Annotated in this window: 39 protein-coding genes and 4 pseudogenes; 14 read left to right on the top strand and 29 right to left on the bottom strand. The window is 60.8% G+C overall.

Annotated features, from left to right (window positions below; all coding sequences use genetic code 11):
• Positions 1-83 precede the first annotated feature (83 nt).
• The 8 genes and pseudogenes from UP10_RS44175 to UP10_RS14145 form a co-directional block, all read right to left on the bottom strand.
• Positions 84-440, bottom strand: coding sequence for a hypothetical protein (locus tag UP10_RS44175; protein WP_210167964.1), 357 nt, complete (start codon positions 438-440; stop codon positions 84-86).
• 75 nt (positions 441-515) lie between these two features.
• Positions 516-908 (bottom strand): annotated as a pseudogene (locus tag UP10_RS43015) (AMP-binding enzyme); the annotation flags it as partial.
• A gap of 120 nt (positions 909-1028) precedes the next feature.
• A complete protein-coding gene (locus UP10_RS14170; protein ID WP_044587953.1) occupies positions 1029-1820 on the bottom strand; it encodes an acetoacetate decarboxylase in 792 nt (263 codons plus the stop codon).
• A gap of 34 nt (positions 1821-1854) precedes the next feature.
• A complete protein-coding gene (locus tag UP10_RS14165) occupies positions 1855-3006 on the bottom strand; it encodes a DUF3734 domain-containing protein (protein ID WP_044587952.1) in 1152 nt (383 codons plus the stop codon).
• Between the two features lie 878 nt (positions 3007-3884).
• Positions 3885-7037, bottom strand: a complete 3153-nt coding sequence (locus tag UP10_RS14160; protein WP_044587951.1) for an efflux RND transporter permease subunit — start codon at positions 7035-7037, stop codon at positions 3885-3887.
• A complete protein-coding gene (locus UP10_RS14155) occupies positions 7034-8110 on the bottom strand; it encodes an efflux RND transporter periplasmic adaptor subunit (protein WP_044587950.1) in 1077 nt (358 codons plus the stop codon). Before UP10_RS14155 ends, UP10_RS14160 begins: the two co-directional genes overlap by 4 nt.
• Positions 8107-9237, bottom strand: a complete 1131-nt coding sequence (locus UP10_RS14150; RefSeq protein WP_050043676.1) for an efflux RND transporter periplasmic adaptor subunit — start codon at positions 9235-9237, stop codon at positions 8107-8109. Before UP10_RS14150 ends, UP10_RS14155 begins: the two co-directional genes overlap by 4 nt.
• On the bottom strand, positions 9234-10103 hold the full coding sequence (locus tag UP10_RS14145) for a sensor histidine kinase family protein (RefSeq protein ID WP_044587949.1): 870 nt from the start codon (positions 10101-10103) through the stop codon (positions 9234-9236). The genes UP10_RS14150 and UP10_RS14145 overlap by 4 nt, the downstream gene beginning before the upstream one ends.
• Positions 10104-10309: 206 nt before the next feature.
• Between UP10_RS14145 and UP10_RS14140 the strand changes: the two genes are divergently transcribed.
• Entirely contained in the window at positions 10310-10972 is a 663-nt protein-coding gene (locus UP10_RS14140; RefSeq protein ID WP_044587948.1) for a TetR/AcrR family transcriptional regulator, read from the top strand.
• A gap of 19 nt (positions 10973-10991) precedes the next feature.
• Here the strand turns inward: UP10_RS14140 and UP10_RS14135 are convergent, their stop codons facing one another.
• Genes UP10_RS14135 through UP10_RS14125 form a run of 3 tightly spaced genes read right to left on the bottom strand, consistent with a single transcriptional unit; the run spans position 10992 to position 12431 of the window.
• Positions 10992-11633, bottom strand: a complete 642-nt coding sequence (locus UP10_RS14135; protein WP_044587947.1) for a TetR/AcrR family transcriptional regulator — start codon at positions 11631-11633, stop codon at positions 10992-10994.
• Between the two features lie 11 nt (positions 11634-11644).
• Entirely contained in the window at positions 11645-12082 is a 438-nt protein-coding gene (locus UP10_RS14130; protein WP_044587946.1) for a hypothetical protein, read from the bottom strand.
• Between the two features lie 4 nt (positions 12083-12086).
• Entirely contained in the window at positions 12087-12431 is a 345-nt protein-coding gene (locus tag UP10_RS14125) for a hypothetical protein (RefSeq protein WP_349643965.1), read from the bottom strand.
• A 119-nt stretch (positions 12432-12550) separates the two neighbouring features.
• Here UP10_RS14125 and UP10_RS14120 point away from each other — a divergent pair, with 119 nt between their 5' ends.
• The 3 genes from UP10_RS14120 (at position 12551) to UP10_RS44170 (ending at position 13768) form a co-directional block, all read left to right on the top strand.
• Positions 12551-12760, top strand: coding sequence for a hypothetical protein (locus UP10_RS14120; protein ID WP_044587945.1), 210 nt, complete (start codon positions 12551-12553; stop codon positions 12758-12760).
• Between the two features lie 295 nt (positions 12761-13055).
• Positions 13056-13298, top strand: coding sequence for a hypothetical protein (locus tag UP10_RS14115; protein WP_044587944.1), 243 nt, complete (start codon positions 13056-13058; stop codon positions 13296-13298).
• Positions 13299-13609: 311 nt separating this feature from the next.
• Positions 13610-13768 carry a hypothetical protein gene (locus tag UP10_RS44170; RefSeq protein ID WP_156179909.1) on the top strand — a complete coding sequence of 53 codons (159 nt, stop codon included), beginning with the start codon at positions 13610-13612 and terminating at the stop codon, positions 13766-13768.
• 61 nt (positions 13769-13829) lie between these two features.
• Here the strand turns inward: UP10_RS44170 and UP10_RS14110 are convergent.
• Positions 13830-14076, bottom strand: a pseudogene (locus UP10_RS14110) (PilZ domain-containing protein).
• A 223-nt stretch (positions 14077-14299) separates the two neighbouring features.
• Here UP10_RS14110 and UP10_RS14105 point away from each other — a divergent pair.
• On the top strand, positions 14300-16210 hold the full coding sequence (locus tag UP10_RS14105) for a sensor domain-containing diguanylate cyclase (protein ID WP_044587960.1): 1911 nt from the start codon (positions 14300-14302) through the stop codon (positions 16208-16210).
• Between the two features lie 326 nt (positions 16211-16536).
• Here the strand turns inward: UP10_RS14105 and UP10_RS43005 are convergent.
• Positions 16537-16949 (bottom strand): annotated as a pseudogene (locus tag UP10_RS43005) (IS30 family transposase); the annotation flags it as partial.
• Entirely contained in the window at positions 16913-17131 is a 219-nt protein-coding gene (locus UP10_RS44165) for an ATP-binding cassette domain-containing protein (protein ID WP_156179905.1), read from the bottom strand. The gene UP10_RS44165 and the pseudogene UP10_RS43005, both read right to left, overlap by 37 nt.
• Before the next feature lie 201 nt (positions 17132-17332).
• Between UP10_RS44165 and UP10_RS14095 the strand changes: the two genes are divergently transcribed.
• From UP10_RS14095 to UP10_RS14085, 3 genes are all read left to right on the top strand, one after another.
• Entirely contained in the window at positions 17333-18121 is a 789-nt protein-coding gene (locus UP10_RS14095) for an alpha/beta fold hydrolase (RefSeq protein WP_044587942.1), read from the top strand.
• Positions 18114-19238, top strand: coding sequence for a PAS domain-containing sensor histidine kinase (locus tag UP10_RS14090; RefSeq protein WP_044587941.1), 1125 nt, complete (start codon positions 18114-18116; stop codon positions 19236-19238). Before UP10_RS14095 ends, UP10_RS14090 begins: the two co-directional genes overlap by 8 nt.
• 85 nt (positions 19239-19323) lie before the next feature.
• Positions 19324-19698 carry a response regulator gene (locus UP10_RS14085; protein WP_044587940.1) on the top strand — a complete coding sequence of 125 codons (375 nt, stop codon included), beginning with the start codon at positions 19324-19326 and terminating at the stop codon, positions 19696-19698.
• A 114-nt stretch (positions 19699-19812) separates the two neighbouring features.
• Here UP10_RS14085 and UP10_RS44160 read toward each other — a convergent pair whose 3' ends face one another.
• On the bottom strand, positions 19813-20127 hold the full coding sequence (locus UP10_RS44160) for an ATP-binding protein (RefSeq protein WP_044587939.1): 315 nt from the start codon (positions 20125-20127) through the stop codon (positions 19813-19815).
• A gap of 889 nt (positions 20128-21016) precedes the next feature.
• On the opposite strand from UP10_RS44160, the gene UP10_RS14075 reads away from it, so the two are divergent.
• Both UP10_RS14075 and UP10_RS14065 read left to right on the top strand, forming a co-directional pair.
• Positions 21017-21253: a DUF6894 family protein gene (locus UP10_RS14075; RefSeq protein ID WP_044587938.1), complete on the top strand. Its 237-nt coding sequence runs from the start codon at positions 21017-21019 to the stop codon at positions 21251-21253.
• Between the two features lie 640 nt (positions 21254-21893).
• Positions 21894-22736, top strand: a complete 843-nt coding sequence (locus tag UP10_RS14065; protein WP_044587936.1) for a transglutaminase-like domain-containing protein — start codon at positions 21894-21896, stop codon at positions 22734-22736.
• Between the two features lie 492 nt (positions 22737-23228).
• Here the strand turns inward: UP10_RS14065 and UP10_RS14060 are convergent, their stop codons facing one another.
• Together UP10_RS14060 and UP10_RS14055 are read right to left on the bottom strand one after the other, a co-directional pair.
• Positions 23229-23717: a YciE/YciF ferroxidase family protein gene (locus UP10_RS14060; protein ID WP_044587935.1), complete on the bottom strand. Its 489-nt coding sequence runs from the start codon at positions 23715-23717 to the stop codon at positions 23229-23231.
• A 121-nt stretch (positions 23718-23838) separates the two neighbouring features.
• Positions 23839-24261, bottom strand: a pseudogene (locus tag UP10_RS14055) (divalent metal cation transporter); the annotation flags it as partial.
• Positions 24262-24516: 255 nt separating this feature from the next.
• Between UP10_RS14055 and UP10_RS14050 the strand changes: the two are divergent.
• The gene (locus UP10_RS14050; RefSeq protein WP_044587934.1) at positions 24517-24930 is read left to right on the top strand and encodes an IS5 family transposase; all 414 of its coding nucleotides are present in this window, start codon (positions 24517-24519) and stop codon (positions 24928-24930) included.
• A gap of 32 nt (positions 24931-24962) precedes the next feature.
• Here UP10_RS14050 and UP10_RS14045 read toward each other — a convergent pair whose 3' ends face one another.
• Positions 24963-26036 (bottom strand): class I SAM-dependent methyltransferase, encoded by a 1074-nt coding sequence (locus tag UP10_RS14045; protein ID WP_044587933.1) that lies wholly within the window; start codon positions 26034-26036, stop codon positions 24963-24965.
• Between the two features lie 182 nt (positions 26037-26218).
• On the opposite strand from UP10_RS14045, the gene UP10_RS14040 reads away from it, so the two are divergent.
• A complete protein-coding gene (locus tag UP10_RS14040) occupies positions 26219-28219 on the top strand; it encodes a BTAD domain-containing putative transcriptional regulator (protein WP_197086807.1) in 2001 nt (666 codons plus the stop codon).
• 234 nt (positions 28220-28453) lie between these two features.
• Here the strand turns inward: UP10_RS14040 and UP10_RS14035 are convergent, their stop codons facing one another.
• The 8 genes from UP10_RS14035 to UP10_RS14000 all read right to left on the bottom strand — a co-directional run bounded on the left by UP10_RS14035 (position 28454) and on the right by UP10_RS14000 (position 40581).
• Positions 28454-28984 carry a GNAT family N-acetyltransferase gene (locus UP10_RS14035; RefSeq protein ID WP_050043673.1) on the bottom strand — a complete coding sequence of 177 codons (531 nt, stop codon included), beginning with the start codon at positions 28982-28984 and terminating at the stop codon, positions 28454-28456.
• 29 nt (positions 28985-29013) lie between these two features.
• Positions 29014-29481, bottom strand: coding sequence for a hydroxyphenylacetyl-CoA thioesterase PaaI (gene paaI / locus UP10_RS14030; RefSeq protein ID WP_044587957.1), 468 nt, complete (start codon positions 29479-29481; stop codon positions 29014-29016).
• Positions 29482-29564: 83 nt separating this feature from the next.
• Positions 29565-30089, bottom strand: a complete 525-nt coding sequence (locus tag UP10_RS14025) for a DUF3455 domain-containing protein (RefSeq protein ID WP_050043672.1) — start codon at positions 30087-30089, stop codon at positions 29565-29567.
• Positions 30090-30159: 70 nt separating this feature from the next.
• Positions 30160-31614 carry an HlyD family type I secretion periplasmic adaptor subunit gene (locus tag UP10_RS14020; protein ID WP_044587932.1) on the bottom strand — a complete coding sequence of 485 codons (1455 nt, stop codon included), beginning with the start codon at positions 31612-31614 and terminating at the stop codon, positions 30160-30162.
• Positions 31601-33739 carry a type I secretion system permease/ATPase gene (locus UP10_RS14015; protein WP_044587931.1) on the bottom strand — a complete coding sequence of 713 codons (2139 nt, stop codon included), beginning with the start codon at positions 33737-33739 and terminating at the stop codon, positions 31601-31603. The genes UP10_RS14020 and UP10_RS14015 overlap by 14 nt, the downstream gene beginning before the upstream one ends.
• A 25-nt stretch (positions 33740-33764) precedes the next feature.
• On the bottom strand, positions 33765-36665 hold the full coding sequence (locus tag UP10_RS14010; protein ID WP_044587930.1) for a beta strand repeat-containing protein: 2901 nt from the start codon (positions 36663-36665) through the stop codon (positions 33765-33767).
• 422 nt (positions 36666-37087) lie between these two features.
• Positions 37088-39559 carry a two-component system VirA-like sensor kinase gene (locus UP10_RS14005; protein ID WP_044587929.1) on the bottom strand — a complete coding sequence of 824 codons (2472 nt, stop codon included), beginning with the start codon at positions 39557-39559 and terminating at the stop codon, positions 37088-37090.
• Complete coding sequence (locus tag UP10_RS14000) at positions 39556-40581, bottom strand: cytochrome-c peroxidase (RefSeq protein ID WP_082077108.1); 1026 nt, start codon at positions 40579-40581, stop codon at positions 39556-39558. The genes UP10_RS14005 and UP10_RS14000 overlap by 4 nt, the downstream gene beginning before the upstream one ends.
• Here UP10_RS14000 and UP10_RS13995 point away from each other — a divergent pair.
• Positions 40569-41333 (top strand): response regulator, encoded by a 765-nt coding sequence (locus UP10_RS13995; protein ID WP_044587928.1) that lies wholly within the window; start codon positions 40569-40571, stop codon positions 41331-41333. The two genes, UP10_RS14000 and UP10_RS13995, sit on opposite strands and share 13 nt — an antisense overlap.
• A gap of 152 nt (positions 41334-41485) precedes the next feature.
• Here the strand turns inward: UP10_RS13995 and UP10_RS13990 are convergent, their stop codons facing one another.
• Positions 41486-42142 (bottom strand): iron-containing redox enzyme family protein, encoded by a 657-nt coding sequence (locus UP10_RS13990; protein WP_044587927.1) that lies wholly within the window; start codon positions 42140-42142, stop codon positions 41486-41488.
• Between the two features lie 151 nt (positions 42143-42293).
• On the bottom strand, positions 42294-43004 hold the full coding sequence (locus tag UP10_RS13985; RefSeq protein WP_050043671.1) for a 3-keto-alpha-glucoside-1,2-lyase-like domain-containing protein: 711 nt from the start codon (positions 43002-43004) through the stop codon (positions 42294-42296).
• Positions 43005-43704: 700 nt separating this feature from the next.
• Between UP10_RS13985 and UP10_RS46480 the strand changes: the two genes are divergently transcribed.
• A complete protein-coding gene (locus UP10_RS46480) occupies positions 43705-44085 on the top strand; it encodes a site-specific integrase (RefSeq protein ID WP_044587926.1) in 381 nt (126 codons plus the stop codon).
• Positions 44086-44494: 409 nt separating this feature from the next.
• Here UP10_RS46480 and UP10_RS45205 read toward each other — a convergent pair.
• Positions 44495-44736: hypothetical protein (locus tag UP10_RS45205; protein ID WP_044587925.1), on the bottom strand; the 242-nt coding region annotated here is incomplete at its 5' end.

The following is a 44736-nucleotide window of genomic DNA, read 5'->3' as shown; positions in this document are numbered from 1 at the left end:
TTCTTGGGCTCTCTTTGGGCTGTAGTCACGTGAACCGCATTCGTTCGTACGCAGCAGCACATTAGATCAGCCATCATTTAGCACTAAGCCATGCCCGACCGCAGTTCTTCATGATGGCTGATCTGGCGGTAGAACGCGCGCCGCAAGTGCAAGGCAAAAAAGCCCGCGGTGATCTCACCCTTGGCGCTGGGATCGACGCCATGCTCGATATTGGGCGAGGAATCAACGGCCAGAGCCCCGTAGCCCGAGGAAGATCGCGGACTTTCACGAGCGGATGAGAAAAAGCATAGGACGCCGGCAACGAAAAACTGATTGGAAGATGAACGTGGATGCGGCGGAGCCAGTGCTTTCCTCCAAAAATCCACAAGACCATCTTTGGCAGGATTAACGTCGGCGAAACAAAATATTTGCGAACGGCGACCGACGCATGAGCCTTGCATCGGCGGCGGGCACGTCCAAGGGCTCGTTTGGAGAGACCGTCATCCAGATCTCGACCCGGGCGGGCGTCGTCGAGATCACTGCATCGCCTTGGGGTCGGCTCTTACGGCCGACAGAGCGAAAGTGATTTCGTCGAGCACCTTGGGATCCCCGATCGTCGCCGACATCGACCAGGTATCGCCATCGGCGATCTTCTTGATGATGCAGCGCAGGATTTCGCCCGAACGGGTTTTTGGCGGCGACCGACCGTGATCGCGAGCTTGAACGCCGCGACCGGCCCGAGCTTTTCACGCACCAGCGCCACAATTTCCTTTTCGATCAGATCTGGACTGCGGCTGACGCCGGCCCTTCAGCACCACGAAGCCGCAGGGCACCTCGCCCTCGATATTGTCCTTGATGCCGAGCACCGCGCATTCCGCGACATCCGGATGGGAGGCGAGAATTTCCTCCATGCCGCCGGTCGAGAGCCGGTCACGACTGCGACTTTACCTTTCAGAATATCCATTTCGCCTTTCCTTGTTGATCTGTGACGGTCTTGCGGCTGGACGCCGAGGTGCTTCCGGGCTCGCGCAGCCGATCGTGGTTGTCCGTCATGTGACCCGACTTCTCTCGTAGCTCCGGACCGAGCGTCGAACCGGCTGTTGCAGATAGTCGTGAATGACCTCGCCCAGCCCCAGGGTAAGGTCTGCGCGGATGTGAATCGCGGACACGATCTCGAGAACCGGCAACTCGGCCACGGGAGCCAGGGCGTGAGGCGTCAAAGCGAGAGCCGCGGGTCCGGTCCACGCCCCTTTCAAGACAAGCTGCTCAAGGTGATATTCGACAAGCTCGCAGATCCGCGGAGTGCCGTCGACATGCGGAATGATTTTGAGAAGGAAGTTCGGCTCCTCGAGAGCGGCCTTGACTTGCGCCAGGTCGGCTTCGCGGTGCTTGTATCCCATCGTGCCGGTTGCTACCCGCAACGGACCGTAATCCAGAGTGCCGATGAGCGTATCGATCTCGGTCCGCAACGTAGGCTGGCCGAGCTTTTTCGGAAAGCCCCAGAGCTCCCGGCCCCCCGCGATCGGTCCTTCATCGTTCAGGAACATGGAGTGGGTGTAGCCGCCCCTGCGCCCCCGGAACGACACCGGGATGACCTGGCCGCTCTCGGTGTAGTCGCCAAAACCATTGGAATCCGGCATGCGGATGAATTCGTATTTGACCAGCGCTTCGCGTTCATCGAGTTCGAGCGGAGCCGGAATGATCGATCGCAGCTTCGCCGGATCGGTGCGGTAAGTGATGATCAGGTATTCGCGGTTGACGAAACGATACGGTCCCGGCGGATAGGCCGGATTGGTGAGCGGCATCGCAAACGCCCGGCTCACCACTTCATTCTCGTGCATTGAATTCTCCTGTGACTGGAATGACCGGCCTGGCCTACTCGCGCCCATCCTGCTCAAGATCGAATGTGGAGACGCCGTCCGCGCTGGTCGGGCGGGCCAGCACCTCGGGATGACGAAGGGTGCGCAACGCATCGTGATAACCGGCGCGCCAATGATCCTGCATGGAGAGGCGGGAAAACTCGTAGTCCTTGGAGTGGCCTTCGTAGTCCCGCGCGCGATAGATCAGGTGGACGAGGCTGTGCACGTTGTGAGAGGCAGCTGTCCTGAGCAGCTTGACGTCCTCTTGCTCGCGCAGATCTTCAGGCAGCCTGCTCAAGAGAGCCGCCAGCTCTCGCTGCAATCGGTGCAGGCTCTTGAACTGGTCTGTGCTCGCTCGCGTGCGGCTTGAGTATTGAATCTCCTTTTGCCGCGTCACGACGTCGGCCATATTGCGCGGAATCTGGCCGCGCGCACTCCAGAGATCGACCTGAAACACGAGCGTGTCCTGACGGGCGCCACACTCAATCACATATTGCAACGGTGTGTTGGATACGAGGCCGCCATCCCAATAATGTTCGCCATCGATTTCGACCGACGGAAAGCCCGGCGGCAGCGCCCCACTTGCCAGGATGTGTTCGGGCCGAATCGTATGCGTCGCAGTGTCGAAATAGACCAGATTGCCGGTCCTCACATTGACGGCACCTGCGCTGAACCGCGTCATACCGGCGTTGATACGATCGAAATCGACGAGGCGCTCCAGTGTCGTCTTCAACGCGCTCGTGTCGTAGATGCTCGTGGCGGCAAGCGTTCCACCCGCTTGTAGCCATGGCGCCAGTGGCCGCGCAGAAAAAAATCCGTTTGCGCCAAACACCGCCGCAAAGCTTGCATTCACCTGATTGAGAAAATTGCGGGTCTGATCGCTATTCATCAAATCGGTGAACGGCGCGTCCAACGTCACCTGCGTCCAAAACTCGCGAAGCCGGTCAACTCGGGAGTTGGGCGGATTGCCCGCGATGATTGCAGCGTTAATCGCTCCAATCGAAATGCCGGCAATCCAATCGGGATGGATGTTGGCTTCGGCCAAGGCCTCGTAGACGCCTCCCTGGTAGCCCCCCAAAGCGCCGCCGCCCTGTAAGAGTAACGCTATGCAATCGAACGGCGGACGCCGGTCGATGGTCGCGAGGTGTGGGCGAGGCTGAAAGTTCATGATTCCGTGCTCTTGATTTGCGATTGCCCAAGTCCGCGCTCTGTCCGGAACGCAGCCGTGGCGGGGTTCGTGATCCTAGTTAATAAAATATACCGTATAGTTTATTATTTGCCTTGTCAAGCGAGCGCGTTCACAACCTCGTGCTGCAACTGATTGAGTCACGTTCGCCCGACGCTGTTGTCGACTGCCCGACCGGCTCGACACGCTGACGCACGCCAAAATCTGCTTCGACGTCACGCCACCGCGGTGAACGAACCGGTCTCTATTACGAGCACCAGCAAAGCCGACGCGCTTACGATATCCACCGCAATGGTCGCCGGTGAGGTCCGCCCTGCCCGAATCGTGTTGGCTAGTTGCAAACTAAAACGCGGCGGTGGCGACTGTAGGCGTAGTAGCAGTCGCTATCGGAATAAGAGTCATCGTTCGAGCTGCCGTAGGCATAGCCGGCATAGGCTCCAGCGGCGTAGGCTGCACCATAGCCGTATCGCCGCCCGCCATAACCATGGCTGAAGCTTCCGGAACGGCCGTCGCTGACCGATCCAGAACGAGTCTGGACCGCGCGCGCAGCCGCGGGTCCATCACGACCGCCAGCGCGGACGCCGCCAAGCGCCCTCAGATCGCCGCGAGGACCGGCACCCGCGCCCAGCCGAGGAGCCGGACCGCCGAAGCCGGCGCGGGGCGCACCCCCGGGCCCCATGGGAGGAGGACCTGCGAATGCGGGAGGACCTCCGGCCGCGATCTGAGGAGGACCGCCCGGCCCCATTGGAGGAGGCGGAGGAAATTGCGCAAAAACCGCAGTCGGTGCCAACGAAATCGTTGCGAGCGTTACGCTGACGGACAGCGTCAAGAGTGTCTTCCTGGACATTATAGTCTCCGTTTTAGATTTGCGTTTCAAGGACTGGCATCGGCGCGGCCGGCGCGAGAGTCGGGTTAGACGAATGGGTGTCGTGCGCCGGTTCAACGGCCTCTTGCACTGGCCCGCCATCGTCGTGATCAGGGTGGATCCCGAACCACGCCACATAGAGCGCCGGCAGGAACAGGAGCGTCAGCAGCGTGCCGACGATGATGCCGCCCATCATCGCGTAGGCCATCGGGCCCCAGAAAATCTCGCGCGCGATCGGAATCAGCGCGAGACTTGCAGCGGCTGCTGTCAGCAGGATCGGCCGCATGCGATGCTCGGTCGCTTCCACGACGGCATCCCAGGCCGGGCGCCCCTCCTTCCTCAGATCCTCAATCTGCACGATCAGGATCACCGAGTTTCGGACCAGGATGCCGATCAGTGCCAGCACGCCGAGGATGGCAACGAACCCAAGCGGTGCGCCGCTCGGCAGCAAGGCCATGACGACGCCGATCACGGCGAGCGGCGCGACCGCGAACACCAGAAACAGGCGATGGAAGCTCTGCAACTGAATCATCAGGACCGTGGCCATGACGAACAGCATCAGCGGAACGACGGCCACGATCGGCGACTGGCTCTTGGCGCTCTCCTCCACGGAGCCGCCGATCGCCACAGAATAACCTGCCGGCAATTCTTTGGCGAACTCTGCCACCTTCGGCGCCAACTGGTCCATGATTGTCTTCGGCTGGACGCTAGTGACGATGCCAGCCTTCAGCGTAATCGTTGGAATGCGCGCACGGCGCCAGATCGTCGGCTGCTCGATCTCGTAGCGCAGATTGGCCACGGCCCCAAGCGGCACCGACTGCCCGCCCTGCCCGGTTAACTGCAGATCCCGGAGCGTATCGATCGAGCCGCGCTCGACCGCGGTCGCCCGTCCCGTGACACTGACGAGATAGATGCTGTCGCGAACCTGTGTGATCGGGGTGCCCTCGAGCACCGAGTTCACGGCCGTGGCGATGTCTTCCGACGTCACGCCGAGTTGGCGCGCCTTGTCCTGGAGAACGTCGACCATGACGACGCGCGCAGGCTCCATCCAGTCGAACACGACGTTGCCGAGATCGGGGTTGCTCCGGACGATGCCAGCGAGTGCCTGCGAGAGATCCCTGACCTTCGCGATGTCTGGCCCGCTCACGCGGTATTGCACGGGACGTCCCACGGGTGGGCCGACCTCAAGCAACTTGACGTAGGTATCGGTACCGGGAAACGTCTTCCTGAGATATTCCTCAAATTGCGCCTTGACGCGGTCGCGCGCCTTTATGCCGCCCTTGGTCACGACCACCTGCTGGCCCAACCATGCATTGGCCGTCTGCACGTCGAACGACAGTACGAACCGCGGCGCGCCGGTGCCGACATAAGTCGACCAATGCTCCACGGAGCCATTGCCCTGCAGCTGTTCGCGCTCAAAGCGCGCCATCTGCGCGTTGGTGTCTGCTATCGAGGCATTTTGCGGCAGATTCCAGTCGATCACCAGCTCGTCACGGTCTGACGAGGGAAAGAACTGTTGCTGCACGAATGTCATGCCGAACAACGCGACGAAGAAGGCTGCAACCGTCACGCCGACGGTGATCCAGCGGTGATGCATGCAGATGAGCAGCAGGCGGGCGAACATCTGCGCCACCCGGCCCTTCTCCCCGTGGTGCCTCTTCATCTTTGCCGGCAGAATGGTGACGCCGAGCAGCGGGGTGAACAGCACCGCGACGATCCATGACACGATCAGGGAGACCGCAATCACCACGAACAGGGTGAAGGTAAATTCACCGGCATTGCTGCTGTTCAGCCCAATCGGAATGAAGCCCGCGACGGTGACCAGCGTGCCCGTCAGCATGGGAAAAGCGGTCGACGTATAGACGTGGGTCGCCGCCTTTTCGAGGGGATCTCCGACCTCCAGCCGGGCCACCATCATTTCGACGGCAATCATGGCGTCATCGACCAGAAGGCCCAGCGCGATGATCAACGCGCCCAGCGAAATTCTCTGCAATGAAATGCCCGCATAGTTCATCACCACGAAGGTAATGGCGAGAACCAGTGGGATCGCAATTGCAACGACAAGCCCGGCGCGCATGCCCAAGCTGAGAAAGCTGATGGCGAGAACAATAACCACGGCCTCAAACAGCGCTTCGGTGAAGCCCGACACCGCATGCTCGACAACGACCGGCTGATCGGCGACCAGGTGAACGCCGACGCCGATCGGCAGGTCGGCAATGACCTTCGTCATTTGCTCTTTCAGCGCCTCGCCGAAGTGAAGCAGGTTTGCGCCGGACTTCATGCCGATGGCAAGCCCGATTGCCGGCTGGCCGTTGTACCTGAACAAGGTCTTGGCCGGGTCGGCATAACCGCGCGTGATGGTCGCGACGTCAGTGAGCGGAAAGAAGCGGTCGTTGATCCGAAGATTGACCGGGTTCAGGCTTGCCTCCGACGTGAACCGGCCGCTGACCCGCACGCTGATCCGCTCGGGCCCGTCCTGGAAGACGCCGGACGGCGCGACCGCGTTTTGTCCCTGCAAAGAAGCCATGATCGAGTGGACGTCGAGGCCAAGGGCCGCGACCTTCCGGGTAGAGAATTCGAGGTAAATCACCTCGTCCTGTGTTCCCAGAATGTCGACCTTGCCCACATCCGGCACGGTCAGGACCTTGGCGCGGATGCCCTCGACCTCGTCGCGCAGCTGACGCTGGGTCAAGCCGTCGCTGGTGAAGGCATAGATGTTACCGAACACGTCGCCGAAGCGATCGTTGAAGCCCGGTCCGATCACGCCTTGCGGAAATTCACCCTTGATATCCGCGATCATGTTGCGGACGCGGACCCAGGTCGGCTTGACGTCGGCTGCCTTTGTCGTGTCGCGCAGATAGACGAATACGGTGGTCTGGCCCGCGACCGTCACGCTCTTGGTGTAGTCGAGCGATTCCAGCTCCTCGAGCTTCTTTTCGATCCTGTCGGTGACCTGGCGCGTCATCTCTTCGGGCGATGCGCCCGGCCACTGCGCCTGGATCACCATGGTCTTGATGGTGAAATCGGGATCTTCCTGACGACCAAGCTGAAGGTAGGCAAAGAGACCCGCTGCCATGAAGGCGATCATAAAATACCAGACGAGCGAACGATGGTGGAGCGCCCAGTCGGAGAGGTTGAACGACTTCATGGCTTCTGATCCTGTTCGATACGGACTTGTTGTCCTGGCTTGAGGCTATGGATTCCGGCGGTCACGATGCGCGCGCCGGGGGCGAGCCCGCCGGCGACGCGGGCACCTGCGCGGTCCCCGGCGAGATCGACCTTGCGCAGCGAGACGGTGTTCGCAGGCTGTTCGACGACCCAGACGAAATTCGCGCCATCCTTGTCGAGCACCGCTGAGGCTGGGACGCGCAATGTCGGACTTTGGACTTCGCCGAGCTTCGCCGTAACGGTCGTGCCCAAGCGGAAGCTTTCAGGCGGATTGTTCAGGGCGATGCGGACTCGCCGCAGTCGTGTCGCCGGGTCCGCCTGCGGGGCGATCTCGCGAACCTTGCCCTCTACCTGCACGGCGGGGAGCAGCTGCAAGCCGACTGTGAATGGCAAGTCGATTTCAAGCGGCACCGGGAAATCCTCCCCGATATCGACCACCGCCTCCCTGATGTCGGGCCTTGCAACCGTCACGACATTTTGGCCGGGAGAGACCACCTGTCCGACTTCTGCGCCCACCGCGGTGACCACGCCGGCGAAATCGGCCTTGATCTGTGCATAGCCCCGTTGCTCGATCGCCTTGACCAGGTTGGCCTGTGCGTGCGCCACCGACGCGGCGGCGCCGGCCCGCGCCTGCTCGGCATTGTCCAGCGTCTGCTTCGTGGTGGCGTCGGTTGTGATGAGGGTCCGCTGCCGCTCTTCCGTCGCCGTTGCGGTCGAAAGCTGCGCCTCGGCCTTCGTCAGCTCAGCCTTGGCCGAGCGTACCGCAAACTCCAGTGCCGTGGGATCGATGACACCTACAGTTTGTCCTTCGCTGACGAGGTCGCCAACCGAGACGGGACGCCCGGTCAGACGTCCCAGGACGCGGAAGGCGAGATTGGTCTTGTACTGCGGCTCAACAACGCCCACGGCGACCATGCCGTCCGTGCGGCTCGGCTCAAGGACCATCGACAGCACGGGTCGTACAGGGTCGGGCGCTTTCGCGTCCTGCTGACATCCAGCCAGCGCCAGCGCGGATGCAAACGTGCCGGCTGCAATCATGGCGTTTCTCTTCATGACCGGTCTCCCTCATATGTCACGGCCTGGCCAACGCTCAGCAGCTTGCCCCCATCGATCACGACACGCTCGCCCGGCTCGAGGCCCGCCTTGATCAGCACTTCACGGGCTTCATAACCGCCGATCGTCACTGGCTTCAGCGCGGCCGTTTTGGTCGCCGGATCAACGGTCCAGACCGCGGGCTTCGATCCCGCCGCCGCCAATGCACTCCAGGGCAATGCGATCTGCTGCTGGGCCCTCGCTTTGACGGTTCCTGCAACGGCGCTTCCAAGCGTCATCGCGGCCGATGGATCATGGATGGCAACCTTGACGCGGATGGTCGCGCTCTTCGCGTCAATCGCGGGCGAGACTTCCCTGACATGCCCGCTCGCCGTCACGCCTTTGTCGGAGACGAGCGCCAGCGATACGCGGCTGTCATCGAGATCGCCAAACAAGAGGGATTCGTAGATGTCGAACACGGCATCCCGTTCCCCGTCCTGCGCCAGGCCGAAGACCGGCTGCGCGGCCTGTACGACCTGGCCGACTTCTAAATTGCGCGCGGTGACCACGCCTGCCGCTTCGGCGCGCAGCGCGGTATGGCCGAGGGCGTCTTTCGACGTTCCGAGCTCCGCTTTTGCTGCTTCAAGGGCACCTTCTGCGGTTCGCAATCCTTCCTGCGCCTGATCGTAGACCGTCCGCGTGGTGAAACCGCTTGCGATCAGCGCCTTTTGCCGTTCGAAGGTCGCCCTGGCCACGCGTAGCTGAGATTCTCCGGCCAGCACCGCCGCAGTTGCGGCATCGACGTCGGCCTGTTGCTCGGCGGGATCGAGCAAAGCCAGGACTTCGCCAGCCTGGACGCGGGCGCCAACATCGACATAGCGCGCGACCACACGTCCGCTGACGCGGAACGAGAGGTCGGCGCGAAACCGGGCCTGGATTTCGCCGGTCAGGGTGACGGAGCCTTGTCGGTCGCGCGGCTGCACGATCTCTGTGCGCACGATTGCCGCGCGCATGACCGGAGCTGCGGCGTGATCGTTGCAGCCGCTCAGCGCGATTGCGACAAGCGCGACCGCAAGGCCGCCAGGCCCCCTCAACTTGCCCTTGCGGGCAGTTCCAACGACTTCAGTTTGGTTCGTATTCTGTTTCATGACACGTCCATGCGGTGACCAGGTGACAACAACTCGCCCAGCACATCCGCCGCTTGACGGGCAGAGACCAGTTGAACTCCGCGAGACGGACTCGGATCCGGTCGGGTTGCAACGGGCCGGCTGTCCCGATCCGGGAAGCTTGCTCCAGTGCAAAACGCCGAGCCATTGGATGGGCTGACTTTTGACCGGCGAGGCGACTGTCTGATGCGACGCTTCACCATCGTCCAGTTCGCCTGCCACTCACGCTTTGTCAGTGGAAACGACACAACGACAGACGTGAACTCGTCGCCAAAGCCGTGCTCGACCCGGCCGCCGAGACCCTTGGCAAGATCGTTACTGATCCGGAGTCCGCGCCCCACGGCGCCCCGTGCCGACCGCGACCCATTGTCCAGGATGACGCAATTCACCAGCGTGCCGATTCGTGACAGCTTGATCCTGATTTCTCCGGTCCGCGCCTCGAAGCACGCATGCTTCGCGGCGTCGGCTACGAGCCCGTGGACGATCAATCCGAGCCGCCTGCATCGCTCTGGTTGGAGCGGAAGAGATTCGGTGGCGAGGACCAACCCGATATTCATTCGATCTAGCAACGAACGGCGCATGGCGCTGCCCATCATGCGGACGTATGTCGCGGCGTCGATCAGCGCCTTGCCCTTGGGCATTGCGAGCGCCTGCTGCACATCGGCATGACCATGCAACAGTTCGACCACGTCGCCTAAGGCGCGCTTGGCCTCCGCCCCCTCAACCCGGACCGCCGCGGCCGAGACCAGGCTGATCGCCGAGGCGAGCCCATTATTGATCCGGTTATTCAATTCATGCAGCAGAATGCCCTGCTCCTCGATTGGCGAGTCCGGGCGGCACACACTCACTGTGATCTCCTCTGGTTGTCCGGATGGGCGGCGGCCGAACGCGCATGTGGCGGCCAGCCGGTCATCTGGATGGGCTGTCGCAGTCCCGGCAAGCAGAGCCGTCTGCGGTGGCCTTTTAATACACTAAACCGTATATTTTCTTTTTCTTGCATTTTCTTTCCCTGCATGTCAAGCGGGATCTGCAAACTCGTAACTAGGAGATCGTGATGGCGAAGAACAAAAGCCCGAAACGTGGCAGACCGCCCAAGGACCTGGCCGGCGACGTCCAGGCGCGGATTCTCGATGCAGCCCAGCAGCTCTTTCTCGAGAAAGGGTTTCGGAGCGCCAGCATTGACGACATCTCCGAGTTGGCCCCTGCGAGCAAACCGACCATCTATGCCCATTTCCCCGGCAAGGAGGCGCTGTTCGTGGCTGTGGTGGCCCGGACCATCAACGGATTGACGAATTTCGAGGGGTTCACGCCGGCAGGCCGCACCATCCAGGAAAAGCTCGCCAATCTCGGCATCGAGATCGTCGAGAGATTCGTCGAGGACACGTTGGACCTCACGCGCGCGACGATCGCCGAGGCGCGGCGATTTCCCGAGTTGAGCCGAAATGTTCACGACGCGGCGCGCGACCGCGCGGCTGGGGCAGTTTCGCAGCTCTTGAACGAGGCAACGCAGAGGGTCGCGCGCTCACCCAAAGGACCTTTCAGCGCAAAGCGGAGCGTAGCGACCGCGCAGATGTTTATGGATCTCATCCTGCTTCCGATGCTTATGAGATCTCTGATGGGTGAGGAACTGAAGGATCTCAAAAAAGAGCTGCCGACCTTCCTGCACGAACGGGTCAATTTCTTTCTTGCGGCTTGCGAGGCAGACTGGAGGCCGTGAATCAACCACACCCCACCCGCTATCCTTGCGCCACGGCTTTGGGACGCAAGTCGGCGGCCAGGTCGATCGACTGGTGATGCAAGGCGCCTGCGCAGAAATCCATCATCTCGTCAAACGTGGGCCGAACGGCAGCCGCGTTGATCCGCGACGGATTGAGATATCCGTCCATTGCTTCAAGCAGGCAACAGGTCATCGCCATCGGACTTCCCGGTCGCAGTTCGCCGCTCGCCTGTCCGCCAGCAATGATCGTGCGCACCAGCCCCCGGATTCGGTCTGCGTAAGACAGCGCGACTGCCCAGCTTCCGCTTACCGCTGCGGCGACCAATTCGTTTAGCTCGCGATCGTTCTGCAGCCGATGTTCGTGCAGCTGCGAGATTGTGCTCAAAGCCGCCGTTAGACGGTCCAGAGCCGAGCCGCTCAAGAGAACCGCAAGCGTCGCGGCCGCGGAGACCTGTTCGAACAAATCCGCCACGACCGCCTCTTCGATCGCCTGCTTCGAAGCGAAGAAGCGGTAGACGTTGGTGGGCGACATCGACGCTCCGCGAGCGATATCGGCGACGGTGGTCTTTTTGAATCCGATTTGGCGGTACAATCGGATCGCTGCTTGTGCGATCCTCTGACGAATGCCCGGCGATCCGGCCTGAGATATAGGTTCCTGCATTGCTTGGGACCTCAGTGAGATGGGATCGAATGCAGTTCGCGTCGGCAGGCTTCTCCGAAGCCACGCAAAGGATCCATTTCCTCTAGAAACTCAGGCAGATCGCCAAATTCGCGGTTTGGCGACAGATAGGTTTCGATGATCAGGCGACCTGCCCGCTCCGCGGCTTGAACCACTTGATCGCTGGAGAGAATCCTCATCCGCCCTATGAGCGCATACAGATTGACCAGTTGCGGAATCTCGGATTTGTCGCTGACGAGCGCGTCGGCGTAGAGTCGGGAAGCCTCCTCGATGAAGCTTCGATAGAGCCGCTCGCGCTTGGAAATCGACCGGGAATAGTGACGCTCGCGAAGCCTGCGACGCCGGGTCACCCATCCAGTTACGATCGTGGAGATCGCTCCAAAGGCCGAGCCTCCGAAGGCGGCGAAAGCAGGAGCATATATCGTGTTCATGCGATCATTCCTCCTCTCTCGCGCCGCGATAGGGCGACGATCCTCCTGTCCTGACCGAAGCAGCTTCCGCAGCGTGATCGAAGACGGCTCTGCAAGCATCACTCAGGTCTGATTTTCTTTGCCTGAGACAGGCCTCTACATTCGTGGCGTCAGGGATGTAGCTAAGACACAGCCGGAAGGCGTCAGGCGCGCATGCTGCCCTCTGCTCGGCAGTGCCGCGGTTCTCCTGGGCAATGGCAGTCCCATTGCCGAACAAAGCCGCCAGCATGACGACAAATGTGTACTTGAACATATCGAATCCCTTCTTCTGTTGAGCATCGCTCGTTCGAACGGGCAAATGCAGCGTCACGCTCCGAGACCCGCCCTTCAAACAGTCTGAACACGCGCTTGTGACTCTTCGCTCTTGACACATCCCTCAGACCGGGGTGTATATGAAATATACGGTATAGTATATTTATGGAGCCAAGAATGTCAACGCTTTTGTGGTCGCTCGCGAAGGAAAATCCGTGGCCGGCGCTTGCGCTCGCATCCCTGAACCTGATCGTGGCTCTGTCCCTCGTGGGCCTGAGCCTGCTGCTGGGCGTCACGATATCGTTGCTTGCCGGGCTGCACGCGTTCGCCGGCGAGCGGTCCTGGATCACGCCAAAGGGATTTCAGCGCGGGAGCGGGGCGCTGTGAGCAGCACATCCGTCTTGTCAACGCGTGCGCGCGGCTCAGTCGATACTCAAGCTCCCGTGCGGGGTTACTTTCTATGGGTCGGCGGAGCGTTGCTCGTGCTGCTCTTTGCAGCCAATTCCCTGTTGCCCGCGACCCCTGCCGAGCAGGCTCATAGAATCGCATTCCACGCATCCGCCGGTCCGGATCGCCTCTCGGAGCTGAAGGGACCGGAAGCAGTTGGCAGGCCCGGTCGTGATGCAGATTAGCTTGCGCGTCGAAGACGATACCGCGATCTTCGAAGCCATGGAACTGTAGTTTGTTCCTGGATGAAGAATTGTTCCTTCGAAAATCGCGGTTCCGCATCGCACTTTCCATCGGAACGATTCCGCGCGCCGCGCGTGGTGTACATGGGGCCGAACAGTTGCGCGAGGAAGTGCAAATGCAGGTCAGACCTCTCAACCTCCCATCCGATACCTCTATCGTCGATGTCCGCCTCGGTCTGACCGTGACGGGCTTGTATACTCTCGTCGGGATGGGAATCGTTCTCGCTTTCATGTGAAGCAAAGGGAGAGAAATCGCGGGCCTGCCGATCGCGCCAACACTTCCACGAGGGCCGTTTCGGGTAATCGCGCTCGCCACGAAACGAATGCCGACTAGCTGCGTAGATACTGGCGACGTGTCGCCCTGAAGCGACCCCGGTGCACGCATTTGGCACAAACCTCGAGTTTGCCTCCTGCGCGCGAAGCGCACCCCATCGTCATCCGTCCCGCCACGCCCTCCCGTCGCGTCGGCGATTCTTTGTGCAGAGGGAACCGAAACCATCCGACCCGCCCAAGTGTTGGCAGGTCAGATGTTTAGCGGAGACAGCGGATGCGACCCTCCATCGACATTGACTACAAACATAGCCGCGCCATCGTCCAAGAAGTCGGCGAGCGACTTCGTTCGATCTTGAGAGAAGAACAGGAATTGCCGAAGCCGATCCGTGCGCTGATGGCCCGCTTGCGCGAACAGGAAGAAATGGAGAGTTAGCCACCGCGCGAACGTGCCCCCTCAATCTGCCGGCGACGTGCCGCGGACTGATCTTGGAAAGCTAACTCGCCTCGAACCGTACGTCGATTCGCTTCTCTTTCCGCCAAACGATGCGGCAAGGCAGCTCGCTTTGATTCGTTTCCACGACAAGCATAAAGCGGTCCGGGATGCCGACCGGCGATATCACGTCCAGCGCCGCCCCAGCGTCCGATAGATTGCGGACCGTGCAGTCGATCGCGCCCCCGCCGAACGAGATCGTGCCCGCCTTGAGCAGTTCGCCGCCGGAGTGCTGCTCGATGTTCTTCCATCGCAGACCTACGCAGGATGAGTGCAACGCCGACGCGTGAGATGGCGCTCAAGCCAACTCTTCGGAAAGCTGGAGTGGACCTTGGTTAACGCGCGGTCACCACAGCTGCTAATATTCGACGCGGCGCGATGACGAATACTTACCGGTTCAGGCAATGTCTCTATCTGAGGGCAATCCGGCATTAAGGCCTGCGTGTGAGCGTGCTCGGAACGGAGCAGCCTCAGATGCCAAGCAGCCGTCACGAAATCAGCAAGGCCCGTCTTCCCTTGTGGGTGGCGGGATTTGTTGGGTTGGCATGCGTCGCCATCCTGGCGCTGAGCGGATGGCGCGAGTGGGAGTCGCGCCAGGTCGATCTGACGAACGCCGAAGTGGACATGGCCAATCTCGCCGGTTCGCTGACGCAGCACGCCGAGGACACGTTCGACCTAGCCGACACAATCCTTACCGGCATGGTCGACCGCATGGAAGTAGGCGGAACGAGTCCGGCCGCCGTCGCCAAGATCCACACGTTTCTTCAGTCGCGCAAGTACAACCGAAACCGTATCCGCGGCATCTTCGTCTACGATGAGACGGGCCGCTGGCTCGCCACCACGGAAGAGGTCGATCCCGCCGGTCTCAATAACAGCGACCGCGACTACTTCCAGCGCCATCGAACTTCAAGCGAGCGGGCGACTTTGATCGGCCGCCCGGTCAAGAGCCGGTCGGGGGGCCAGTGGATCATCACCGCATCCCGCCGATTCAATCATCCCGACGGGAGCTTCGCGGGCGTGGTGCTGGCGAGCATCGACGTGGCCTACTTCATGCAGTTCTACCGCCACTTCGATATCGGCCCCAACGGCGCGATATCTCTCTTGAATGCCGACGGCATCATGCTGGCGCGCAGCCGCGACGACGAAGGTGCCTATGTCGGACGCGATATGTCCAAGTCGCCACTTTTCCGGACGCTGCATGATCGACCTGTCGCCAGCGTCTACTATTTCAAATCTCCTCTGGACGGGCTACAGCGGCTGAGCTTCTACCAGTTGAGCAGCCGTTATCCGTTCCTGGTTCTAGCAACTAAGGCGCAGGACGATGTCCTGGCATCGTGGCGCCAGCAGGCGTTCGTGCGAATGGCGATCGTCACGGGCCTGACGCTATCGCTTGCCCTGTTAGGCCTTTACCTGGTGCGCTATCTTTCGCAGCGACAACGTATGGCGGCCGCTCTGGTGGCCAAGGAAGCGGACTTTCGTCTGTTGGCCGAACAATGTAGCGACGTCGTGATGCGCATCGGGATGGATGAGTGCATTCTTTACGCCTCGCCCTCCTGTGCCCGCATCTTCGGGTGGGATCCCGCCAAACTGCTCGGAAGGCCAGCGCTTGCGGGGATCAATCCGGAGGACCGGCCCCGCGTGGAACAAGCCATCGCCGCCCTGAAGAGCGGCGAAGCCGAAGAGGCACGGATCATCTACCGGACCCCCCACCGCGAAAAGACCGAGATCTGGGTCGAGACCGCGTTGCGCGTCACCCGATCCTCCGCGAGCAACGAGATCGATGGCGTGGTGGCGATCTCGCGGGACATGACCGAGCAGAAGGACCTTCAGGACAAGCTCGCGACGCTTGCCACCTCGGACGGCTTGACCGGGATCGCGAACCGCCGGCACTTCGACGAGCGTCTCGCGGAGGAGTGGGCGCGGGCCAAGCGCGATGGCACGCCGCTTTCGCTGTTGCTGGTCGACGTCGATCACTTCAAGAAGTTCAACGATCAATACGGCCACCAGGCCGGCGACGCCTGCCTGCGCTCGCTGGCCCGTATTCTCGCGGCGCAGATCCGGCGGCCGGCGGATCTGGCCGCACGGTACGGCGGCGAGGAGTTCGCGCTGCTGTTGCCAAACACCGACGCCGACGGCTGCGTGGAAGTCGCCGAGCGGGTGCGCGAGGCGCTTCGCGATCTCGGCATGCTGCACGCGCTGAATCCGCCCTCCAAACTGGTTACGGTCAGCCTGGGCGGTGCAACCAACATTCCCGCCCAAGCAACGGCTGACGATTCCCTGGTGGCAGCAGCCGATCGGGCCCTCTATGCGGCCAAGGAGAACGGCCGTGACCGGCTGGTCATGTCAGGGCAAGTGCTCGCCTGGCCGGGCGCAAAAAGCGCGTGATCTGGCCCGGCTCGCCCCTACCTCGAGCCGCACCTGAAGACCTCCGTGAGTCGGCTTGCTTACCGGTCGGTAGCCTCAGCCGCGTTTTCACACAGCCAGGGTCAAACCGAGCAATACTCGAAACGGGCAGATTTTTCTCGCTGTTCCGTCGATCATAGACAATTCTTGGCAACCGTTAGGTTTCAAGCGGGGGAGTGTTTTTCATTCCAAATCCAATATGGCCAGGCGCCTGCTCGCGCCAGAGCAGACGGCCAACGATTAAGTAATCTCCCTAGGTTGGAACCTGGACGTTTTCCACTTACGAGCGGCCGGTTTGCGCGGTGAGTTCAACCGATCGCTGCAACACATTCTGCGAACTTCTCAGCAGGCGTCTGATAGAGCAAGGTCTTTCTGGGCCTTTCATTGAGCTGCCTTGCGATGGCACTGAGCTTGGCCTGGCTGTGCAAAGACAGATCAGTGCCGCGCGGAAGATACTGGCGCAGTACTCTGTTGGTGTTTTCGTTTGAGCCGCGCTGCCAGGGAGACCGAGGGTCACAAAAATAGACTCGACCTCGGTGGCCAAGGTCAGGCGCTGATGGTCGGCAAGCTCTTTGCCTCTGTCCCAGGTCAGCGACCGGTAAAGCTCGCCAGGCAATCGCTGCGATTGCTTGATCAGCGCCGAGACGACGCTTTCGGTGTCCTTGTTAGCAACCTTGACCAGCATCACGTATCGCGAATGGCGTTCGACAAGCGTTGCAATAATTCCCAAGGCGACATCTCTGCGATGTCCCTGCCGCACCAACGAATTCGTCCACTCGATGGACGTATTATGCCGGGAATCGTGCGTATCAGGGAAGTCTTGCCGGCGCCATTGATGGCAATGACCGATCGCACAGGCCGAACCGAGCTTCGCTGTCTGAAGTGCGACCAGGTAGACCCCATGAAAACCCACGCTGCGAAGTGGGCCGCCAGTCCCCTGGCTGGTCCGACGAACGCGGCCTAGGTGGGATGCTTAAAGCTCGTGGCCGTGTGCTTCGTGCTGTGGAACCAACAGCAGCTACAGGGCTTGGGTCTTGGGGCCTTGCGACACGCGCGATCGCGCGTAACGACACTTGAGCGTCCAGGGACAATCAGAGATCGAGTATGGATGTACTGGCTAGAAACAATGTCCACGTGAGTGGAAAGGGTAGTCGGGCAATCGTGTTCGCCCACGGCTTCGGCTGCGACCAGAATATGTGGCGCTTCGTAGCGCCGGAATTCGAGGGCGACTTCAAAGTTGTGCTCTTCGACCACGTCGGCGCCGGCGGGTCAGATCTATCGGCTTACGACAAGGCGAAATATTCGACGCTGCACGGCTATGCCGACGACGTGGTGGAGATCGGCCGGGCACTGGGGCTAAAATACGCGGTGTTCGTGGGCCACTCCGTCAGCGCAATGATCGGAGTGCTGGCCTCTTTGAAGGCTCCGGACCTGTTCGGGCGGATGGTGCTGGTCGGCCCGTCCGCCAGATACATCGACGACGGCGACTACGTGGGCGGCTTCAGCGAGAAGCAGATCGCGGAGCTTCTCGAATTCCTGGAGGACAATCACATGGGGTGGTCCGCAGCGATGGCGCCATCCATCATGGGCAATCCTGACCGCCCGGAACTCGGCGAGGAATTGACTAACAGCTTTTGCCGGACCGATCCGGAGATCGCAAAGGCTTTCGCGCGCGTCACCTTCACGTCAGACAATAGAGGCGATCTTGCCAAGGTCATGGTTCCAACCTTGATCCTTCAATGCAGCGAGGACATCATCGCTTCCGAGGAGGTCGGTAGATTCGTACGCAGCCGGATCCCGGGAAGCGAAATCGTTTTCCTCAAGGCCACCGGGCACTGTCCGAACCTGAGCGCTCCCGCAGAGGTCGTCTCAGCCATCCGGGCCTATGTCTGAGCTGGGGCCCATCGACGAGTACAGGGATCTGTTCGAGAACGCCCCTTGCGGCTACCTTACGACTGGCCCGGACGGGCGCATTACCAAGGTCAACGCCACGCTCATTGCTTGGACGGGTTTCGAAGCTGACAACTTCATCGGCCGGCGCGTCCATCAATTTCTGAACATGGCCGGCCGCATCTATTACGAAACCCACATCGCGCCCCTGCTGAGGATGCAGGGTTTCTTCAACGAATTCGCGTTGGACTTCGAGACCGCTACCGGCGAGCGGCTGCCCGTAATCGCCCACGCGGTCGAACGCCGGGATGCTGACGGAGGTTTGCTGTTCACGGCCTTGGTGGTCATCAAGGCGACTGATCGGCGGCGTTACGAACGCCAATTGGTGGATTCCAGGTCCGAGCTTCAAAGGGGACTTGCGACCGAGCGTGAGACCGCGGAACTGCGCGAGCAGTTCATCGCCGTCCTTGGACACGACCTCCGCAACCCGCTCGCAGCTATCAGCGCCGGCGCGCGGATCCTGCAGCGGTCGGGGGCGCTGCAGGAGCACAAGCACCTCCGCGTCCTCGATATGATCAATTCCACCGTCACCCGCATGTCCGACCTAATCGATAACATCCTGGATTTCGCACGCGGGAGGCTGGGCGGCGGCATCAAGTTGAGCCGCGACGGCAACCGGCCGCTGGAGCCGGTTCTTGAGCAGGTCGTCGATGAATTGCGGACCGCGTCACCCCAGCGCGTGATCGAGACCAGCTTCGAAATCGCCGAGCCTGTCAATTGCGACCGTACGCGTATCGGCCAACTGGTGTCGAATTTAATTGGAAATGCTCTTACCCATGGAGCTCGAGATCAGCCAGTGCACGTGGGCGCAAAAACGGAGGGCGGCGTGTTCGAGCTCTGGGTTGCGAATGCCGGTGAACCCATTCCAGCGGCAGCCATCGAAAAGCTGTTCGAGCCCTTCTTTCGGGGTGACGTTCGCGACAGCCGCCAGGGCCTCGGGCTCGGCTTACATATTGCCTCGCAAATCGCGCAGGCGCACGGCGGAAGACTCGACGTCACCTCGACGCTTGATGAAACACGGTTCGTTTTTAAGATGCCGCTCGTTCGAGCAGTACCGTGATCAACATGCCGCGGACACGATCCTGAGCTCCGGACGAAACGGAACAAAACCTTGCCTAACCGCTTGGCAGAGCGGAGGAATAAAAATGTCGCGCGGTGACCCGGTGATCTTGATCGTGGAAGACGAATTCTTGTTAAGGTTGGATTCCGCCGAGACGATCGGGAACGCCGGATTTGAAGTGGTCCAGGCTGCCAACGCCGATGAGGCCATCGCAATCCTCAAATCTCGTCCCGATATCCGAGTCGTCTTCACCGATATCCAGATGCCGGGTTCGATGGATGGGCTTAAGCTTGCCCGGTTCGTCCGCGACCGCTGGCCGCCGATCAAGATCATCGCGACCTCCGGACGCGTGGTGGCGGGGGACAACGATTTGCCGGCCGGGAGCTTGTTCCTGCCAAAGCCGTATCGTGGCGCGGAACTGGTCGCCGCGCTGCGGGGGTTGACCGGCACAGCCAACTAGCGCGGTGCCCGCCAGGGAACCGGTTTTTCTAACTTACTTGGCGCCGCTTGGCGGACCGCAACCGCGCATCGCGAGGCCATTCGCGAACGAGGAAGTCCGGGAGCGGTTTCGCGCTTACAGTCTGGCGGTGATGTTGCATCGTACGCCCGAGACGTCGAAATCGAGTTTCGTGTATCCGTCCAGGTCGCTGACAACGAACTCTTGGAAGAGCCGGCTGCCGAAGCCGTTCTTGGTCGGTGGCGCAACCGGAGGCCCGCCGCTTTCCTCCCAGTCCAAATGCAACATTCCCTCGCGGACGCTCCACTCCACACCTACCTTGCCTTCGGGGCATGACAGCGCGCCATATTTGATGGCGTTGGTGGCAAGCTCATGGAGGGCCAGAGAGAGCGTACTCGAAGCCTTGTGCGAGATGGATGGCGGGCCTCGCAATCCGCCTGGCGGCAAGTCGAACCGTCGCTACTCCACATCGCGAGTTTTGGCGGCTTAAGGATCCAATGGAAGATATCTGAACCTCAAGGCCGCAAGCGTACTCAGCGCGGCGCAGGCGGCAAAAGCATTGGCTACGACCATGGCTATCGCCGCACCAAGCAGCCAATGTGGCCGCTCATGCGACCGCAGCGAAACGGCACAACAAATGACCGGCTCACAATCGAGATTATTAGACGTCGGCACCCGCGTGTTTGGCGTGACGACAAAAATGACCTGGGCACCGTGATAGAAAAGGACTGGGCCGGGGTCACCGTCAAATGAGACAACCGGAGCCAGCAGTCCGTATTACACAACGACATGGCCGGCGTCGGAATCATATCCAGGAAGTGATTGCGATGAAGAACCTGAAACCAGCCGTATCGACGGAAGTCAAATGCCCGGCCTGCGATGGCACGGGGATCCCTACGGTGGCGCAACCAGCCAATCCGGTCCGCAAGATCTTCCCGCCACCCTGCAAGCAGTGTCTTGGCAAGGGTCGAATAACGCCGGCTTAGGCCGTGAACCTTCACTCACGATTTATGGGTACTGGCCTGTTTCGACCCCTGGTGACCCCGGTTGAAATACGCAGTGGCCTGTTTTGAATTCCGGGCGCATAAAGCGGAATGCCCGAATCTCATCACCGATCCTGCCAGTGTGGCACGATTTATGACTGCACCGAGTCCATGGCACCGGCTCGCCAGATAAGCAGCTTCGAATGCTCGGTGTGCGGCCAGACGATGGAAACCTGGAACACGGCTTGGGTGCCGACCTATCGATTGGTCGCGGGACCTGTTAGGTCGCCCGGCGAAATCTTGTAGGAACACGCCGTCCCGGGCGGCGTTCGACCTTCATGACTCGGTATTTTTTCGATATTCGCGAGGGCGACAAGGTCGCCATTGATGAAGAGGGGGAAGACCTTCCGAGTGTCCAGGCGGCCCAAGAGGAAGCGGCGGGCTCCCTTGCCGACCTGGCCCGGGACGAGATTGGTTGTTACCCGTTTTGCCAGATGAGTATAGCAGTCCGCGATACTGGCGGGCCGGTTGTGGAAGCCAAATTCGTTTGGGAACTGCGCCAAACAAGGCATTGAGGCTGCCTCCGTTGTCGCGGATACTGCTTAACCCGGGCTGGCTTCCAATGGCACATCAAGTTGGACAGTTACGCCTTTTGGCGTGTTGCGCACCACCGCAATGCGCCCGTCGAGTTGAGCGACCAGGCTCTTGATTACCTTAAAGCCCAGGTTCGCCCTCGGTTGGTCGATATCGAAATCCTTCGGAAGACCGATTCCTTGATCCGAACACCGTTTGGCGGCCACAGGTTTCGAAATCGCTCTCTTTCGATACGCAATTTCGGGGCGCCAACCGGCTGACCGCCCTGACCGCCCTGCCCGCCGATCTCGCCGCCATCGGCGTGCGACGACGGTTCCCGTTGCCGCACGGGCGCCGCGACGAATTCCATCGAGGCAGTACCGGAAGGGTTCAAAACGAGGGACATCTATGTTCCTGCACATCGAGGGCATCGAGGTGAAGACACGGCATTTCAGCTGATGGTTTAGGTCTTGGAAAGCGGCCGGGTCTTCGGAATAAAAATCCGCCACCGCACCCCTTGGACTAACTCGGGCTTTGCAAATCGGGGCTGTCCGGAATTGGGCGTAAAATTCAATCACAACTCGTCGGAACGAACCTCCCCGATCGCGCTTTCCAAGCGGAGCTATTTCAACGGAGGCGTCAATGAAAATTCGGGCAGGCTACAACATCGCTTTTCAATGCCCCTACGCGGTTCCCATGGTGCTCATGTTAACCACCCACCCCTCACGCGATGGGGACATTCTCAGCGATCAGTTGATGCAGTTTTCGCCCCGCGTGGATGCGCGAGACTATTTCGATCCTTATGGCAACATCTGCACCCGGCTCGTAGCGCCACCTGGGCTGCTCGAAGTGCGCAGCGAGTTCGTTGTCGAGGACAGCGGACTGCCGGATGAGGTATGCCAAACGGCGCAACAGTGGGGCGTAGCCGAATTGCCCGGTGACGTTCTTCCGTTCCTGTTGGCTAGTCGCTACTGCGACACCGAAAAACTGTCGACCCTGGCATGGTTGCTTTTTGGCGGCATCCAGAGCGGCTGGCAGCGAGCGCAGGCGATCTGCAACTACGCTCACGAGCGCATTGAGTTCGGCTACCATCATGCGCGGGGAGATCGGACGGCCTCGGAAGGCCACGAAGAACGTCGCGGCGTCTGCCGGGACTTCGCCCATCTTGCCGTGACGCTTTCCCGATGCATGAACATCCCCGCGCGGTACTGCACGGGGTACCTCGGCGACATCGGCGTTCCTCCTGATACGGCCCCCATGGATTTCAGCGCATGGTACGAGGTGTTTCTTGATGGTCGTTGGTTCACGTTGGATGCGAGGCACAATCATCCCCGCATTGGACGCATACTGATTGCGAGGGGACGTGACGCGGCCGATGTCGCTATTTCAACGGCTTTCGGTACCGCACAATTGGTCCGTTTCAATGTGACGACCGAGGAGTTCAAGGAGACCGGTCAGGACAGCGCGTTGAAGGAAGCAGCCTAACCGAAGCAATTTACGGTAGCTTTACCGGTTACTGGCCCTGGCTGCTGCATCCCGGCACGATCTTCGATCATCCCAAGGACGTCCTTCAGAGGCATTTCTGAAACCACGCAGCGCACTCCTCATTACGGTGCCGATACTCCTGGCACTGGCTGTGGCGGCCAAACTCTACGTCGTATTCGATAGGGTTCGTACGAATTCCATTTCGGCGTCGATTGCAGGCCTCGACGGCTAGTTGGTGATGACGGTGTTATTCCGCTGGGACTCAAATCACATCGGGCTCCCGTCTCGATGCGCGATGAAGGGTGGGGAAAACCAAGCGGAAACCAGCCTCGTGAAATAACCTGCTCCGCTCCGCAGGCAAGTCCCGGTCAAGAAAATTACAGCGAAAAAAGCAAGGTCCCGGATTTGCTCCGGGACCTTGCCGGCGGCCTTCGGGGTACATCCGCCCGTCAACCGCCTTTACTCTTTGAGGGGCGCCTGTTTTCATCGCCCCTATGCCGCCTCAGCGTTCACTTCGCTACCGGCAAGGTTGGTCAACGCATCATCGGTTTTCTTTTCCTCGGACAGCGTCTGATCGAGAAGCCGGACCGCGTCTTTCATTCCCAGCTTTCCGGCCCATGATTTCAGGGTGCCGTAACGGGAGATCTCGTAATGCTCGACGGCCTGCGCGGCGGCCAGCAAGCCGGCGTCCAGCGCGGACGTGCCTTCGTACTCGTCCATGATTTGCTTACCTTCCTCGAGGATTCCCTGGATCGCATCGCAGGTCTTTCCCCTCGCCGGCTTGTCAAGCAGTTCGAAGATCTGCTCGAGCCGCTCGATCTGGACCTCGGTTTCGCCGTGGTGTTTTTCGAAGGCCGCCCGAAGCTGATCGGAAGCCGCGGCCTTGGCCATCTTCGGCAGATTCTTGTAGATCTGCTTTTCCGCGAAATAGATATCCTTCAGGGTATCCAGGAAGAGGTCGTTCAGGTCCTTGTCCGCCATTTTTTGTCTCCCTCATAAGTGCGTTTCAATGCGCTCCCAACTTCGGTTTCAAGATTTCGTTCCAGGTTTTCCGGCCGCCCGCGGAGAGATTCCGGAGCGCGCTTCCGGACCACGGTAGGCCTTATGAGATCGCAAACATCGCCGCCACCGCGAGCGCCATGACCACGGTTGCCGCCCAACCGAGCGCCTTGACCCATCCGGCAACGACAAACTCGCCCATGACCTTCGGTGCTGCTGCCAGCCACATCATGATCGCCATGACGGGAACGGAGACCACGCCGTTGATCACCGCGCTCCAGTACAAGGCCCGGATCGGGTCGATCGGAGTGAAGTTCATGATCATGCCCACGATCGTCGCGATGCAAATCACCGCGTAGAAAGCCTTGGCCTCCATAGGCTGACGGGCGAGGCCCGTCGGCCACTTGCGCGCCTCGCCGACCGCGTACGCCGCCGATCCGGCTAGGACAGGAACGGACAACAGGCCGGTACCGATGACGCCAAGCGCGAATATTGTTTCGGCAAGTGAACCTGCAATGGGCCGCAGCTATGTGGCCTTTGCGATCGTGCTCATGATTGCAATATACCTTGGCGGTTTGTCGTCGGGAACGGCAGCCGGCGATCTCGCAACGAAGGCCGCCCACTACAGCGGGCCAGCGGGCGCGCGCCGTTACAGAAACCGACTGGTCCGGGGTCACCCTCAAATGGGACAGCCGCAGTCAGCAAGCCATCCTGCACAACGACATGGACGGCGTTTCCATTATTTCCCAGAAATGATCAAACGCAAGACGGTTTTGAAGCTATGGTCTTCGGCTCGCTAGAGAGCGACGCGGAGGCGGGATGGCGGAGGAACTGTCATGCCTACGGCCGTCCGCTCCGCTTCACCGTCACGGCTGGGCAGGTCAATGACATTACACAGGCGCCCGCACTGCTCGCTGGCCAGAGCGGCGATGCCGTGCTCGCCGACAAAGCCTATGACAGCAACGCCCTGCGTTCGATCATCGCGGAAACCGGCGCAACGGCGGTGATCCCCTCAAATCGCACCCGCAGGATCATCATTCCGCACGACGCCAATGCCTACAAACAGCGCAACCGCATCGAGCGCTGCTTCTGCCAGCTCAAACACTTCCGACGCCTGGCAACCCGTTATGACAGGCGAACCGACAGCTTTACCGGCTTCATCCATCTCGCCGCCGCGATGATCTGGATGCAATGAATGTCGATCGGCCCTAGGCCGTGACGCGCGAGCTAGAGCCTGGCTTCGAGCACCATGTTGAATGGCGTCTCGGTCGCTCGACGAACGGTCTTAAAGCCGCCCGACATTATTACTTCGCACAGTTTCTTCTCGCCTGCCTGGGCGCCGAGCCCTGCGCCGACTTCTTGGGCCAACGAAGTTGGCAGGCAAATCATGGTCGAGCCTGCATAGTACAGTCGTCCGACCGGATTGAGGTTTTGCTCCAGCGTGTCGCCCGCCATTGGCTCGACGATCATCCAAGTGCCGTCGCTTTTTAAGGACTTTCTAATATGAGCGCTGGCGCCCGAAGGGTCGCCCATATCGTGCAGACAATCGAAGCAAGTTACGAGATCAAAGTCCTTGCCCGGGAAGTCTTTGGCGAGTCCTACTTCGAAACGCGCGTTTGCCGACACGCCATGCATCTCAGCATGAGCCTGCGCCTCTTCGATTGAGGAGGGGTGAAAGTCGTAGCCAACAAAGCTCGATTTGGGAAATGCCTTGGCCATCATCACCGTTGACCAGCCATGCCCGCAACCAACATCGGCGACCTTGGCTCCGCGCTCGAGCTTTTCCACGACACCATCAAGCGACGGCAACCACTGCTGCACGATATAGTTGTGATAGCCCGGCCGGAAGAAGCGGGCGACCGCACAAAACATGCAACTCGCCTGATCGCCCCAGGCCACACCCCCGCCGGACTTGAAGGCAGCATGGACTTTGGGTTGATTGTCGAGAAGGGACGCCATGACATCGAAACCGCCCCTCATATAGATCGGGCTTCCCTCGTCGACAAAGACCATCGCCTGCTCCGGTGTCACCGAGAATGTTTCAGTCTTTGCATCATACGCCAGATAGTTGGATGCGGCCTGATGGCATAACCATTCGCGCAGATACCGTTCGTGCACCTTGGCGATTTTGGCAAGTTGCGAGGATGTCATGGGGCCGTTCTCGTGAAGCATCTCGTAGAGGCCCAGCGAGCCACCCAACCGGACCATGGCGACGCTGGATGCACCGCCCAGGTCGCCGAGCATCTGACCGACAAACTGATTAAGCTTATTCTCATCGATCGAAACGGGTTGATTTGCCATCCTAATCTCCTGTTTGGAAAGGGAAATCTAGCGCAGCACCCTGGTGATCTAGCCTGCCTAGTCTAGGCTTCGGCAGTTATTGGGCCGTCAAGCGGAGCGTAGAATAATCGTGAAAATGGCCATCCGGACGCTACAATCGCGCGAACGCTGCGGCTCCGGCCCGCAAGAGGATGTGTGAGGCCATGACAGAATTTCGTCTAACACTCCTGGGCGCCTTCTCGCTGTCTGGCGCTGATCCCTCGGGCGCGCTGAGCAAGAAGGCACAGGCTCTCCTCGCCTACCTTGCGCTCGCTCCTGGCAGGTCGCACCGGCGGGACAAGCTCGCGGGCATGTTGTGGAGTAGTCGCAGCGGAGAATCTGCGCGGCAAAATCTTCGACAATGCCTAACCGTGATCCGCCGCGCATGCGAAACGAACCAGGTGCTGCTGCCGCTCATCCTGGAAGGTGAAACGGTGCGGCTTGAGACCGCTAGCATCACTGTCGATGCCGGCGAATTCGAACGGGCGCTGCAGACCCACGGGGACGGCGGCCTCGCTCGCGCGATGGAGCTTTATCAAGGCGAATTGCTGGAGGGTCTAAACTTGCAAGACGAGCCATTCGAGGAATGGCTGGTCACCGAACGCCGTCGCCTTCAAGCACTGGCCGTCGACGGATTGAACCGGCTGCTGGCGCATCACGAAGAAGCGGGTGATCGCGAACAGGCGAACCAGGTGGCGATGCGGCTTTTGACCATTGACCCGCTTGAAGAAAGTGCGCATCGCGCGCTCATGCGGCTTTACCATGCGACCGGCCGAACGGCGCAAGCGCTCAAGCAATACGTTATCTGTGAAACATTCCTCCAGCGCGAACTTGTCGTCGAGCCGGAGGCTGCAACAAAGGCGCTACGGCGAGAGATTCTGCAAAGTCGATACCGCACGCATCCGAGCGCAGTGAGCGACACGGACTTGGACGATGTCGAAGCGCAGAGCGGCACGGATCTGCCCGCTGGTGCATCAAGAAACAGGGCGTCCGTGGCGGTTCTGCCTTTCGCCAACTCGTCGGGTAACCCGGAGGAAAGCTATTTCAGCGACGGGATCACCGAGGACGTCATTGCATGGCTGTCCCGGTTCTCAGAGCTGTTCGTAATCTCCCGCAATTCATCTTTCACCTACAAGGGAAAATCGGTCGATGTCCGCCAGATCGGGCGAGAACTTGGTGTTCGTTACGTGCTGGAAGGAAGTGTTCGCAAGTCGGGAAAACGCGTTCGCATAGGCGGCCAGCTTATTGACACGGCAAAAGGCGTGCACATCTGGGCTGATCGTTTTGACGGCACGCTCGAGGACATCTTCGACCTGCAAGACCAGATGTCGGCGATGATCGTGGCCGCCATTGCACCGAAGCTGGAACGCGCCGAGATTGAGCGGGCGAGGCGCAAGCCGACTGAGAGCCTCGATGCATATGATTACTATCTACGTGGCATGGCGAGCTTCCATCTAGGCTACAAAAAAGCGATCGCTGAAGCGGAGGTGTTGTTTCACAAAGCAATAGAGCTTGATTCGAGTTTCGCGTCGGCGCACGCCATGGCCGCATGGTGTCACTTCTTTCCGGCGTCCTTTTGGGCGGACCCCGACAAGGCGCGCGAAGCGGAGCGATTGGCGCGGCTTGCCGCTCGACTGGGTCCAGACGATGCAACAGCATTGTCCATTGCGGGCTTTGTGGTCACCAGCCTTGCACGCGACTTCGACGCGGGGGTCACCCTCGTTAGTCGAGCCATCGCGCTCAATCCAAACCTCGTGATTGCCTGGTTCTTCAGCGGTTGGGTGAGAGTCTTTAACGGTGAGCCAGAACTGGCAATCGAGCATTTCTTACAATCGGAGCGCCTCAGCCCGTTCGATCCTTTCAGCTGGGGCTGCCATCTCGGAGTCGCATATTCGCATTTCATGGCCGGTCGCGACGACCGCGCCTTGGCCGCCGTCGAAGGCTGCTTAAAGGACATGCCGACTTTTCGTCCTGCACTTCACCTTGTCGCGGCGAGCAGCGCGTATGTGGGTGACATGGACCGCGCGAAAGGCACGGTCGCACGCATTCGCGAGTTCGACCCGACCCGAACCATTTCCCAGCTCGAGAAGCTCATGCCATTCCGTCACCCCGGGCAGAGTGCAAGATTGGCAATGGGCCTGAGAAAGGCCGGGTTGCCAGAGTGATGCGACTTCCTCTGCTTCATGGAACCCGTCTTCAAGATGATAGCAATTTTTCCGCAAGCTCATCTCTTGGCACGGGGCACACGAGGTCCGTTCCGGGTCAAACTGAGGCCCGAGCCCATCGGCGTGGCATGTCCGTTCTGCCGCCGGGAGCGGACATGTCCATGACCGGCCGCTTTGCGCCAAAGGGGTCGATCGCAAAAGCGCGTTCACGCGGAAGCACGCTCATATGACATGCTATTCCGCCCGAAAGCTCCAGATAAGGCCGCGCCAATGGTCGGCGTCGCCGCTAAGCTGAACCAGTTGAGTGACAGTCGGCGCGACCCCGATCGCGCGCGGCCAGAACGCCTTGGCCGCCACATTGCGTTCAGCCACCGCAATCTTCCAATGACCCGGATACTGCGCCAGTATCTGGCCGACCGCCTCTGTCCCCACGCCGCAGCGGCGATGTTTTCGCGCCACGAAAAATTCCCTGATATTGTGCTCGATGCTGCCGTCGCGGTGATGGCGGCTGTTGATCAGGGCAAAGCCGGCCAACCGTTGCCTCACGCGGATCAATAGCGGGCGGAAGCCATCGACGCGCCAATAGAGGTCCAGATCCGGAAGCGGCGAGTAGCCGCCATGGTCGTCGAAGTCCATTTCTTTCGAACCGGGCGGCTCCATCTCCGAGAAGTCGTAGATGTAGAATTGTGCGAGGCGTTCGATCAACGGCCGCTCAGACCAACCGGCCAGCCTGACGCTGACGGTTTCCGCATCCGCTCTCATCATGGCTCGTCCCAGCAGACACGGCTCTCGTGTCATTCGCCCACACGGGAACTGTCCCGGTTTACCGGGAGGAGAGCGCCGCCGACGACCCGGGAATGGGCCCGAAATTCGGCGACGATGGAATGTTCCGAGGTAACCCTGACGTCATAGATGCCCGATCGTCCGGACCGCACGACTTCGGTCGCCACTGCGACCAGACGATCGCCGAGTCTCGTTGGTCGCAAAAACGAAATGCTGCAATGCGCGGAGATGGTCCGTTCATTATAGGTATTGCAAGCCAGCGCAAATACTGAATCGGCCAGCGTAAAGATCGCACCTCCATGTGTAATGCCAAGGCCGTTGACCATGGAAGGAAGCACAATCATCGCAACCGCGGCTTGCCCGACCTCGATCGACAACCGCTCAAGACCAAGGCTTTGCAGCGTGGCGTCCTCGCGCCACAAGAAATCTGCGCAAGCCCGCGCCAGCTTGCGTGACGAAATGGCGGCCGCATTGCTCACCACAAGCTCCCAGCTATCCGCGGTTGCCGTAAGCAGTATTTTCTCGGGTAAGACATTAGCTTCTCTGCTTTTGGGTTGGTCCATCAGCCGCCTTTGCGCAGGAACACGTAATCCGCGGAATAGGGCGCGCTGCGGTAATCGCCGGCTCTCTCGCAAGCTCCGTGTGCTATCCCGCCTTTGGTGTTGGTGCGCTGGACAACCGTCGCCGCCGACAGAATGCCGTTGCCGTGCTGGTAGACCACTTCAAGTTCGAGCGAAGGAATGTCGTTCGAGGTCGCGCCGGGCGCGCTGGCGATGACCTTGCCCTTCACGGCGCTGCCGTCCGTAAGGTCCCAACTCGGGCCAGCGTAATGCTGTCCGATTGACTTTCCGTCCAGCATGAGCGTGGCAATCGGCTCGCGGAATTGCCAGATCAGCGCGCGAACTCCTGATTGGGATTTCCCCGTGTCCGGCTTGCACTCGTAAACCTGCGCGCCCTCGGCATGGAGGGTAGTGATGACGGTCCTGTCGCGCACCGTAATCGCCAACGGCTCTTGCGCCGCTACCCTGCTGATGAGCGAGAGGGAGGCAAACGAAACGGCGTTAAGCAACGCTTTCTGAATCTTCATCGGTTTTCTCTGTTTGGTTGCAGTAATCGTATGGGTCGGCCGGTGGGGCAAAGCCGGAGTGCTCGCCGGCCTAGCGCTCGCGCAATACTTCCTGGCGGTAGCGCAGCAGCGGCGAAAGCAGATAGCTCAGGACCGTCCGCGATCCCGTCTTGATCTCCACCGTCACGGCCATGCCGGGCGACAGATTGACGACCCTGTCGTCGATCTGCATTTTGGCGCGGTCGAGCGAAATGCGCGCGCTGTAGTTCAGCTCCTGACCCTTCGGCTCGCTGGTTTCATTCTGCGTCCCCAGGGTCCGATCGTTGGAGCGATCCAGCTGGCGATCGCGGATCACGGCATCCTGCGAGACCGAAAGCACCTGGCCATGCAGGAGCCCGTAGCGGGTAAAATTGAAGGTATCGATCTTGATCTCGGCTTGCTGCCCGGCGTGGACAAAGCCGATGTCGTGATTCGACACCATGGCCTCGATTTCCAGCCGGCTGTCGCTCGGTACGATCACCAGCAGCGACTGCGCCGGCGTGACCACGCCGCCGACGGTGTGGATGGCGAGCTGCTGCACCACGCCGTCGACGGGCGCCGCCAGTTGCTGAAGCCTGGTCCTCTGCTCGGCCTTGATCAAGTCCTGTGCGAGCCCGTTCGCCTTCTGCTCGGATTTGGCCAGTTCGTCGGAGAGCGTATGCCGATACTCCGCCGCCGCCTGCCCGCGGGTCTCGCGGATCGCTGCGATCGCCGCCTCGGTCTCATGCAGATGGCTGTTCTGGACGTTGAACTCCTCCTGTTGCTCGACCAGCAACTGGAGCACCTCGAAATAGCTCAGCTTCGAACCCAACTCCTTTTCGACCAGCGTCTTGCGAATGTCGACGCGCGACTGGATCACCGGAATGATCGTCTCGAGCTTGTGGATTGTAGCCGACGTGGTGGATAGCTCGGCCTCCTTCTGCGCCTGCTGGCGCAGCAATGCTGCGATCTTGGCGCGCTGCTCGGTCACCTGGTTCAGCAACAGCTGACGCTGGGTCGCAACCAGTTCCGGGTCTGCACCGGTGGGCGGCATGAAGTCGGCAGCGGGATCGTCGCTGCCGGCGAGCGCCGCGCGCACGCGCGCGATGTTGAGCCGCTCGGCCTGCAGATCGTTGCGCAGATGATCGCGCTCCGCCGCGCTCACGGTCGGGTCGAGTTCGATCAGCACGTCGCCGGCCTTGACCGCCTGCCCGTCCTGTACCCTGATCGACCGCACGACGCCGGTTTCGAACGGCTGCACCACCTTGCTGCCATCGCCCGGCAGGATTTTTCCGGTCGCCGACGCCACGATGTCGATGGTGCCCCACCAGGCCCAGAGCAGGGCGGCGCAGAACACCACGGCAATGGTGGCCGCGGTCGCTCGGCCGACCGGCGACGGTGGCGTCTCCACGATCTCGAGTGCCGCCGGTAGAAACGCCAGTTCCTGGCTGCTTCTGCGTAGTGCAGTGCGGAACGGGATCACGCGTGGCGCGGATCCGGCGGCGACAGCCGCTTCAGACGACTTCATGGAATCCTCCTTGCAACCGGTGCAGCGACGCGTAGCGGCCGCCGGTCTTGATCAATGTGTCGTGGCTGCCGTCCTCGACCAGGCGACCGCGATCGAGCGTGACGATGCGGTCCGCCGCGCGCACAGTCGAAAGCCGGTGCGCGATCACCAGCACCGTTCGCCCTCTGGCGATATCCTTCATGTTCTGCTGAACGATGCGTTCGCTCTCATAGTCCAGCGCGCTGGTCGCTTCGTCGAAGATCAGGATGCGCGGGTCGCCGACCAGCGCACGCGCGATGGCGATGCGCTGCCGCTGACCGCCAGAAAGCGTCGACCCGCGCTCGCCGACCACGGTGTCGTAGCCCTCGGCAAGTTCGAGGATGAAATCGTGCGCTCCAGCGAGCCGCGCCGCCGCAACAATGCGTTCCATCGGCATCGCCGGATCGGAAAGCGCGATATTGTCGCGCACGGAACGGTTGAACAGCACGTTCTCCTGCAGCACGACGCCAATCTGGCGGCGCAGCCAAGCCGGATCGGCCACGGCGAGGTCCATGCCGTCCACCAGCACCCGCCCCCGCTCCGGCACATAGAGCCGCTGCACCAGCTTGGCGAACGTGCTCTTGCCCGAACCCGAGGGTCCGACGATGCCGACGGTCTGGCCAGCCGGCACCTCGAAAGAGACATCGTGCAGCACTTCCTGCCCATCAACGCGATAGCGGAACGAGACGTGGTCGAATTTGATGTCGCCGCGGATCGCCGGCAGCCGCGCCCGCCCGGCCGAATAGGTCGGCTCCGCGGTGGTGTTGAGGATGTCGCCGAGCCGCGCTATCGACAGCCGCGCTTGGTGAAAATCCTGCCAGATCTGCGCCAGGCGCAGCACCGGCGCGCTCACCCTACCGGCCAGGATGTTGAAGGCGACGAGTTCGCCGACCGAGAGATCGCCACCGATGACGAGCTTGGCACCGCAATACAGGATGCTTGCCGTGACGATCTTGTTAACCAGCTGTACCGTCTGGCTGGCGCTGTTGCCGAGACTGAGGACCCGGAAGCTCGCCGCCACATAGCCGGCCAGTTGCTCTTCCCAGCGGCGCTGCATCTGCGGCTCGACCGCCATCGCCTTGAGCGTCTCAATGCCGGTGACGCTCTCGACCAGAAAGGCCTGGTTCTCGGCACCACGCCGGAATTTCTCGTCAAGCCGCCGCCGGAACAGCGGCGTCACGCCGGCCGATATCGCGATGTAGAAGGGGAACGAGCCGATCACGATCCAGGTCAGCAGTGGCGAATAGAAAAACATCACGCCCAGGAAGACGAACGTAAAGAACAGGTCGATCAGCAGGGTTAGCGCCGAGCTGGTGAGAAAATTTCGGATGTTCTCCAGTTCGCGCACCCGTGCCACCGAGTCCCCGACACGACGGGCCTGGAAATAGGCCATCGGCAAAGCAAGCAAATGGTGAAACAGGCGCGCGCCGAGTTCGACGTCAATCCGGTTGGTGGTGTGGGAAAACAGATAGGTGCGCAGGATCCCCAGCACGGTCTCGAACACCGAGATCGACACCAGTCCGAAAACCAGGACGTCGAGGGTGGTCAGCGACCGATGCACCAGCACCTTGTCGATCACCACCTGGAAGAACAGCGGCGAAACCAGGCCGAACAGTTGCAGGAAGAACGATCCGACCAGCACCTCACCGAGCAGATGACGATATTTGTAAATCGCGCCCAGAAACCACGCGATGTCGAAGCGGTGGGTGATATCCGACAGACCGGCGCGGCGGGTCATCAGGATCAACTGACCGTCCCAGACCGAAACAAGTTCGTCCCGCGTCATCAGCGCGGGCCGGGACGCCGGCGACTGCACCAGAACCTTGCCCTCGGCGGCCTTGGCGACCACCAGGAAGCCGCCATCACGCAGGGCCGCGATGGCGGGCAAGGGCGTGCTGCCGAGCCGGGACCAGTCGGTCCGGCAGGCACGTGCCTTGAGTCCGAGGTCTTTGGCGCACCGGAGCATCTCCGGTGCGCCGATCTTGTCTGTGCCCAGCCGATGCGCGATCTGTCCGGCATCGGCCGCAACCCCCTGGAGATGCAGCAGCGTCACAAGGGCTTCAAGACCTTGATCGACCGGTCTCGTGCTGTTGGTTTCGTTGCTCATGGATGCTCTCCAGGGTGATGTTGCGTCAGGCGGCGTGGGGCAGCGTCAGCAGCGGCTGCTGGCCAGGCGTGGTATCGGCAAGCGGCATGCCCCCGAGACCAGCACCCGTCGAGACCAGGCTCGAGGCCATGAACTGGCCCAGCAGGGCAGCGCTCGCCACAGACGACGCGTTGCTCACGGCACCGCCGGGATTCACCACCGCCTGGAACTGGAGGTTGTTGCCGGTGCCGCCGTCGAGAACGTCGGTTCCGCCATTGCCGATCAGGGTGTCATCCCCAGCCCCGCCGCTCAGAGTGTCGTTGCCGCGGCTGCCGATCAGGATGTCGTTGCCGTCGCCGCCATTGGCGGTGAACTGCATCGCGCCTCCAAGCCCGAAGGCGTTGATGACGTCATCGCCGCCGAGGCCGTTGATAACGATGCGATCGTTGACCTCGAAGCCGGTGATCGTGACGTCGGTAGCCAGACCCGACACCGTGACTACGCCGTTGTTGTCGGTGATCGAGATCGCGTCGTCACCATTGGTGGCGTTGATCACGACCGTGTCGGCCTGACCATCGCCCTGTCCGCTACCGAGAGGCGCGGACAAGTCGATCGCAACATGCTTCACGTCGGTCTTGGACAGGTCATCCACCGTGATGGTGTCCGCACCGCCCAGCGCGTTGACGTCGATGTTCTCGACGTGATCGAGATTCATCGTGACGATGCCGACGTCGCGGGTGAGGATCGCATGCCCGCCACTGGCCGAGATCTCCATGTTCTCGTTCACGTTGGCTCCGTTGAACAGCAGGGTATCGTTGCCGGCCCCTCCGTCCACGGTGTCGCTGCCATCGCCGGGGTTCCAGACGAAGGTGTCATTGCCTGCACCCATATTCGCCACGTCATTGCCGCGCCCGCCAATGACGGTGTCGTTGCCCGCGCTGCCGGTGATGGTGTCGTTGCCATCGCCGCCGTTGAGGGCAAGACTGATCTGGCCGGCGTGAACCGCGGAAGCGTTGATGACGTCGTTTCCGGCGCCGCCATTAACGGCCAGCGAGTCGATGCCGGCGTCGAAGCCGTTGACCGTCACCTGCGCCGCCAATCCGTTGACGACGACCGACGAACCGCTGCTTGCGACGCTGATGCGGTCGTCGCCGGCCGTGCCGTTGACGTTCACGGTGTCCGCCACGCCATCACCCTGACCGCTGCCCGGCGTCGCCGACAGGTCGATTGCGACCTGCTTGGCGTCGGTTCCGGAGAGGTCATTGACTGTGACAGTGTCGGCGCCGCCGAGGGTAGCAAGCTGGATGTGCTCGATGCCGGAGATGTCCATGGTTACATTACCGACATCGCGGAACAGCCTCACCCGCGAACCATTGGCGGAGATGTTGATGTTCTCGCCGACATTGGCGCCGTTGAATACCAGCGTATCGGTGCCTGCCCCGCCGTCGACCGTGTCGCTGCCATCGCCCGGATTCCAGATGAAGGTGTCGTTGCCATTGCCAAGCGACGCGACGTCATTGCCGCGACCGCCGATCACGGTGTCGTTGCCGTCACCGCCGATCAGTATGTCGTTGCCCTGGCTTCCGGTGATGGTGTCGTTGCCAGCACCGCCATCAATCGTGAGGCCGATGACGCCGGCCGGGAGGCCCGCAGCGGTGATAACGTCGTTGCCAGCACCGCCCTCGACGACGAGCTGGTCGTTGGCCCCCTCGGATCCGGCGAGGGTAACCGTTGCGGGCAGGCCCGCGACCGTAACCGAACCTCCCGCTCCCGCCACCTGAATGTTGTCGCTGCCATTGGTGCCGTTGACGGTCACAGTATCGGCCGCGCCGTCGCCCACGCCACTGCCAGGTGTCGATTCAAGATCGATCGCGACCTGGGTGACGCCGGTTCCGGTGAGGTCGCCGACATTGATGTTGTCGGCGCCGCCGACCGCGTTAAAATCGATGTGCTCGATCCCGTTGAGATCCATCGTGATATTGGCGACGTCGCGGGTGAACTTCACCCGGCCGTGGTTGGCGGTGATACTGACGTTTTCGTTGACGTTGGCGCCGTTGAAGACCAGCGTATCGGTGCCGTCCTGTCCTTCGACGGAGTCGCTGCCGTCGCCCGGATTCCAGATGAAGGTGTCGTCGCCGGTGCCGCCGAGCAGAGTGTCGTTGCCACGGCCGCCAGTGATGATGTCGTTGCCGTCGCCACCGATCAGGGTGTCGTTGCCGTCGCCACCGGTGATGGTGTCATTGCCAGCGCCGCCGTCGATGGTGAGATGGATCAGGTTGGCAAGGCCGTTGCCGGCGGTGAAGACGTCGTCGCCGCCGTTCATGTTAAGAACGAAATTCTCGGTGGTGCCGATGTCGAGAGAAAACGGCGCAGGGCTGATGCGATCGAAACGCACGCGGGTACCATTGGCCTCGATCGTAAAAATCTCGGCGCCGTTGCCGCCGTTGACCTCGGCGGTATCGATGCCGTCGCCGCCTTCCATCAGGTCGGTGCCCTCGCCAGGGTTCCAGATCATGAGGTCGTTGCCGGCCTGTCCGAACATCTGGTCGTTGCCGGTACCTCCGGTCAGCGTGTCGTTGCCGTCACCGCCAAACAGAAGATCGTCCCCGCCCTTGCCTTGCAGGATGTCGTTACCGGCGCCGCCGAACAGCTGATCATTGCCCGAACCGCCGATCAGGGTGTCGTTACCGGCGCCTCCGAACAACTGCACGGCCGGCATTGCGCCGTTGCTTTCGTCGACCGAGATCGTGTCGTTACCGGCCTGGCCGAACACCTGGATCGTCACTGTGTTGGCAACCGTCGGTTGGCCGCCCAGGATGGTCACGGCGCCGCCGTTGATGAAAATCTCGCCGGCCGCATCGCGGCTTGCGACGATGGTGTTGTCGAGGGCATCGTCGAACACCGTCAACACGCCGGAGGTTGCGGAAAAACTAGCTTGTATTGCCATTGTGGTCGTCCTTTCGAGGTTGATGAATCAGCGCGATGCGCGTTCTTGCGTTGCTGTTTCGTGCAGAACTATTTTGTTGTGGCCTGCGTCTTCAATGATCCCGACGCGTGGGCGTGACCGGGGACCGCCGAAGGAGTCAGAACAATCCGACGCTCAGATCGAGACCGCAGGTTGCCAAAAGCACCGCAACGACGAGGCCGGCTCCGCAAAGGATGGCGATCATTCCGAACATATCGACGTCAGGCTTGGTTGCTGACGTACGTGAAGGAACTCTTGCCTTGTTCGCCAAGTCCAGGCCCGGCGAAACGCTCGATCTGGTAACCACTGTCACCTCCGTTATCTTGACGTGCGTATGCACGACTGCGGGCCACCAGAAATGGCGGCCCTGCGCTACGGAAGTATTTCAGACAAGGATAATCGTGTTACGGCTGTAATCTGGCCGACGCTCGCAAGCAGCGATCCAATGCCGCTGCAAGTTCGGTGTTGTCCAGAGGCCAGTGCAGCACTTCGGAGATACCGGCGTCCGTCAGCACATCGACGCTCACATCGGCGGCAGATGCGACGGCAAGCAGCACAGGCTGCAACGGCGACACCTCGTGGAGGGCCCGCGCCAATTCCAACCCTCCCTGGTGCCGCGAGGCGTGACCGACCAGGATGATATCGAATCGCGCGGAGTCGGAACGGCATGCCGCAAGGGCATCCGCCGCTAACTCAAACCCGACCGGCTCGTATCCCAGCGCCGCCAACTTCTCTTCATCGCGCAGCAAACGATCTCGCTCGCCTTCGACGATCAGGACGGTCTCGCCGCGTCCAAGTGGAACCGCCGACAACTCGTCTACCGCGGCGGTGTCCGCCGCCATGGCGGGCAGCCAGACCTCGAACCGGCTTCCACAGCCCGGTTCGCTCTGAACGTTGATGGCTCCATCATGATCGCGGACGATTTCCCGAACCGTCGCGAGACCAAGGCCAGTTCCTGCCACGCGCGTCGTGAAGAACGGCTCGAACATTCGCCGCGCGACGCGTTCATCGATACCGCTGCCGTTGTCGCTGACGGAAAGGCATACGTAGCGGCCAAGCAATAATTCTCCGTCGCTCATCTCAACGAAAGCGGTGACCTGTTCTTGTTTCACGGCTACGCGGATACAACCAGCATCGTTCGTCGCTTGCGCGGCGTTGGTGCACAGATTCAGGATGACCTGCTGGAGCTGCGCCGGTTCGCCTGACACGGCGACCTCGGCCGGAACTTCTTCGAAGACAAGCTCTACATCCGACGGCAACGAGGCACGCAACATCGAGGCCGCCTCGTTGAGCAGGGTGCGCACCTGAACCGGACGGGCACGCCCATCGGCACGTCGGCCAAAGGTGAGAATATTGTCGACGAGGTCGCGACCGCGCTCGGCGGCCCGGCGTATCTCGTCGATGTGTTGCGCCGGCTTGGTACCGCGAGTGATTTGCGGCTCCGCCATCTCCGAATAACCGAGGATCGCGCCGATGATATTGTTGAAGTTGTGCGCGATCCCGCTGGCCAGTGATCCGATCATCTGCATGCGACGTGCCCGCTCCAGCCGCATCGCAAGCTTGGTCCTTTCGCGCTCAAGAAATTCGCGCTCGAGCGCGTTAGCTACCGCGTCACCGGCAAGCCGCGCGAGCGGAATAGGAGAAATCCTGTTCCGTATCGGCCGAAAGCGGTCAAAACCCATGATGCCCTGGACCCGCCCCGGTCGAATCAGCGGCAAACAGGCCCATGCGCGAACGCCAGCATCCGTCAGCGCATCCTTGACGACGCCGGGCGGCAAGGCGGTCGCATCGGCAATAGTGACCCCGTCACTAGCGCCGAGCTCCTCGGCTACCGCCAGCGCCTGTCGAGGCCATCCTGGCGGAAACGTCACTCCGTCCTTCGACCATGCGTGAACCCTGACCGGTTTTTCGTCTAGCACAACATATGCGCGATCCGCGTCGACGATCCGACTGAATTCACCCAGCACCTGCTTCAACCGCATCCCGGTTTCGGCCGGCGAGCAATTGATTAAGCGCGTCGAATTCTCGGCGATGACGTGCTCAAATGCTGCCCTCCGACGCAACGCCACCGCCCGTGCCCGCAACCGAAGGCCGAGAATGACGAGCATGACAAGCAACAGAAGGGCGACAACGTAGAGCAGCAGCCGATAGCGCTGCTCCCCGGCCTCGACCACGGACCGATGACGGGAAAACAGTTCGCGGCTCTCCTCCAGGGCTTGCGTGCTGGCCGCGGCGATGAAGGCCTTCAGCGTTTCATCGACCGCAGGGAGCTGCTCATGGAGCAGCCGTGCATGTGCCAGCATCGCGCGCGCTGATTCTGCGTCCGGTCCGGTGGTGGGCGCTTGCCGCGCAAACTGGTCGATCCTTTCCTGGAGCGCCCGTAGCGCGTCGGACGAGGTGTCGCGCGCCAGGTGGAGGATCGCAGCCGCCAATGCACCTGTTGCCGGCGCGAGTTGCACATCGTGAGCAAGGAACGCAGGGCTCGTGCTGAGCAGGCCGACATAAGAGAGCGAATTCTGCATCAGCGCGTTGCTGGTCTTGAAACGTTCCAGTAGCTCTTCCTGCTCGACAACCGCCTCCGCTAGCCGGTCAATTGGTCTCGTATCGAGAGCTTCGGCCCGTGCGCGAGAGCGGAGCCGACCGACCGCATCCTCCATCGCTCTCACAGCAGTGGTGAAAGTGTCGTAGTCACGAAGCAGGCCAGCCCTCGCCTGAAGCACGTCGCGGTGAAGCGAGGCTTCTGCAAGCGCATATTCGTCCAGCGTCTGGAGCGTCACCGCATAGGTGGACGCGTTGGTATCTATGCCGCGCAACAACAGCCAGGTCAGCAGCGCGAGCAGAAATGAAACACCGAGAATAAATGGTAAATTTCTCATGGGATCGGCAAGCCAGTGCGTGGCGTGACGGCGGCGGGCCTTACGGCTCGACCGCGGTAGGTCCCAGTCAGCGTATTAAGGAAGGCGACGACGGCGGTGATTTGCTGATCGGTTAAAACGCGGTCGAGTTGGGCTATACCCATCGCTTTGACCGCCTCGGGCAACGTGGAGGCACTACCGTCGTGGAAGTATGGAGCAGTGATCGCCACATTTCGTAAGCTGGGGACGCGAACCAATACCGGCTCCGGCGAGCCCAATGGATGGAAAATGCCATGACGTTGAAACAGGTTACCACCCACATTGACACCCTGGTGGCAGGTGATGCAACCAAGCGACTTGAAAACCTGATAACCCGACAACTCGTCCGGCGTCATGGCGTTGCTTTCCCCGGCAAGCCATCGATCGAAGCGGCTGCCCGGCGTAACTAATGACCGCTCGTATGTCGCGATCGCATCCAGCACGGCGGCGACATCTGGCTCCCGTCCGTAGGCATCGCGAAACTGCCTCACGATTTCGGGGTCGGCGCGCAGTTTGCCGAGGGCTTCTTCAACGCTCGACGCCATAATCGCCGGATTGCGAAGACTGCCCTCAATTCCTTCTTCCAACGAGCGGAAATTGCCCTCCCAATTCAGGCGGAAGTTGAGACTCACATTGAAGACCGTCGGCGTATTGAGGGCGACTGGCTGGCCCTCACGCGTATCGCGGATACTGGCGCTGGCGCCATTGGTTGCTATATCGTGGCACGTTGAGCAACTATGTGTATTATCGTGAGACAGACGCCGGTCGTCAAACAATCTCTCTCCGAGCAGGACACGCTGCGGGTCTTCGGCGCGCGGCGCAGGAATTGGCGTGATCGGCTCTCGGTCGGCGCGTGCCTCAAAGCTCGGCGATTGTGCGTCTGCCGGCGCGATGGCGCTGAGACACACGAGCGCTAGCAGCAGACACACGAAACCGCAGCCGTGCAAGGCCGCCGTGATCGCCGGCGGCGCCGAAAAAGGGGCAGGACGCAATGAGCGGCTCATCACTGAATGACCCAGGTCCTCGCGGAAGCGGTGATCGGCAAGTGTGCGTCCTCGTCGTGGAAGATGACCCGGCCTTACAGCGCATGATCTTAAACTATTTCGCGGAGAACAACATCAGGACCCTGGCGGCAAATAATCGCCAGGAAATGGTCGACCGACTTGGCAGCGACGACGTAAATCTAGTGATCCTTGATCTCCGGCTTGGATCAGAAGACGGACTGGATCTGCTACGGGAGGTCCGCGTGAACTCAGAGGTGCCCGTGATCATCATCACCGGTCACCGCCGCGACGAAATCGATCGGGTCGTTGGTCTAGAGCTTGGCGCCGACGATTATCTTACGAAACCATTCAACCTGCGCGAATTACTCGCGCGTGTTCGCGCGATCTTGCGTCGGTTCGATGCCGGAAGGACCGCGCCAGCGCGCGATCAAGAGCGCGGCCGATTTCGATTTTCTGGCTGGCAGCTCGACCGAAGGATTCGTCAGCTTACCGACCCGGCCGGTGCCACCGTCGCATTGACCAAGGGCGAGTACGCGATGCTGCTAGCCTTTCTCGAAGCGCCACAACGTCCGCTTAGCCGCGAACACCTATTGCAGGCGACCCGCGTTCACGAAGATGTCTTCGACCGCAGCATCGATGTGCAGATTCTTCGCCTGCGGCGAAAGCTCGAGCGCGATCCGAGCGCGCCGCGCGTCATCCAGACCGAGCGCGGCGTCGGGTATGTATTCGCGGTTTCGGTAGAGCGGGTCTGACGAGGCAACTGGCGACCACCGCTGACGTTTCACTCACGGAAAGTCTCTGCTTCCATCACAGTTCGTGGCACCAGCGCCCCATCACAATTGGCTGGACCTCTGCGGACGCGCACTGGTCACCCCGATTCTTGCCTTTTAACCACCTAGTCCGGTTAGATCAGCAGACTAATCGGTTCAACCCGCTCACCGACCCAGGAACTGAGCATCTGGTGGTAGAGAGTGGCGGATTGCCACAGCGTGCGGTGATAGAGCTGCCCCTTCGCGGAGTTTGGCGCGACCTCATCGCAAAGATCGAGACCCATCGTCAAATGGTGCATGTCTACGTCGGCATGCACGCCCCAATATCGTCCGGTATGGATTTTCAGCTTCTTCAGAACGGGAATGACAGCACTATAGAAGTCGAACGCGACGCCTTCACTGAGCACGTTGAGCGCGACGACCTGCAAATCGTGAGGGTCGCGCATGGCGCTGCGCCAGCAGAAAGACAAGGTATTCATCGTCTCAAGAGTCGCAGGCACGCTGCAGGGTTCGACGCCGTTCAGAAATCCATGCTCCTTCATCCAGGCAATGAGCTGGTCGGGATGATCTGCTTCCTCGACGGCGTGTTCGGCAAACACCGGCTGAAAGCGTTTGTCCTGACACAGCGAGTAACGCAAACAGAGCGCTTGCGTAAATTCGCGCGATTGATGAATGAGCTGATGGACCCACTGCAGATCGTTGGGTTGGTCGGCCCTGGAAAGGTTGGTGAAAAACGGGCCCTGGCGAAGCTGCGCTCGGTAGTTCTCGGAGTATTCAAGTAACCATTGCATAATGTTTTGCCCTTCTCGAAACAGTTGAGCGCTTTCGCGCTGCGGTGGGAAGCTCAACCGCTTGCGAAGCAAACTAGACAGGAGCAAAGTTACCGCTTAGCTACATTTTAAATTGAATTGGTTACATCGGTAACGCGATCAATTGCTCCTGTCACGACGTGGGTCGAACCCGCATCTTCCGAAAATGCCCGTCAGTACCGTTGTCGACATAAAGGCCGATGCTGCCATGTGCGTCTGCCCCGCGCTTGAGATCGTTGACGATGAGTGCCGGCTGCGGAGCCCCGCCTACGAACAGCTTCGCGGTAGTGCCATTTACCTCGATGCGCATCGCGGTCCATTCACCCGGGATAAGGTCGACATAGGACTCATACTGCGCCGGCGCCTCACGACGAAGGCGAGCGAAATCGTAGCCTGGGTAAGCGAAATACTGCGTCGAGTGGTTGCGCCGAACTTGATCATCAGCGCGCCCGTTGGTCGGGCGCAGATAAATGCCCTCGCAGGCAAACGTCCCGTCGGCTGTTTGGACTCGGAATACCACGCCGACAAAGCCGCGTGCTCCCGGAGGCGCGTCTGGCAGTGGACTGCCGGCAACCTCAACCTCGATGGTGCCGTTATGGAAGTCAAAGCCGGGCACAAACGCAAAGGTGTCAATGTCAGGAGCGGCGCCCGATACGATGCGACGAATCTCGAGCGCCGGACCGCCGCGATACTCGATCGCCCGTATCGTGACGTTGTGGGCCTCGACCTGCGCCGCTTGATCAAGCGGAAGCGAGAGTTCAGTCTCGGCCGCGCCTGCGTGGATCACTGTCAGAACTGCCACAAGGCAGGCCGTGACACCGGCAAGTTTTATTCTATCGAACATGGTCAACCTTTCGATCTTAAGTCGTAAAGCGTCGTGACGAAAATGTAAGGAGCCGTTTCGGCCTTGCAATAATGGCGGGCACCAGACACGTAACAGTAGGCAAGCCGGCGCCGCAGGATGTACTGGCATCTGTGGTACTCAACCGATACCGGACATCCATAGTTGCGCGAACGGTTTAGGGCAGTCGCGGCGGCACTCGACAAGGCGACCCGACGTGCATTCTGCGGGATGTCCGCAAAAAGCGAGCTAGCATCGCCAAGGCGCTTTTCATTGTTCGCAAGGAGGGCAAGCATACAGGTCGGGGGTAGACTAGGTCACTCAGCGTCGGCCTGGTCAACAAACAACGACCAAGCACAATGCGATCTGAGCCGCTATGCATGTCTTAGGATCGATACGGTAAATTCTGGGATCTCCTTTCGTATGACGCGGCAGAACATCGTTGGCTCAAGGTCGCCTCGGGACAGCAACTCGACCCACTTCGAATTTGCGGCGCGCCCGCGGCTAATTAGCCGAGAGCAAGCCGCACGGTATTGCAACCTGTCTCTCAACACTTTTTCTCAATGGGTCAGAGCGGGACGGATGCCAGGCCCTCTTGATGGCACGGCGAGATGGGACTTGCGAGCTATTGACCTGGCGTTAGACTCGTTGAGCGGTTTGAAAGCCGACGACGTATCGGCTTTGGACGATTGGAGGGCGGAGCGTGCGCGTCGTTCTGAAAGGAATTCATAAGGTCAAGGCTCGCCTAGCTGCAGGCGAACTCAAGACCTACTACTACGCATGGCGCGGCGGGCCGCAGATCAAGGCGAAGCCTGGCACGCCCGAATTCGTGCGCGAGTGGCGTGAGGCACACGCCAGCGTGCGGCAGCCGCGGGCCGGCATTGCCGGCCGGACATTTCACGATTTGAGGGGAACTGCGGTCGTTCGGTTGGCAATCGCCGGCGCAACCGTGCCGCGGATCGCGGGCGTCACCGGTCACAGTCTTCGCGATGTCGAAGCCATTCTCGACGCCCACTACCTTGGCCGCGATATCCAGCTCGCCGAGGCCGCCGTGCTAAAGCTCGAAGCACGAACAAAACTGTAAAATGGCCTGTAAAACGGCCGCCTCTTGAGGGGCGTCCAATCTCTCAAGTCATTGAAAGGATTGGTGGGCGCACCAGGGCTCGAACCTGGGACCCGCTGATTAAGAGTCTACTCTTTAATAAGCAGGCTCAATATCTTAGCTGTAAAAGGTGGCCTAACGGCGCCCGAATAGATCAATGGGTTATCGCCAAGTTGTAAAGCGCTTGACGATCTTATTTCAACCCGCGCCCCCTGCGTCCCGAACGGATGACTCTTGTTGGCTGCCATTGATTTTGCAGCGCTTTTTGTCACCGTCCTCCGATGAAGTTCCCATTTTGTTCATGCCCATTCTTGGGCTCTCTTTGGGCTGTAGTCACGTGAACCGCATTCGTTCGTACGCAGCAGCACATTAGATCAGCCATCATTTAGCACTAAGCCATGCCCGACCGCAGTTCTTCATGATGGCTGATCTGGCGGTAGAACGCGCGCCGCAAGTGCAAGGCAAAAAAGCCCGCGGTGATCTCACCCTTGGCGCTGGGATCGACGCCATGCTCGATATTGGGCGAGGAATCAACGGCCAGAGCCCCGTAGCCCGAGGAAGATCGCGGACTTTCACGAGCGGATGAGAAAAAGCATAGGACGCCGGCAACGAAAAACTGATTGGAAGATGAAC

The sequence above is a fragment of the Bradyrhizobium sp. LTSPM299 genome (assembly GCF_000938235.1).
Taxonomy (GTDB): Bacteria; Pseudomonadota; Alphaproteobacteria; order Rhizobiales; family Xanthobacteraceae; genus Bradyrhizobium.
This window is presented reverse-complemented; position numbering and strand designations above follow the sequence as displayed.

What these genes read in the sequence shown, in the direction of transcription:
- UP10_RS14025 (WP_050043672.1), bottom strand. Translation starts at nt 30,089, where the DNA reads ATGAAGATTCAGAAAGCGTTGCTTAACGCCGTTTCGTTTGCCTCCCTC.
- UP10_RS14130 (WP_044587946.1), bottom strand. Translation starts at nt 12,082, where the DNA reads ATGAACACGATATATGCTCCTGCTTTCGCCGCCTTCGGAGGCTCGGCC.
- UP10_RS14105 (WP_044587960.1), top strand. Translation starts at nt 14,300, where the DNA reads ATGCCAAGCAGCCGTCACGAAATCAGCAAGGCCCGTCTTCCCTTGTGG.
- UP10_RS14095 (WP_044587942.1), top strand. Translation starts at nt 17,333, where the DNA reads ATGGATGTACTGGCTAGAAACAATGTCCACGTGAGTGGAAAGGGTAGT.
- UP10_RS14050 (WP_044587934.1), top strand. Translation starts at nt 24,517, where the DNA reads ATGGTCTTCGGCTCGCTAGAGAGCGACGCGGAGGCGGGATGGCGGAGG.
- UP10_RS14065 (WP_044587936.1), top strand. Translation starts at nt 21,894, where the DNA reads ATGAAAATTCGGGCAGGCTACAACATCGCTTTTCAATGCCCCTACGCG.
- UP10_RS14150 (WP_050043676.1), bottom strand. Translation starts at nt 9,237, where the DNA reads ATGAAACAGAATACGAACCAAACTGAAGTCGTTGGAACTGCCCGCAAG.
- UP10_RS13995 (WP_044587928.1), top strand. Translation starts at nt 40,569, where the DNA reads ATGAGCGGCTCATCACTGAATGACCCAGGTCCTCGCGGAAGCGGTGAT.
- UP10_RS14020 (WP_044587932.1), bottom strand. Translation starts at nt 31,614, where the DNA reads ATGAAGTCGTCTGAAGCGGCTGTCGCCGCCGGATCCGCGCCACGCGTG.
- UP10_RS14015 (WP_044587931.1), bottom strand. Translation starts at nt 33,739, where the DNA reads ATGAGCAACGAAACCAACAGCACGAGACCGGTCGATCAAGGTCTTGAA.
- UP10_RS13990 (WP_044587927.1), bottom strand. Translation starts at nt 42,142, where the DNA reads ATGCAATGGTTACTTGAATACTCCGAGAACTACCGAGCGCAGCTTCGC.
- UP10_RS14045 (WP_044587933.1), bottom strand. Translation starts at nt 26,036, where the DNA reads ATGGCAAATCAACCCGTTTCGATCGATGAGAATAAGCTTAATCAGTTT.
- UP10_RS14160 (WP_044587951.1), bottom strand. Translation starts at nt 7,037, where the DNA reads ATGAAGTCGTTCAACCTCTCCGACTGGGCGCTCCACCATCGTTCGCTC.
- UP10_RS14035 (WP_050043673.1), bottom strand. Translation starts at nt 28,984, where the DNA reads ATGATGAGAGCGGATGCGGAAACCGTCAGCGTCAGGCTGGCCGGTTGG.
- UP10_RS14075 (WP_044587938.1), top strand. Translation starts at nt 21,017, where the DNA reads ATGACTCGGTATTTTTTCGATATTCGCGAGGGCGACAAGGTCGCCATT.
- UP10_RS44175 (WP_210167964.1), bottom strand. Translation starts at nt 440, where the DNA reads ATGCAAGGCTCATGCGTCGGTCGCCGTTCGCAAATATTTTGTTTCGCC.
- UP10_RS14005 (WP_044587929.1), bottom strand. Translation starts at nt 39,559, where the DNA reads ATGAGAAATTTACCATTTATTCTCGGTGTTTCATTTCTGCTCGCGCTG.
- UP10_RS14120 (WP_044587945.1), top strand. Translation starts at nt 12,551, where the DNA reads ATGTCAACGCTTTTGTGGTCGCTCGCGAAGGAAAATCCGTGGCCGGCG.
- UP10_RS44165 (WP_156179905.1), bottom strand. Translation starts at nt 17,131, where the DNA reads ATGGGGTCTACCTGGTCGCACTTCAGACAGCGAAGCTCGGTTCGGCCT.
- UP10_RS14170 (WP_044587953.1), bottom strand. Translation starts at nt 1,820, where the DNA reads ATGCACGAGAATGAAGTGGTGAGCCGGGCGTTTGCGATGCCGCTCACC.
- UP10_RS14085 (WP_044587940.1), top strand. Translation starts at nt 19,324, where the DNA reads ATGTCGCGCGGTGACCCGGTGATCTTGATCGTGGAAGACGAATTCTTG.
- UP10_RS14000 (WP_082077108.1), bottom strand. Translation starts at nt 40,581, where the DNA reads ATGAGCCGCTCATTGCGTCCTGCCCCTTTTTCGGCGCCGCCGGCGATC.
- UP10_RS14060 (WP_044587935.1), bottom strand. Translation starts at nt 23,717, where the DNA reads ATGGCGGACAAGGACCTGAACGACCTCTTCCTGGATACCCTGAAGGAT.
- UP10_RS13985 (WP_050043671.1), bottom strand. Translation starts at nt 43,004, where the DNA reads ATGTTCGATAGAATAAAACTTGCCGGTGTCACGGCCTGCCTTGTGGCA.
- UP10_RS14010 (WP_044587930.1), bottom strand. Translation starts at nt 36,665, where the DNA reads ATGGCAATACAAGCTAGTTTTTCCGCAACCTCCGGCGTGTTGACGGTG.
- UP10_RS14140 (WP_044587948.1), top strand. Translation starts at nt 10,310, where the DNA reads ATGGCGAAGAACAAAAGCCCGAAACGTGGCAGACCGCCCAAGGACCTG.
- UP10_RS14155 (WP_044587950.1), bottom strand. Translation starts at nt 8,110, where the DNA reads ATGAAGAGAAACGCCATGATTGCAGCCGGCACGTTTGCATCCGCGCTG.
- UP10_RS14090 (WP_044587941.1), top strand. Translation starts at nt 18,114, where the DNA reads ATGTCTGAGCTGGGGCCCATCGACGAGTACAGGGATCTGTTCGAGAAC.
- UP10_RS14040 (WP_197086807.1), top strand. Translation starts at nt 26,219, where the DNA reads ATGACAGAATTTCGTCTAACACTCCTGGGCGCCTTCTCGCTGTCTGGC.
- UP10_RS14165 (WP_044587952.1), bottom strand. Translation starts at nt 3,006, where the DNA reads ATGAACTTTCAGCCTCGCCCACACCTCGCGACCATCGACCGGCGTCCG.
- UP10_RS14135 (WP_044587947.1), bottom strand. Translation starts at nt 11,633, where the DNA reads ATGCAGGAACCTATATCTCAGGCCGGATCGCCGGGCATTCGTCAGAGG.
- UP10_RS44170 (WP_156179909.1), top strand. Translation starts at nt 13,610, where the DNA reads ATGCGACCCTCCATCGACATTGACTACAAACATAGCCGCGCCATCGTC.